This is a genomic window from Actinobacillus minor NM305, from assembly GCF_000175195.1.
Lineage (GTDB): Bacteria > Pseudomonadota > Gammaproteobacteria > Enterobacterales > Pasteurellaceae > Haemophilus_A > Haemophilus_A minor.
Genome location: NZ_ACQL01000094.1, coordinates 1 through 48,209 on the forward strand (window position 1 = coordinate 1; position 48,209 = coordinate 48,209).

The following is a 48,209-nucleotide window of genomic DNA, read 5'->3' on the forward strand; positions in this document are numbered from 1 at the left end:
GTTTTTAGAAATAAAAGCGGTGTTTTTTATTGACAAAATATATTCAGGCTGGCTGAAACATTATCCTCTATCTTTAATACTTTTAATGATTTGACAATTTTCAATTTTTTTATTTTGACAACCAATAATTTGTTCCAAAAATGATTTAACTTCTTGTAATTGCTTAATTTGTTCGTTGATATGCGATAAATGTTTTTGGGTTAATTCATCAATATCATCACATTGATGATTGGGAGTTGTTTGGAATGTCAATAAGACCTGAATGTCTTTTAAAGAAAAACCGATATTGCGACAAGTTTTAATAAAGCGTAATTGTTCTAGCTGATTTTCATCAAAAACTCGGTAGCCATTAGCTTGAAAAGTTGGCTTGATTAAACCTTGTTTTTCATAATAACGAATGGTTTCTAAATGCACGCCTGTTTGTTCACTGGCTTGTTTAATTTGAAAAATTTTTGACATTGTACTTGACCCTGTAATGACTACGGAGTTTATATTATAGCAAATTTCAATCATCTTTAGGAGTTTATTATGGCGTGCCAAAGTTTTTGCAGTTCAAATCAGCCCATTCATCAATCACCCAAGTACAAAAAAGCCTTGTGGATTGTCTTGATATTAAATTTATCAATGTTCTTTGTGGAAATTGTAATGGGGGTTAAATCAGGTTCAACTTCACTATTGTCAGACAGTTTGGATTTCTTGGGTGATAGTGCTAATTATTTGATAAGTTTGATTGTTTTGCCAATGGCATTAAGTTACCGAGCCAAAGCATCTATGGTTAAGGGGATAACGATGGGCGTTTTTGGCTTATTTATTTTAATTACAACCATTTATCGTGCGTTTTATGGGGAAATTCCCAGTTATAGCGAAATGAGTATTGTAGGATTTTTGGCGTTATTGGTGAATGTGTCAGCGGTGTTGATATTATTAAAATTCCGTGATGGCGACAGTAATGTCCGAAGTGTATGGCTATGTTCTCGCAATGATGCGATTGGTAATGTGGCGGTAATTTTGGCTGGTATAGCAGTTTATTTTTTTCAATCAAAATATCCTGATTTAATTGTGGCGTTTATTTTGGCATTTTTAGCATTACAAGCCAGCCAAGAAATCATCAAAAGGGCTTGGGCGGAATTAAAAGTCAGCTAATTTAAAACACCGTTTGGATTGATGTTCAAGCGGTGTTTTTATTTTTAAATTTTGCAAAATAACTTTCAGGCTGCCTGAAAAAAACCTATCCCCCAAGCCCCTGTAAAATCGGACATTCTGGCATATCATCGCCACGACAGGCATCACACCACGCCCCAAGAGCAGTTTTCATTTCTTCTAATTCCTTGATTTTATTTGATAAAAATTCAATGTGCGTATTTGCCAACGCTTTGACTTCACAGCTTTTGCGGTATGGATTGTCTTGCAGTGCCAAAAGCTCGCCAATTTGGGCAAGCGAAAAGCCCACGCCCCTTGCTTTGGCGATGAATTTTAGGCGGATTAGTGTCTCATTATCATAAATGCGATAGCCTGATGATGTGCGTGAAGTGTTTGATAACAAACCCAACTTTTCATAATCACGGATTTGCTTGATGGATAGCCCTGTGGCTTTGGACGCTTGACCGATGTTCATTGTTGCTCCTTGTTTTGGCGTTTGTAAAAAATTGTCAATCCGTAAAAATAATCCTTGACCCTAACATAAGGTTAGGCTTTATGATGCGCTCATCAAAACAAAAAAGCAATGCTTTTAATCGCTTAAAAGCACTTTGTTTTGATAATCCACTTTAACTTAACATTCGGAGAAACTGTTATGAACGCTGATTTTGTTCAAAACCGACACGCCCATTGCGGCTGCCAGTCTTGCACGGGGCAAAACTGCCATCCGGACTGCCAATGCCAAAACGGCAAGCCCTGCATTTGTGATGACTGCACTTGCAACGGCTGTGCGTGTGAATCGTAAAACCAAATAGTGAAATGGACATTGAGCGAATCTGTCATTTGCCCAATGTTATCAATGCCCATTTTGACAAGGAGAATCCAATGACATTCATCAAAAACCGTGCCGTACATCTTGTCGCTGCCGCTGTTGTTTTGGCGACTTCAACCGCTTTTGCCGACGGCAAAAACGAAGTGCCGACGCACTCGATGGCGTGCGACAATAACTACACCCAAACCACCCACGACTGCTCAAATAACCAAAACGGGCACGCAGAGATGAACCACGCCAATATGAACCACTCTGCTATGGCGATGGACACTCAAAATGCTCCGCCCCATACCCAAGCCTATCTTGCAATGATGAACAAGATGGGCGATGAGATGAGCAAAGCGGGTAATCTTGCCGATGCTGATACCGCTTTTGCCAAAGGTATGATTCCGCACCATATCGGAGCAGTTGAGATGGCAAAAGTGCAGCTTGAATTTGGCAAAGACGAAACAATGAGAAAACTTGCCCAAGCGATTATTGATGGGCAACAAAGTGAAATCGAACTGATGAACGCTTGGCTGGCGGGTAAAGACACCGCAACCCAAAACCCGCAAGCCCCGCACGCCAAGGCCTATGCCGCAGGCAAGGCGCAGCACGAGGCGATGATGGCGGCAATCAATGAGCCAAACCCTGATATTGCCTTTGCCAAAGCAATGATTCCGCATCATCAAGGGGCGGTCAAGATGGCGAAAATCGAGCTGCAATACGGCAAAGACGAGACAATGAAAAAGCTCGCTCAAGACATCATCAAAGCCCAAGAACCTGAAATCAAGCTGATGCAAGACTGGCTAAAACAGTAGGGGCAATAAGGCAAAAACACCGTTTTTGATAAAGCGGTGTTTTTGAGGTCGTCTGAAAACAGGTTTAAGGCTTTTTCAGACGGCATTTGGAGTTTTCAGGCAGCCTTTAAAACAAGCCCCAAGGAAATGATGATGCCGACTTGTCGGACACATCGGCAAGCGATGTTCTGAACCTTCTGCTTTTTCAGACGGCATCGGTATTTGCAGGCAGCCTGAAAAAACCGTCATTCTGACCGGCCCAATCCGTACCTACTTTTTCGGTAAACGACCGGTGATGACCCTATGAACCCAACAGGAGAAATTGTGATGAAGCAAGAAACACACAAACCGCCCAAACACCACGAGTGCCGACACGGACACGGACAGCACCGCCCTGTGCAGACACCATCCGATGCAGCGGCTGCTTTGGGCTACACCTGCCCGATGCATCCGGAAATCCGGCAAGACCGCCCCGGCAACTGCCCTCTTTGCGGTATGGCATTGGAGCCGCTGATGCCTGAATTGGACGACGACAATCCGGAGCTGCGTAATTTTTCCCGACGCTTTTGGTACACGCTGCCCCTGACGGCGGCAGTGCTGGCGCTGGCAACGGCTGCCGTGATCGCTGGTTTTTATCTGCTGCGAGAGCACTGGGGCCATGTTCTGGGTTATTGGCCCTACCTGCTGCTGCTCGCCTGTCCGCTAATGCACCTGATGCACGGCCACGGCGGCCATGGTGGGCACGGCAACCATGCGCAGCCGCCACGGCGCACCAACAACAACAAGGAGTAAGCAATGGACATACATTCACACCACCATCACGGCAGTCACCCCCCTGCCGAGCCAGCCTCGCCAAAGGATCTAAAGGATCCGGTGTGCGGCATGACCGTTACGGAGCAGTCTGAACACAAATTGACGCACGAAGGGCGGCCCTACTATTTCTGTAGCGCCAAGTGCCAAGGCAAGTTCGCAGCGAACCCACTGCAATACCTTGTATCTACTGCACCCGAGGACACCGCGCCCGAGCCGGCCGGCACCATCTACACCTGCCCCATGCACCCCGAAGTGCAGCAGGATCATCCCGGCAACTGTCCCAAATGCGGAATGACGCTGGAGCCGATCATTCCGCTGGATGAAGAGGACAACAGCGAGTTGAAGGATTTTCAGCGGCGCTTCTGGTGGACGCTGCCGCTGACCGTGGTGGTCACCATCCTGGCCATGTTCGGCCACCGCCTCGGCTGGTTCGACATGAAGACCCAGACCTGGGTAGAGCTGGTGCTGTCGCTGCCGATCGTGCTGTGGGCGGGGCTGCCGTTTTTCTCACGGGGTTGGCAGTCGCTGGCAAACCGTAGTCCCAATATGTGGACGCTGATTGCACTGGGAACGGGTGCAGCCTTCGTTTACAGCGTTGTTGCCACCGCTGCACCCGGCATCTTTCCGGCATCGTTTGTATCGATGGGGCGGGTCGGCGTGTATTTTGAGGCGGCGGCCGTCATCATCTCGCTGACCTTGCTCGGCCAGATGCTCGAACTCAAAGCCCGGTCGCAGACTTCGGCGGCAATCAAGACCCTGCTCGGACTGGCGCCCAAAACCGCACGGCGTATCGGCCCGGGCGGTGCTGAAGAAGATGTGCCGCTCAGCCACATCCACATCGGCGACCTTCTGCGTGTGCGCCCCGGCGAAAAAGTGCCTGTCGATGGCGTGGTGGTTGAAGGCGCAAGCTCGGTAGATGAATCGATGCTGACCGGCGAGCCGCTGCCGGTGCGCAAAGCCACCGGCGACAAAGTCATCGGCGCCACGCTCAACACCGGCGGTGCGCTCGTCATCCGCTCCGAGCGCATCGGTTCGGAAACCGTGCTTTCGCAGATTGTCCAGATGGTGGCCCAGGCGCAGCGCTCCAAAGCACCGATGCAGCGTATGGCTGACGGGGTGGCAGGCTATTTCGTACTGGCGGTTGTCGCCGTCGCCGTTGCCACTTTCTTTGTCTGGGGCGTGTTCGGCCCGCAACCGTCTTGGGTGTTCGGGTTGATCAACGCCGTTGCGGTCTTGATTATCGCCTGCCCCTGTGCACTGGGACTGGCCACGCCGATGTCGGTGATGGTCGCCACAGGACGCGGGGCAGGCAGGGGTATATTGTTCCGTGATGCCGCCGCTATCGAAAACTTGCGGCGAGTAGACACTTTGGTGATTGATAAAACCGGCACACTCACCGAAGGCCGACCCGCCTTTGACCGTGCCGTTGCGGCAGCAGGCTTTTCCGCCGAAGAAGTGCTGCGTTTGGCCGCCAGCTTGGATCAGGGCAGCGAACACCCGCTGGCCGACGCCATTGTGCAGGCCGCACGGGCACAACAGCTGAAGCTGAGCAAACCCGAACAGTTTGATTCAGGCAGCGGCATCGGCGTGAGCGGCGTGGTTGAAGGGCGTGCGCTGGCACTGGGCAACACGGCGTTTATGCAGCAGAACGGGCTTAGCGTCGAACCACTGATCGAGCAGGCCGAATCCCTGCGCAGTGAAGGTGCCAGCGTGATATATCTGGCTGCGGACGGACATCTTGCGGGACTGCTTGCCGTCTCCGATCCTGTAAAAGACAGCACCCCCGAAGCATTGGCCTCGCTCAAAGCAGCCGGCCTGCGCATCATTATGGCAACCGGCGACGGATTGACCACGGCAAACGCCGTGGGCGCAAAACTGGGCATCGACGAAGTGCACGGCGAAGTCAAGCCCGCCGACAAACTGGCACTGATCGAGCGGCTTCAGAACGAAGGGCGGGTGGTCGCAATGGCAGGCGACGGCATCAACGATGCCCCCGCACTGGCCAAAGCCGATGTCGGCATCGCAATGGGTACCGGCACCGATGTGGCAATGAGCAGTGCGCAAATCACGCTGGTCAAAGGCGATTTGCGGGGTATTGCCACCGCACGCAAATTGTCTGAGTCCACCGTGCGCAATATGAAGGAAAACCTGTTATTTGCCTTCTTATACAACGGCCTGGGGGTTCCCGTTGCCGCCGGCGTGCTGTACCCCTTTACCGGCTGGCTGCTCTCGCCGATGATTGCCGCACTGGCGATGAGCCTAAGCTCGGCATCCGTGGTCGGCAACGCACTGCGGCTGCGCAAAAGCAAGTTGTAGACCACAGCCCCGCAGGCTTCTTCCAATGACAAAACGACCTCAAAAACACCGCTTTTGATAAAGCGGTGTTTTTGTTTGGGAGTTTTGCAAAATATGTGCAGGTTGCCTGAAACCCTACTTTTGCTCCAAACTTGGATAACAATACAATCCGCCATCGGTTGAAAAAGATGCTTGTTTCATCAACTCATCAGGAAATAAGCCACGCCGATTAAGCTCAACAAAAAATTCTGAACCGCCTTTTGCTTCGGTAGGCAATACAAATGAGTTTTCTTGTCCTGTAATCCAAACATACAAACAATCTGATTGCTCCAAACCACCATCTTGGGGCAGATTTTGCAAGGCGTGCCGAAGCGTTTCGTGAAAGCATTGAGCTGATTAAAACCTTGACCGAACAACATTTCCCCCAATTTAACGGCAAGCATTATGGAAATTTATCGGGTGATTTGGATTTATTGCCCAAACCTGATTATCCTTTGCCGATTGTAGCGATTGGGCGAGCAAGGCAGGAGCTGGAATGGCTTGCCAATGTGCCTGATGCGTGGATTTGGCACGGCGTGAACCCCTATGATACAGCAAACATTATCAAAACCCTTGCCGATTTATGCCAAAAAGACACGCCGACTGCGTTTGGCTATGCTCAGTTTGTAGAAGTAACGGACAATCCAAATGAACCTGCACGATTGTTCAATAATATTTATTTGCGTGGCGGTGCAAAAGGCTTGGCGGAATTTTGGGCACAAGAACAGGAAAAAGGGCTGTCGCATTTGGCATTAAACTTAAAACCGACCAATCGCCCTGCTGATGAAGTGTTGCAGGAATTGGCAGAGTATGTTTTGACGAAATTTTGATGAAAAAGCCGTTTGAATTTGGGTTCAGACGGTGTTTAATTGTTGGGTTCTTTGATAAAGCGCGGTGGGATTTTTTACGAAATTTTGCGATCTGCAAAAATTTTAGAAAATTCCACCGCTTGTATTTTTATTCCTAACCTCGCTGAAAATCCAACCGCTTACTCAAAATTTCTCTTAACAGTTCAAACACTTTCACAATTCGTAAAGGGGTAACGGTTTGATATGGGCGGTAAAGGTAGATTTGCCACGGTTGTTTAGGAATGTCGGGGAAAAGTTCTACGAGTTCTCCGCTGTCTAAATAAGGTTGGCAAAACATATCTAATAATTGTGAACAAACTTGCCCTGATAGGGTGGCTTGCAGTTCGCTTGCCATATCGTTACTGATAAATTTGGGGTTAAGGGGTGTGATGGTCTGCTCGGCATTGATTTGCCATTGCCAAATACGCCCTTGCAATGCATTAAACATCGCCGCCAGAGGATAACGTTTAGCCAAATCGGTGAGATCTGCCGGCATTCCCAATTTTTCGATCAAGGTTGGCGAGACAACAATTTTTTCTTCTACGGTGGCTAAATGATGCGTAATCCAGTCCGGTTCGGGCTTTTGACAAATGCGAATACCCATATCAATTTGATTATCCACCGTTTTTAATGCGGTTAAATCCACTCGCCAATCAATGGTTAAGTTCGGATAGGGCGCAATGGCTTGCAATAAGTCCGCTAAAATCTGTGTGTGATGTGGCAGTGGTGGCAGGGTAATCCGCACCGTGCCTTGAATAGCTTGTTGGTTGGTTTTGGCAAAGCTGAATAAACGCGCTTCTTCATTTAAAAATTGTCGTGCCTCTACTAAAAATTGCTGACCGAACTCGGTAAGCTGAACGTTACGGGTATTGCGTTTGAATAGTGGCTCGCCCAAGGTATTTTCCAATTCTGCTATGGTTCGGCTAATCACTTGTGGCGAGACGGACAAACGCACTGCTGTTTCACGAAAATTTAGCGTTTCACTTGCCACACAAAAGTAACGTAACGCATCCAGTTTATTCATATTATTCCATTTTTTGAGATAGAGAATGTCTTTATTAGTGATTTTATCAAGATAATAATCGGGCTACAATGACGCATTATTTCGTAATGAGACAGATTGCTGACAAAGCTCATCTTTGGGAAATCACCTAGCACGAGCCGTGCTAGGTTCGTTAAACCCAGCCCCGCTGGGGCTGAAAGGAAGAGCCGCAGAGCGGCTCAGATTAAGTAACCCTATACGGCTCGTATAGGGTTTGTCAGCGGTCTAACTCATTATTTCATAATGAGAGTAACGCAATGCAAAATTTAGTATCTAAAAAAATCACATTCGGTTTCTTACTCGCCGGACTTTATAACTTAACGGGTATTTTAGTACCGACAAAATGCTTTACGGATCAAACCATTGCCGCTATTGACCCCGTGGTATTCTCTTGGTTAGGGCAAGTGGGGATTATTTTATGGGGGCTGGCGTATTTATCTGTTTCTACTCGTTACCATCAAGTACCCAAACTGATTTTGGTGTTTTTTATCGAAAAATGGGTGTATGTAGCGGCGTGGGCATATTGGCTGATGAATAATGGCGATACGTTGGCAAATCTCTGGGGTGAAAACCTATTTTTAGCTATTTTCTTCGCGATTTATGGCACAGGCGATTTTTTATTTGCCCTCTTTTTCGGTTATGTGTTTATTAAGACACATCGTCAAACTCAGTTCTAAATTTTAGAAAAGGAAAAAAATATGAAAGAAAAATTGACCGCACTTTTTCAACCTTACACCTTAAATAACGGTGTGGAAATCCCGAACCGTCTTGCGGTGGCACCGATGACCCATTTTGCTTCAAATCCAGACGGGACGTTGAGCGAGCAAGAACAACGCTTTTTAAGCAATAGAGCGGAAAATATCGGTTTGTTTATTACGGCCGCAACGCTGGTGGCAGACGGCGGGAAAGCCTTTGTCGGGCAACCTGAGGCGATCCACGAAAGCCAGTTAGACAGCCTTACACGCACGGCAAATTTGCTTAAAGCACAAGGCGCAAAAGCGATTTTACAAATTCATCACGGTGGCGAAAAATCTATTCCAGCGTTGCTAAACGGTAAAGATATGGTCGCACCAAGCGAAAATGCCGAGGTGGGGGCAAGATCTTTAACGGAAGATGAGATTTTTGCGTTGATTGATGCCTTTGGCAATGCCGCAGATTTGGCACTTCGTGCCGGTTTTGACGGCGTGGAAATTCACGGTGCGAACGGTTATTTGCTCCAACAATTCTATTCCGCACAAACTAACCGCCGTACTGATGCGTGGGGTGGCAGCCAAGAAAAACGTATGGCGTTCCCAATGGCGGTGATCGACAAAGTCACGGCGGTACGCCAACGACATAACCGCCCGGATTTTATTATCGGTTACCGTTTCTCGCCGGAAGAACCTGGTGAAAATGGCTTAACAATGGCGGATACTTTTGCGTTAATTGATGCCCTAGTGGAAAAACCATTGCAATATTTGCATATCTCATTATGGGATTTCTACAAACAAGCACGCCGTGGCGCAGACACGAATATTACTCGTATGCAATTAGTTCACGAACGTATTGGCGGAAAATTACCGTTGATTGGCGTAGGCAATTTACTCACTGCCGAGCAGATTTTAAATGCTTATAACACAGGCTGGGCAGAGTTTATCGCCCTTGGTAAAACGGTTATGCTTAATCCAACCATCGGCACATTATTAGCCGAAGGCAGAGTAGATGAGATTGTCAGCGAACTCAACCCAACACAAGCGGATCACTACGGTATTCCTGATATGCTATGGGAAATGTGCATCAAAGGCAGCTCGTGGCTACCGCCGGGGGTAGGGCAAGCCTATGGATTTGTGATTTTAAAAAGTAAATTTGTGGGTAAATCTACTGCCCAAAATATTGCCGTAGATTGCTGTGTTTAAACCGTTTGTTTGCGGTAATTTTTGTGTGATTGGCAGTCGGGCTGGTTTGGGATATTATCAAGCATTGATCAATTTAACATAGGTATTTAATAATGATAAAACCCGTTCCTCTAGATAAATTTTATCGTCTCATCAATCACGGTGCGACTACGCTCATCAGTGCCAAGCACAATGGCATAGAAAATGTGATGAGTGCAGCTTGGGTGTGTGCTTTGGATTATTTGCCCAAAGCCAAATTAACGGTGGTGCTAGACAAGTCGGCTTATACTCGCACGCTTGTTGAGCAAAGCGGTCTATTTGCGGTGCAAATCCCCATCGTAAAACAGGTGGATTTGGTGATGAAATTGGGCGGTGTAAGCAAAAAAGATGAACCCAACAAATTAGATGGCATACCGCTATTTTATCAAGATAATTACGATGTGCCACTTGTGGCAGGCTGTGCGGGCTGGATAATCTGTAAACTTATCCCAAATCTTGATAACCAGCAAAATCACGACTTATTTATCGGCGAAGTGCTATCAGTATGGGCAGACAGCCGCATTTTTGATAATGGTCGTTGGAAGTTTGACGAAATGGGCGATGAATGGCGAACTTTGCATTATATTGCTGGCGGTCAATTTTACCGTATTGGCAAAGGACTAACGGTCGGAGAAGGTTTTGATACGCCTTAGTGCGTCACTTTAAGTGCGGTCGTTTTTGCAAGAGCTTTTGCAATTGCAATGCTGCCGAAATATCTCTTAAACGAGCATCTAGCCGGCCAACAATTAGTGCCAATCTTAACCGACTGGCAACTCCCAACCTATCAAATTTACGCCCTATATTCCTCTCGCCACAAACTGCCTTTAACTATCCGCACATTGGTGGATTTTCTGGTGGAGAGGTTTAGGGGAGCGAATTGGTAGGGGGTATTTTATAATTGGAAGTTTTGATATTTTTCATAAAAGTTTCAAGCATAATTGAAACTTTTTGGGTTTAATGGTCATTTTGTAAAAGATTTTGCGAAAACGGCCGCTCATTTTTTTAGCAATCAAACAAAATGCAATCGATTAAATCTTGATTGCATTTGTTTTTTTTTTGTACAATTAAGCCTGTTTTTTCAACTAAACAGGAGTTCGTATGAAACTTAAAAAAGTGTTATTACTTTCCTTCTTGTCTCTTCGGGAAACAGGAAATAGCTATATCAATTTAGAGGAGTAACCACTATGCCAATTTATCATTTAGAAGGACAGATTTCGGATGTAAATAAAAAATTTGAGGAATTTATTCGAAATAAAGAAGATGAGGCAATTATATTAAGCTCATATGAATTAGAACAGTTCGAGATGATTTTTAACGAGCTACAAGGTTATCTTGATGAATGTGAAGATAAAATTGATGAATTAGAGTGCGAAGGGCAAGAACCGAATGCAGACGATATGGAACGGTTAGACGAATGGAAATTAGCGTTTGAGAAAGCGCAAGATAAATTCTCTGATTTAGAGGCTGATCGAGCTACGTTACAAGATCTTGTTGAGATTATTGATGAGTTGAATGGCTAAGCATTAGCACAACACAATGATTTTCTATCAGGTTAGGCAAGAAAATAACCGTTTTATATCATTAAAATAGTAAAAAAGGTACAAACAATGAAATTGACACTTAAAAAAACATTAAAAGCTACAATGTTAATTACAACGGCAATGCTAGGATTATCATCAACGGCATTGGCGAGCACTTTTGATGATGCAGTTAAATTGTATGAGCAAGGTAACTATCAAGAGGCGGCCCGAATTGTTAAAGATTATGCCGAACGGGGATATGCCACTGCTCAATATGATTTAGGGCTGATGTATGAGAAGGGGCGAGGAGTGGCGCAAGATTATCGCCAAGCGGCAAAATGGTATCAAAAGGCCGCAGAGCAGGGATATTCCGAGGCTCAATTTAATTTAGGGGGGATGTATGCTAGGGGGCAAGGCGTAGCGCAAGATTATCGCCAAGCGACTAAATGGTGGCAAAAAGCTGCAGAACAGGGATATTCCAAGGCTCAATTTAATTTAGGGGTGATGTATGATAATGGGCTCGGTGTTAAAAAGAATATAAAGACAGCTAAGAAATGGGTTGAAAAAGCTTGTAATGGTGGCGTTCAAAAGGCTTGTGATAATTTGAGAAGTTTTAAATAGAATTTTTAAGGTGCGTGCGAACGCACCTTTTTTATTGCGAGTTGTAAATGGTGCGTTAGCAAACGCGACTACGTTAGCCAAAAAAATTTTATTTTTGCGATCTCGCTCGAAAAAATCACCGCTTGTAATTTTATTTTTTGGCGTTTTGCTTTACTTTATAACAAAACGCACTAAACTTGTATCTACTTATCTACATTAGGAGGTGCAATATGCCGATTATGACCAGCCGTGAATTTAACCAACGTTCCAGCCAAGCACAAAAATATGCCTTAGAAGAACCTGTGATTATCACTAATCGTGGCACGCCAGCCTTTGTGCTGATGAGCTATACGGAATATGAAAAGGTGCAACAAGCCAAGCCGTTTCGTTCGGCATTGGAGGCATTGTTGCCGATTGATAATGATGATGTTGAGCTTGAGTTACAACCACGTAGCCGAGCACAACGCCGACCTGTTGATTTAGATGACTAAGGGGAATAAATGTATTTACTGGATACCAATGTGATTAGCGAAGTCCGCAAAATCAAAACAGGTAAAGCCAATCCACGCTTTGTAGAATGGTTTTCAACCATTGCGGAAAAGGATATTTTTATCAATGCGATGGTGCTAATGGAAATTGAGCGTGGAATTTTGGCAAAAGAGCGGAAAGATTTTATTCAAGGTGCGGTTTTACGCAGTTGGTTTGATAATGTCGTACTGCCGACTTTTCACGGCAAAATTCTAAAAATTGACGAAAAAACCGCACAAATTTGCGCCAAATTGCACATTCCCGATCACGCTCCCGAAAATGATGCGTGGATTGCCGCCAGCGCCATTCAACACAATTTAGTTTTAGTGACACGCAACACCGCCGATTTTGCCCACACAGGTGTAAAGCTGTTTAATCCTTTTGGAGAAAGATAAACAAAGCGCGGTGGGATTTTGTGAAGTTTTTGCAGTTTGCAAATAGTTTCATCTATTTTCCTTGAATGAATAATATGGTTTATTGAGTGGCTGCATTATATTGAAATAAAAAATTGTAATAATAAGGGTTTAATATGGATCGTATTGAGGCGATGAACATTTTTCTGACGGTGGTTGAAACGGGGAGTTTTACCGCAACGGCAGAACGGTTGGATTTATCCCGCCCAATGGTGACCAGAGCGGTAGCATTGGTGGAAGAGTGGTTTAATGCACGATTATTGCAACGTACCACACGCCGAGTTTCGCTGACTTCCGCAGGAGAGCGAGCCGTAACACATTGCCAAAAAATGGTTGATTTAGCGGCTGAAATTGAACAAGACATCTTGGCCCAACAAGGGGAGCTGCAAGGCTCACTGCGGATAGCCTCAAATTCATCATTTGGCAGCACCCATTTGTTACTGGCGATCAAAGATTTTTTGCAACGCCACCCCAAATTGAACATTCAATTTCAATTAAGCGATCAGTCGGTCAATTTAATTGATGAACGCATTGATTTGGCTATTCGCTTTACCAACCAGCCCGATCCGAATTTAATCGCTCGCCCTTTAGCGACTTGTCATTCGCTATTGGTCGCCAGCCCTGAATACTTGGCGCAAAAAGGCGTGCCCCAAACACCACAGGATTTGGCGGAGCATATCTATCTGGCGCACGCCAATATCAATCGCAAAGAGTGGAAGTTCTACCAAAACGAGCGTGAAATCAGCCTAGAACTCACCAGCCAATTTACCACCAATGACACCAGCGCCTTGTTAAATCTTACCCTCGCAAGTGGCGGCATTGCAATGTTGCCGAAATATCTCTTAAACGAGCATCTGGCCAGCCAGCAATTAGTGCCAATTTTAACCGACTGGCAACTCCCAACCTATCAAATTTACGCCTTATATTCCTCTCGCCACAAACTGCCTTTAACTATCCGCACATTGGTGGATTTTCTGGTGGAGAGATTTAGGGGAGTGAATTGGTAGGGGGGATATTGTTTTAAAAAATGGCTGTGGAAAATAAAAAGTGCGGTGGTTTTGACCGCACTTTGTAATGTGATTTATTTTAATGCAGGTTGCCAAAAATTATCTTGATGCCACATAGTTGGCATTCCCATATTAAAGAGCGAGATTTTTGGGTGTTTGTCCATTAATGCTTTTAGTCGTTTAGCCCAGCTGGACTTTGGACTGACGGTATAAAGCACAGTCTGCAATGCTACGAGAATAGAATAAATACGGCGCTCGAATTGGACATTATTAAGTTGTGAGCGTTGTGGCGTTGTAGAAAGCCATTTAATTTGTGATGATTGGGGGATTTTAATAGCGATACCCAACTCTCTATTCCAAAGGCGACTATGATGAGCGCAAATGTTACGAATGCTGTTAAATGCTTTTAACCAAGATTCTAAAATTTCCGAATTTAGCCCTAAATTTACCGCAATCTGTTTTTTTAATGCGGAAGATTGTAAATTGGCATATAAATGACTTAATTCTCCCCAAGTTAGCATTTCCATCATCATCCAGCAAGGTGGAAGCCTTGGCTCATCGTATTGGGATAAATAATGACGCAAAAAATTTTCTTTTTTAGCATTTGAAATAAGAGCTTGTTGTTGAGCTTGCGAAAGTTGTTTTCTTTTGGATATATGCTGAATATCTCGTTCAAGCCTTTCTTTTTCTTCTAATAACTGTTTTTCAAGATTGGCTAAAAAGCGGAAATGTGGAAATTTACGAAGAAAATGTTTTCCGTCAAGATACCAAAACGCACCGAATGTATTGTTATTTTGATCTTTTGCAAGAGAAATGACATTACAGATTTGTGTTCTGACCGCAACCTCAATACGTTCAATCGCATCCATAACTAGCAGACGCAGTTCTCGGTCAAAAATATATAAATCTAAAATATCGTCAAAACTCGTATTTGCTCGAAATTGGTGTGATGCTGAAATTTGAAAGGGAATAGAATAAGCAGAAAGGCGATAATAGCTGATAAAATCTAAATAGCGTTGCGCTCGTTGTCCATCGGGAATGAGTAATTTACGCTTTTTCCACTCAGCAATGAGTTCTGAATTACTTTTTTCTGGTTTATTAAAAGTTGTCATTTTAATCCCCAATATAAAAAACTCGCCGATTTGTGCATTATCAAGGATAAGAGGCATGGCGAGTGTGTTATGCGTAATTTTACAGGGATCTGTAATAATTTTCAATTATTGATATTTTATAATTTTTCAAAAACGACCGCTTGAGAGTTTTTTAGTGGAGAGATTGTTTCAAAATCTAAAATAGTGATGTTCAAAAAACACTATTTTCTCGATTTTTTGTTTCACTTATAATGCACATATCAACAGCGATACTGCTGAAAATATGAATTAATAAAAGGAAAACCCAATGAAAAAATCTCTTTTACTTTTAACCGCACTTTTCTCTTCAACCGTTGCAATGGCACAAACTACGCCGGAGCAAAACAAAGCGAATGCGTTGGCATTTTATGAAATGGCGTTCAATCAGCACAAAGTGCAAGAGGCGACCGATAAATATATCGGCAAAGAATATTTACAACACAACCCAACAGTGGCAGACGGTGGGCAAGCTTTCGTGGATGCCTTTGCGCCGTTTTTAAAAGCGAACCCAAAATCGCGTGCAGAAATTAAGCGTGTCGTGGCAGACGGCGATTTAGTGATGTTGCACGTTCATAGCAAATTAAACGATGAAGATCGTGGTGAGGCGGTGGTGGATATTTTCCGCTTCGATGAAAACGGTAAAATCGTAGAGCATTGGGACGTGATCCAAGCGGTACCTGAAAAAACCGAAAGCGGACGTGGGATGTTTTAATTTAAAGTAAAGACAATAATGCCACCTGAACTGAACTTCGGGCGGCATTTTGTTTTTATGCGTTTAAAAGAGCGGTCAGATTTTTACAAAATTTTGCGGTTGCAAAATTCAACAGAAATTCCACCGCTTGTAAATCACTATTTGCTTTGACTTTTCAAGATCCCACTCAAATTCTCTTCCAACCAGTCCACCAAATTCACAAGGCGACTGCCAGCTTCTTTGCCGTAATCCGTCAGTGAATATTCCACGTGCGGTGGTACGGTGTTGTAGGATTTACGATTGAGCATACCGTCTTGTTCCAACTGTTGCAGCGTTTGGGTCAGCATTCGTTCGCTCACGCCATCAATTTCACGGCGGATTTCGCTAAATCGCTTTGTGCCTTTCATCAACACAATCATCACTAACACACCCCAGCGGTTCGTCAGATGTTGCAAAATTTCACGAGAAGGGCATTGCGCTGATAACACATAACCTCGTTCAATTGAATTTGAAAATTTTTCCATTTTTATTTCCTTGATCTTTTATTCGTTATTTAATGCTGTACGTTGTTGCCCGTTTTCATCAAAATTTTCAGGTTGTAGCCAGCGTTCAAATTTAGGTTTCATCGCTTGATATTCTTCTTCAATCATTGAATACCAATTGGTATCTCGCGTGCGATTTTTATACACTTGTGCTCGGCGAAAGGTGCCTTCAAAATGAAAACCTAAGCGTTTTGCTGCACGGTTAGAGGGCGCATTTAAGCTGTCGCATTTCCATTCATAACGGCGATATTGTAAGACTTCAAACACATATTGCATCACTAAAAACTGGGCTTCCGTTGCTAAACGTGATTGCTTTAATTCATCGCCATAAAGCACCCAGCCCATTTCGATGACACGATTGACCGTATCAATACGCATTAAGGAAAATGTTCCAATGGTTTTGCCTGAGATTTTATCCACAATCGCCAAATAATAGGGATCGTGAGATTGGGTCATTTTATCAAAATAACCCCGAAAATCCGCCTGATTTTTAAAGGCTTCAATAGGCAAATAAGTCCATTGTGCTTCGGGGCTTTCCGCACCATAAAAACGGTAGGCATCCTCAAAATGCTTAAGATTGATGGGTTCAACAATGGTATAACGCCCGATCAGCTGTTGAATATGGGGGAGCTGTCCTGCTGAATAATCCGTTAATGTTTCCCCGATGGGTTGATTGAGATGGTTGAGCGGCATAATAGTGTCCTTTTTTTGAAATAAAGTTTCAATAAATTCAATGAGTTATAAAATATTTTCATGCTTACATTTTTGTAAGTACTTACATAAAGTATGCTTGTGTCATATACTACGCCACATCAACAATTTAATCAACTTAATAGAAGGAAAACAAAATGAAAAAAATCGCAGTCATCGGTGCAACAGGTTATGTAGGTAGTGCAGTGGTCGCGGAATTAGCCGGTCGTGGTCATCAAGTAACCGCATTTGCGCGTAACACCGACAAAGTAGCAAAAGCAGACAACATTCAAGCGGTAAGTTTTGATGTGAATTCTGCGGATTTTGCCGAGCAGTTAAAAGGGTTTGATGCGGTGGTGAGTGCTTTTAACCCAGGCTGGACAAATCCAAATATCGCTGAAGATTTCACTCGTGGGGCGAATGCGATTACCGCAGCAGCAAAAGCCGCACAAGTACCCTATTTATTGATTGTGGGCGGCGCAGGCAGCTTGTATGTTGCACCTAATGTGCAACTGATTGATACAGATGCTTTCCCGAAAGAGATTTTTGCAGGGGCAAATGCCGCACGTAATCTGCTCAACGACTTGCGTGACCGCCGTGATGTAAACTGGGCATTTATCTCTCCGCCAGCCTTATTAGGTGCAGACGCAGGTTTCAGCGAAGACCGAAAAGGCGAATACCGTTTAGGCAACGAAGAATTGTTGATGAACGGTGAAGCACCGGCAGGTATCAGTGTAGCGGATTTAGCCATCGCCATTGCTGACGATGCGGAACAACAAGCACACTTGTTTAAACGTTTTACCGTAGCGAGCAAGTAGTTTGGTATGAAAAGAGTGATGGGGTTTTGGGACATTTTTGCAATTTTACAGAAATCCCCTTGCTAACGTGGGCAGGGGAATAACTTTGTTTGAATAAAACAATTGATTTCTTTGTTTTTATTGACTAAAACTATCGAATGAATAGTTAGACAAATTCTGCCAAAGGTCTATACTTGCTTACAAATATCGCTTTTTAAGGCGGTTTGATTCAATCTCAATTTATAAAAAAGGAATAGATTATGTCAGCAGTAAACACACTTAAAACTTTACACGCAACAATCAAAACATTTACTTTTGAAATGCAAAAATATCATTGGATGGTAAAAGGTAAAAATTTCTATAACCTACACAACGCATTCGAAGAGCTTTACGATTGGGGCTTTGAACAAGAAGATGAAGTGGCAGAACGTTTATTGATTATCGGTAGTGAGCCATTGTTGTCAGTTGAAGAAGTGCAAGCACTTAACAAAATTGTGGTATTACCAAAAGCAGAGTTGGTGGAAACTAACATGATCGCAAATCTCAAAACTTCGCTAGAAACGATTTTAGCTATTGCCCGTCAAGGCTTAGAAGAAGTTGGCGATGATGTAGGCACAGACGGGTTACTCTCTGATCTTGTTGCTGATGTCGAAAAACGTTTATGGATGTTAAATGCGTATTCAGCGTAATAGCAACATTGTCATAAAATGAGACAATAACACCGTCTGAAGGTTTGAAGTTCAGACGGTGTTTTGTTTTTTAAACTTCTACCCGTTTCCCAATATCCTTCAATTTCGACAACTCTTCTACCAATCTTGGTGCATCATCTAGACTGATAGCGAACGTCCACAGATAAGTAATCACCGCATAAATATGCCCTGCGGTAATGCCTTGTTTGAGGGTTAAAACCGTGAGTGTTACGCCAAACAGCAGACACATTGCCACACCGATACACAAAAAACTGAACGCTTCTCGGTTGGAAATCAGAACACGAAAGCGTTCTACCAAGCGATAATGTTTAATCAGTTCGCTGTTTTTGGCACGTTCCACACAGTCCACTTCTTTTTCAAGGCGGTTGTTGAGCTTGAAATACAAGCGGTCATTAACCTTCACATAATGGGGCAGCAACAAGCCAAAACCCACCACAATCAACAACGCCACCACGCCCGACCAAAATTCAATCAACAGCAACATCACCACTGCCCCGATAATTGAAAAGGCAGAGGTGATCAGGGTCGGTAAATGATGTTCAAAAAAATTCACGAACTCACGGGACAACGCCACACGTGCGGTGGTGGTTGATGTGTCAATGCCTTTAATCCGCTGGTTCAAAATCACCGGCACGGCAAGTTCCGTATAAATGCGAGTGAATGCACGGGTGTCCACCGCGCGACGAGCCGCCCCGACACCCCAAATAATCAGCACAATCAAGGCGTAAGCGAGCGCAGAAATCAGCTGCCCATTGAGCACCGCATTTACCGCAAAACTGCCCACCAAAGGGTAAATCAACAACAGCAGATTTTCTGTCGCCACCAAGCCGAATGTGGCAAACAACCGCTTTTTATGTTGCAAAGCAAGGGTTTTGAGCGAACGGAGCATTGTCGGCTCAAGGGTAGATGCAACGGTTGTTTCAAGGTTTTCTAAAGACATCACGCTACCTTATCGGTTATCTCTGTTTTATCAATTTGCTCACGGCAAACGACACAAAATTCTGCCATTAAGGCAAATAACTGCTCGGTTTTTCGTTTACCAAATTTAGCAAAAACTTTATCACTGAGTTGATGTGTTGCCGCCCAAATGGGCTCCGCCTTCGCCTCGCCGTCTGCGGTTAAACGCATCATTTTTTCCCGTTTATCCACCGCACTTTCGCTAAACTGAATCCAGCCTTTTTCCTTATATTCCTTGCAAACATTAAACACCGTCTGTTTTGGCAAGCACCATTCATCGCAAATCTGCTTTTGCGTACACTGCCCATTTTCCGCTGCCGCCAAAGAATACAACACCGCATAATGGTTATAGCCTAAGCCTAACTTGCTAACCCAAGCGTCCATCGTGGTATCCATTTCATTCATTTGCTGGCCTAATTTATCGAAGTTACTCATTATTAAAGTCCTAAAACTTACTAAAATAAATGCTATTTTAGATGTGAGAAAGAGAAAAAACAAGAAATATTAGTATTAAAATTTACTTTATTGTTTTTTTCTGATATGAGTAATTTTGCTTTATTGATAATTGGATATCTCTATACGATTGAAAAAATGTGTTTCCTGGTGCGGTTGTTATTTAAAATCACAAAAAAACATCGCACAATACATTGAAATTTAAGATAATACCGAACTTAATTGATTACTCAGAAAGGCAAGAAAATGGCAAAACAACAATCTATTGAACCGAATATTGCAGATTTAGCGAACGGCTGGCTGAAAAAATACCAATTAGACTACAAATTAGAACAAGAAACGCTGAATGATGAAATTGATAAAGCGTTGAAAGATTATTTCTCTAAAAATGGTGGTGTGGGAGCAAATCGTCCAGATGCCAAATTGTTGTTACAGGCGACCGATACTGAATATTACCCGATTTTGATTGAATACAAAGGCTATGGCGACAAGTTGGTCAAATTAGATGCCGAAGGCAATGTAGATAATCGCACAGCAAAAAACGAACCGAATTTTAAACACATCAACGGCTATGCGGTGAATGGTGCGGTGCATTATGCTAATGCCTTGCTCCATCACACCAGTTATACCGACATTATCGCTATTGGTATGACGGGAGAAAAAGATGAGAAAGGTAATATTCGTCATCAAATCGGGGTTTATTATGTGTCTAAATCCAATCTTGGTGTAGGGCAAAAAGTTGGCGAATTTAGCGATTTTTCTTTCCTTGCCAAAGAAAATTTTGATGATTTTATTGCACAAATCAAACATCTAACGCTTTCACCTGAAGAATTAGAAAAACTCAAAGAAAAGCGTGAAAAAGAGATCGATACCAGCCTAACCAAACTCAACAATGATATTTACCAAAATGAAAAAGGCTTGGGCGAAAACGACCGTGTTTATCTGGTTGCCGCTTCTATTATTGCGACACTGGGCGTGGCAGGCAAAGTGAAACCGTTAGAAAAATCTGATTTAAAATCTTCTGAAGAAGAAGGCAATCGAGATGGCGAGATTATTATTCGTAAAATCAACGCCTTTTTTAATGAAAAACAATTGCCGCAAGATAAAAAAGATTTAATTATCCGCACTTTGTCTAATACGCTTTTAACCGATAACATTAACAAACCGCAAAATGGCGAAAGCCAGCTTAAGCGGGTATTCACCAAAATTGTTGATGATTTAGGTATTTATTACAAAATCGGTTTAACGACTGATTTTACAGGCAAGCTATTTAATGAAATGTATTCTTGGTTGGGTTTTACTCAAGACAAACTTAACGATGTGGTTTTAACACCGTCTTATGTGGCAACTTTGCTGGTTAAATTAGCTCGGGTAAATAAAGACAGCTATGTTTGGGACTTTGCAACAGGCTCAGCTGGGCTTTTGGTCGCTGCGATGAACGAAATGCTCAAAGATGCCAAAGAGGCTATTCATTCGCCCGAAGAATTGCGTCAAAAGGAAGCGCATATTAAAGCAAAACAGTTGTTAGGCTTGGAGTTGCTTTCTAGCGTGTATATGCTTGCTATTTTGAATATGATTATGATGGGCGATGGTAGCTCAAACATCATCAACAAGAACTCACTGACCGATTTTGACGGCAAATATGGTTTTGGCAATACCGATGACAAATTCCCTGCGGACGCTTTTGTTCTCAATCCGCCTTATTCAGCGGTGGGTAACGGAATGAACTTTGTAGAAACCGCTTTAAATATGATGAACAAAGGCTACGCGGCGATTATTATTCAAAATTCGGCAGGCAGCGGTAAGGCAAAAGAAATCAACCAACGCATTTTGCAAAAACATACCTTAATTGCCAGTATTAAGATGCCGATTGATTTATTTATCGGTAAATCCAGCGTACAGACCAATATTTATGTGTTTAAAGTGGGTGAAAAACATCACGCTGATGAAATGGTAAAATTCATTGATTTTAGCAACGATGGCTATACCCGAACCAACCGCAGAAAAGCCAGCAACAACTTAAAAGATACCGACAACGCCCGCGAACGCTATGACGAAGTGGTCAATTTGGTGCGTTTTGGCAAGTCTAAATTGAGGTTGTTTAGCGAAAAAGAGTATTTTGAAAATACCATAGACCCAAAAAACGGTGCAGACTGGAACCAAACCGCACCGATAGACACCAAGCCTACACTTGATGACTTTAAAAAGACCGTGAGCGACTATTTAGCGTGGGAAGTAGCAAATATCCTGAAAAAACAAGCCCCAAGTAACGAACATTTGGGAAAATAGAAGCCCATTTAACGCAAGAATTGCAACAGGTTAAATGGGCGGAATATAGTTGCAGTGAATTGTTTCAAGTTGTGAGTGGTAGTAAGATAAAAAATAAAAGTGAGCTGCCTGAAATAGGTAATTATCCAGTGTATTCTTCGGATAATAATGGGGTGGTGGGTTATACAGATATGCCAACATATATCTGTGATGAAAGCAGAAAATTTTATGTGGTTTTTGGAGACCATACACGAACTTTTAATATTGCGACTAAAAGTTTTTCCATATTAGACAATGTAAAGGTTTTAAAACCTTTGCAAAGAGTTAGTTTAAGACAACTATTATTTATTATCTCTTCTTGGAAAAAAGAAATTCCCGATTTGGGCTATGCTCGACATTGGAAAATAGCAAAAGAAGTGAAATTATCTCTTCCCATAAAACCCAATGCCAATTCGGACAAACTCGCCCAGATTGACTTTGATTTTATGGAAAATTTCATCTCGCAGCTCGAGGCGTTCCGCCTCTCGCAGCTCGAGGCGTATTTATTGGTTACAGGTTTAAAAGATTATACGCTTACCGCTGCTGAACAACAGGCTCTTGCCGATTTTGAAAATGGTAAAGTGGTTTGGGGGGAATATAATCTTGAGAAATTATTTGGTAAATCTACAAGAGGCAAACGCTTAAAAAGTGCGGATAGAATAGCAGGAGATTTGCCTTTTGTAACCGCAGGAGAAGCCGAAACAGGCGTATCCGCATTTATCGGTAATCAAGTAGAAATTTTTAAAGCCAATACAACGACAATTGATATGTTTGGCTCTGCTAAATATCGCGATTACGATTATGGCGGAGATGATCATATTGCTGTAGTTCATACTGAAAATTTAAATAAATATGCGGCGATTTTCATGACTTCGGCGATACATAAATCATCTTATACGGGGAAATTTAGTTATTCACGAAATTTTTATGCCAAAGATGCGGACGAGCTAAATATCCAGCTTCCAACCTCTAATCAACAACCCGATTACAGCTTTATGGAAATCCTTATTTCTGCTGTGCAAAAGCTGGTGATTAAAGATGTGGTACGTTATGCCGATAGCAAAATCGCAGCCACCAAACAAGTGATTAACGGCTGATTGTAAGCGGTCAATTTTTTGCAATTTATTGCAAGAAATTGACCGCTTGATTTTTGGGGTAAATGTGATTTGTCCCTATGATGGCTACCATCTCTATTATCCCAATAGCCAAAAAACAGTCTTAAAAATGACTTTATTTAGTCTTAAAAATAACGAACAATGTCGCATAACTGGTAACTTTTAAGACTTTAAAGTGAAAAATTGATTTTATTATTCGCTTTGCCAAGCTTATTTTTAACCGCTTGCCAAGAGCAAAACAATGAACAATCCAACGAACCAACCGAAACAGCATTAATGAAAGTGAATGTGGTTCAGGTGCAACCTGCGACATTAACACAGACGCTACGTCTTTCGGGCTCGATTACGGCGAAAGAAGATGTGGCTGTTGGGACGGCATTGCTTGGGCTACAAATTCAAACGGTTAATGTGGAAGTGGGCGATGTGGTCAAAAAAGGGCAGGTTTTGGTCACGCTGAAACGTTATCAAACCTTGATGAAAAGCGATGCCATAAGCCGTCAGGAATTGGAGCAACAACAGGCGAAAGTGCGTACCGCTCGTGTGGCGGTTCAGGCGGCGAATGCGGAAATCGCTCAGGTGCAGGCACAGCTTGGCGATAGCCGTCATCAACGTAAAAAGCCGAAGTGCTTGCCCCGGCAGACGGCATTATCACGCAACGCAGTGCCGAAGTGGGCAATTTAACGGACAGCAACGCCTTGTTTCATCTTGCACGAAATGGTGAGTTGGAGGTGGCCATTGAAGCCAGTGCGGAAGAATTGTCTTTACTCAAAACGGGTTTGCAGGCGGAAGTTCAAGTGCTTGACCAAACAACAAGCGGTCAAATTCGCTTGCTTTCTTCCCAAATCGACCGGACAAGTCGTACAGGCAAAGTGCGTATTCAGTTGCAAACCTCAGCTCAACTCACGCTCAGCACACCCGCCACAGCCTTAATCAAACTGCCCGAAATGCAAGCCCAAACCACCTTACCGTTAAGTGCGGTCAATTTTAATGCCGATGGAACCGCCTTTGTGATGGTGGTCAATCACAATAAACAAATAGAACGCCGCCCAATTAGCTTAGACGAAGTCAATCAAGGCATAGCCGAAATCCTATCAGGTTTGGAAGTCAGCGAATAAGTGGTGCAAAAGGCTGGAGCATTGATTAATGAAGGGGATCGGGTTGAAGTTGTAATGGAAAAGGAGCAAAATAATGAACTTCAAAATCTCATCTTGGGCAATTCGTAATCCTATTCCGATTATTGTGTTGTTTTTACTTTTAACTGTGCTTGATATTCGTGCTTTTCAAGGCTTGCCTACGGTGCGGCGTTGGATATGTCTTCTGTTATCGGGATTTTGATGTTAATGGGCATCGTAACCAAAAACTCCATTTTGCTGGTGGATTTTGTAATCGAAAAACGCCAACAAGGAATGGCTCGTCATCAAGCCTTAATTCAATCGGGTTCAGAAGGCGTCCGCCCGATTTTAATGACCACCATTGCAATGGTCGCAGGTATGTTCTCTGCCGTATTTGCCAGTGGTGCATAATCTCTCGAATAAGCGTTAAATAGGCGGTGAAGTCGGCGCTTTAGTTGGGTAACCATTGATGACACGAGATAATCTTGTAAATGCATAAATTGCGTGTTCATCTTTCACTCCTTTGTTTTCGAACTCCTTGGTTTTCGATTTAGCTATTATAAAGAGAAATTCATCGCTGATTATTTATTTAAACTAAAGAGAGAACTAAGGAATTTAGCATTATCGATTTTAACTCTTCAACCGCTCAAAATAATTCATAATCAAATCACAAGCGATGCGGACTTTTTCTGATTGAATGCGTTGTAACGTGACTAAATAGAGTGGTACGGTTGGTAATTGCCATTCTGGTAGCAACTCGACTAAATCGCCTTGCTTGATCCATTTTTCTACTTCGGGGGCAATTTGTAGCGAAACGCCCAAACCGTCAAGGGTTAAGCAACGGCTGGCGTAGAGTGAATTCCCTTGCGCTCGGTAATTGGGGGTTATCATTTGTTGCTCGTTATTGCATTGGAAAGTGACGTTTTCAAAGCGAGGATTTGAAAATCCTATCCAATCTAATTGCGCTAATTCAGTCAAATTTTGCGGTATACCTTTTTCGGCAACATAATCTCTGTGGGCGACAATTTTCCAATGAAAATCATAGAGATGGCGGGCAATCATATTGTTGGCTAAAATACCTTCGCCGGCTCTTAGGGCAATATCAATGCGCTTGTCCAACAAATCCAGCACCCGATCTTCAAATAAAATATCTAAAGTAAACTCGGGATATTGTGTCAAAATCGGTTTAAAAATTTGGCTTAAACCGCTGTCAATCAGACCGCTTGCGCAGGCGATGGTTAATTTACCGCTTGGTTCTTCACGCAGTAACTCAATGCTTTTGATGGCTTCGCTGGCATTTTGTTGCATTTTACTAATATGTTGATAGAACACTTCGCCTGCTTCGGTCAGCGATAATTTTCGGGTTGTGCGATTAAGCAATTTGATCTTCAGATGCGCTTCCAATTTTTGAATGGCTTGAGTCACAGCAGAAGGGGTCATAAATAATTTTTCAGCGGCAGCCTGCATTGACCCTTGTTCAATAACTGTAGCAAAAATGCTCATTGCTTTGTAGTCATACATTTTTTGTTCTCTTTTTATTGACAGATAAGCCAATTATACAACTGAATTCTTTCTTTAGTTTTACTAAATTCTCTTTGGTTCGGAATAGGTTTATTCTGTTTGTACATTAAATAGCAAAAGGAGTAAAACAATGAAAAAAATGCCCGCACTTTTTGTCGGACACGGCAACCCGATGAATGCGTTGGATCCGCAAAATATTTTTAATCAAGGATTTCAACAAATCACCTCTACCTTTGAGAAACCGAAGTTGATTTTATGTATTTCCGCCCATTGGTATAGCTCAAAATTGCAAGTGATGGGGGCGGAATACCCACCGATGATTTACGATTTTTACGGCTTTCCGCCGGAATTAAGCGAGATTGTGTATCCGGCGAAAGGCGATCCGGCATTTGCTCGACACATTCAAGGGGTACTAGCACCTGAACACGTGGAAATCAATCCAACTCGAGGCTTCGATCACGGGGCGTGGGCGGTGTTGAAATATCTCTACCCAGAGGCGGATATTCCCGTGGTTCAGCTTAGTTTGGATCGCACTAAATCGCCGCAATGGCATTATGACTTGGCGAAAAAATTACGTCCGTTACGCGAACAAGGCGTGTTGATTTTAGGCAGCGGCGATATTGTGCATAATTTAAGAGCGATCAGTTGGGAGCATATCGATCAAGTGGGCGCAGGCTATGATTGGGCGTATCAGTTTAGAGATGAAATCAATCAAGCAATGCGTGAACATAATGATGACGCATTAGTCAATTTTGAACAGTTCGGTGAAAGTGCAGCGCTCTCCGTGCCAACGCCAGACCATTATTTGCCACTGCTTTATGTGATGGCACAACGTGATGAAAATGATGAGATTACCTTGTTTAATGACGAACTGATCGCAGGATCGCTTAGTATGACATCGGTGTTGGTTAAGGAAAGATAGACAAAGAGCAAAGGCTGTGGATAAGTAGCGTGTAGTATCCCATTTTTCATTGTGTTTAACCAATGAATTCATAATGGTTAGTAGTTTACGTATACACGTCATAATAGCGACTTTTTTCGCTTTGCATTTTACAACTGTATTTATACCGCTCCTCTCCATGTGTACTGCTTGTATTTGATCGCTTAACGGAGATTCTGAAACGGCGGTATGGATAGGAGAGTAACATATGCAAAAATTTTGTGAAATCGCACAGCTTACTTTTAATGTACGCAGATGAGAGAAATTTTACGAGAGAAAAGTTGATAGAATAATGCTATTATTCTACATTATTTTGAGATTATGACTGTAGGAAAAATGAACAAGTTAGCATTATATTGTCGAGCCGGATTTGAGAAAGAAGTTGCCGGAGAGATTAACGATAAAGCAGCACAACTCGGTATCTTTGGCTTTGCCAATGTTAAAGAAAATAGTGGGTATGTGATTTTTGAGTGTTATCAAGCCGGAGAAGCAGACCGATTAGCCAAAGAACTGGCGTTTAATCAGCTTATTTTTGTGCGTCAAATGATTGTCGTTGGGGATTTGTTACAAGATTTGCCTGAAGGTGATCGTATTTCGCCGATTTTAGCGCAATACCAAGCACTCAATCCGAAAAATAGTAGCGAGATTTTTGTTGAAACACCTGATACAAATGAAGCGAAAGAGCTTTTAACATTTTGCCGTAAATTTACTGTGCCACTTCGTAATGCCTTGAAGAAACAAGGTTGGTTGGGCGCAAAAGAAACAGCAAAAAATAGTGTGAGTTTGCATATTTTGTTTGTAGGATCGGGTAAATGTTATGTGGGCTATGCCTATAATCATAACCGTTCACCATTTTTTATGGGCATTCCTCGCCTAAAATTCCCGGCAGATGCGCCTAGCCGTTCAACATTGAAACTAGAAGAAGCGATCTTAACCTTTATACCGCCGGCAGAAGAGCAAAAACGTTTTACGGAAAATATGACAGGGGTAGATCTTGGTGCGTGTCCGGGGGGCTGGACTTATCAGCTCGTTAAACGTGGCTTATTTGTGTATGCAGTCGATCACGGGAAAATGGCAGCCAGTTTGCACGAGACGGGGCGAATTGAGCATTGCCCTGAAGATGGTTTTAAATTCCAACCGCCTAAGCGTAAGCAAATTGATTGGCTTGTGTGTGATATGGTGGAGCAGCCTATGCGAATTAGTAAACTCATGGCAAAATGGTTGTTAAACGGTTGGTGTCGAGAAATGATTTTTAACTTGAAATTGCCGATGAAAAAACGTTATCAAGAAGTTCAGCTTTGTTTAAATTATCTTGAAGATGAACTGGCGAAAAATGGTTTCTGGTTTAAAATTCAAGCAAAACATCTCTACCATGATCGTGAAGAAATTACCGTACATATTGCAGTAATGGGTAAAAAGTAATTGAATAATGACATTCCCAAAAGAAAATTTTCTGATTTTGGGAATGTTTTGTTTTGAAGAGGCGTCAGTGAGGTGCTCTTGAAAATGTCGCAGCTTCAGCAATCAATTCATCATTTGGGCGAATTCCCGTATAAAGCACAAATTGTTCTACCGCTTGCAACGTCATCACTTCTGCACCGGAAATGGTTTGTTTGCCTAGCGATTGAGCGTATTTTATTAACGGGGTTTCTGCCGGCATTGCAACCACATCAAACACATTTGTAGCTTGTTTTATCATCGCTTCAGGGAATGCTAAATCAAACTCTTCTTTTCCGCCCTTCATTCCAATCGGGGTAACATTTACGAGAATATCAGCCTGTTGATTTTCAAGGCTATTGATATATTCATAACCGTAGAGGTTAGCAAGGTAGGTTCCTGTTTCAGCGTTACGAGCATAGACTTTCAGCTGTTCAAAACCAGCGTGTTTAAATGCGGCAACAACAGCTTTTGCCATACCTCCGCTACCTTGAACAATAACTGAAGCGGTCGATTTTAGTTGATATTTTGCAATGAGCTTTTCAATAGCGATATAGTCGGTGTTGTATGCTTTTAAATAACCATCAGTATTAACGATTGTATTGACCGACTCAATGGCTTGAGCGGAAGCATCAATTTCATCTAAAAACGGCATACAAGCCTCTTTAAATGGCATTGAAACAGCACAGCCTCGAATACCTAACGCTCGTACACCTTTTACGGCGTGTTCAATATCTTGAGTGGTAAAGGCTTTATAAATAAAATTTAAGCCGAGTTTTTGATAAAGGTAGTTATGAAAATAAGTACCAGTATTGCCTGGTCTGCCAGAAAGCGACATACAGAGTTGCGTATCTTTGTTAATCATATTTTTCTCTATCAATTATTCAATCCAATGGATTACTTCTTCTGTCGGTTTACGATATTTTTTGGTAATTTCTTTTGCTCGATAGCCAAAAGTGACCATACAAGAAACACCATATTCGTTTGCATCAAATAACCCTTATTCGCTCAAAATGCGATTAACTTCGTCATAATTAAAGCCTTCAATCGGGCAAGAATCAATCCCAATCAGCGCGGCGCCTGTCATCATATTACCTAATGCAATATAGGTTTGTTTACAGCACCAATCAAATAGCGCTCGTTCGTTGTCCGCAATTTTCATATCATTGGTTTGAAAATCCTTGTAACGAGCAAGGGTTACTTCGGTTTGTTCAGGTGTTAAACCACGTTTTGCTAAAGAGGTTTTAAAGAATTCCGAATCATAGCGAGCATTCTTTTTCGCAAGAAGCACCACAATATGACTTGCTTCTTCAATTGGGTGCTTAATTCCCCAAGCAACAGGCGCAATTTTTTGGCGAATAGCCAGATTTTGTAATACGAGAAATTGCCACGGTTCAGAGCCTACTGAACTAGGCGACAGGCGAGCAAGCTCAAGAATATAATCCATATCTTCTTTACTGATTTTGCGTGTTGGGTCGTAATAACGACATGCTGCACGATAATTGAAAGCCTCTAAAACTTGCGATTTAGTGATATTAAACATTGTATTTCTCCATTAAAAAACTTAGGGCATTCTACGCCTATTTTTTGATAAAGCGAACCTTCGACAGGCGTTATTTTGATAATACGCAAAAAAATCACAAAATCCCACCGCTTCAAACCTTAAAAATCAAGACGTTAGCCGATTTTTACGTTTACATTTTTTATGCAAAGTATTATTATCACAGCAATTTTTATTAGTTATTAGAGGATAGGTAATGCAACACCTAAAAGAATTAACCGCTCAAGCTAGAGAAGCGTTAGATAAGTTAGATCAAGGCTTAGATGCTTTGGAAAATTTCCGTGTAGAATATTTTGGCAAAAAAGGGCATTTTACCCAGTTAATGCAAGAATTGCGTAATGTGGCGGCAGAAGAACGTCCGGCTATCGGTGCAAAAATCAATGAAGCAAAACAAGCAGTACTTGATATTTTAAATGCTAAAAAAGAAGCGTGGGAGCAAGAGGCATTAAACGCGAAATTAGCAAGTGAAAGTATTGATGTGAGCTTGCCGGGTCGTAAAACCGAATTAGGTGGATTACACCCTGTTTCGATTACGATTGAACGTGTGGTTAAATTCTTCTCAGAATTAGGTTTTACCGTGGCAAGCGGTCCGGAAATTGAAACAGATTACTATAATTTTGATGCGTTAAATATCCCAGCGCATCATCCGGCTCGAGCAGATCACGATACATTCTGGTTTGATGCTCAACGCTTGTTACGTACTCAAACTTCGGGCGTGCAAATTCGTACGATGGAGAATGTGAAACCACCTTTACGTATTGTTGCACCAGGGCGTGTATATCGTAATGATTACGACCAAACTCACACACCAATGTTCCACCAAATTGAATTATTATACGTGGATAAAAAAGCGAATTTTACCGAGCTGAAAGGGTTAATTCACGATTTCTTAAAAGCATTCTTTGAAGAAGATTTACAGGTACGTTTCCGTCCATCATTCTTCCCATTTACAGAGCCTTCTGCAGAAGTGGATGTGATGCGCCAAAATGGTAAATGGTTAGAAGTATTGGGTTGTGGTATGGTTCATCCGAATGTATTACGTAACGTAGGAATCGATCCTGAAGAGTATAGCGGTTTTGCCGTGGGTATGGGTGTGGAGCGTTTAACAATGTTACGTTATAACGTAACGGATTTACGTTCATTCTTTGAAAATGACTTACGTTTCTTAAAACAATTTAAGTAATTTTATCATTGTAGGGGCACACTGAGTGTGTCCGTTATAACGCTTATAACAAGCGGTCAAATTTTAGAAAATTTTGCAAATTAAAGGATAGAGATAAATGAAATTCAATGAATCTTGGTTGCGTGAGTGGGTAAATCCTGCCATTTCAACAGAGCAATTATGCGACCAAATTACAATGTTAGGCTTAGAAGTTGATAGTGTTGATCCCGTTGCCGGTGAATTTAGCGGTGTAGTAATTGGTGAAGTGGTATCAGCAGAACAACACCCTGATGCAGATAAATTACGTGTAACAAAAGTAAATGTCGGTGGCGACCGTCTATTGGATATTGTTTGTGGCGCACCTAACTGCCGTGCCGGTTTAAAAGTGGCTTGTGCGGTTGAAGGCGCATTGCTACCGGGCGATTTTAAAATTAAGAAAACCAAACTGCGTGGTCAGCCATCAGAAGGAATGTTATGTTCTTATTCTGAACTAGGTATCAAAGAAGATCATAGCGGTATCATTGAATTACCATTAGATGCACCGGTAGGTGTTGATTTCCGTGAATATCTAAACTTAAATGATGTAGCAATTGAAATTAGCTTAACGCCGAACCGTGCGGATTGTTTAAGTATTCGTGGTATTGCACGTGAAGTGAGTGTTATCAATCAAGCAGAAGTTTCTGCACCTGAAATTGCCGCTGTAACGGCAACTATTTCAGATAAAGTAGCTGTTGAATTACAAGCACCGGAGGCTTGCCCACGTTATTTATCTCGTGTCGTGAAGAATGTGAATGTTAATGCACAATCTCCGTTATGGCTACAAGAGAAACTCCGCCGTTGTGGTATTCGTTCTATTGACCCTATCGTAGATATTACAAACCTCAGCTTGCTTGAATTAGGTCAGCCAATGCATGCTTTCGATGCTTCAAAAATTGAAGGCGCAATTCAAGTGAGAATGGCAAAAGAGGGCGAAGAGTTAGTTTTATTAGACGGAACCACTGCAAAATTACAAGCGAATACCTTAGTGATTGCTGACCAAAAAGGTGCTTTAGCGATGGCAGGGATCTTTGGCGGTGAAGCAAGTGGTGTGAGCAAAGAAACAAAAGATGTTGTTTTAGAAGCAGCATTTTTCGCCCCATTAGCGATTACAGGTCGTGCGCGTCAATATGGGTTACATACTGATGCTTCACATCGTTTTGAGCGTGGTGTTGATCCAGAATTAACACGTCAAGCAATGGAACGCGCAACAGCCCTTCTTCTTGATATTTGTGGTGGCGAAGCAGGCGAAATCGTTGAAGCCGTTAGCGAAGCGCATTTACCTAAACGCAATACGGTAAGTTTACGCCGTAGCAAATTAGATGCGGTGATCGGTTATCATATTGAAGATGCTACGGTAACAGATATTTTAACTCGCTTAGGCTTGAATGTGACTTTTGCAAATGATACCTGGACTGCAGTAGCGCCAAGTTGGCGTTTTGATATTGAGATTGAAGAAGATCTCATTGAAGAAGTCGCTCGTATCTATGGCTATAATAATATTCCAAATAACTCGCCTTTATCTCATTTAACCATGAAAGGTACGCCAGAGAAATTATTGGAAATTGCTCGTGTACGCGCAGCATTTGTGGATAGCGATTATCAAGAAGTAGTAACTTATAGCTTCGTTGATCCAAAAATCCAAACTTTGTTACACCCAGAGCAAGAAGCGTTAATGCTACCAAACCCAATTTCAAGCGAAATGTCGGCAATGCGTGTGTCGCTTTTAACGGGGTTATTAGAAACAATCGTATATAATCAAAATCGTCAGCAAAACCGTGTTCGTATTGTTGAAACAGGTTTACGCTTCATTCCAGATGAAAATGCAGAGTCAGGTGTTCGTCAAGAGTCTGTTATTGGGGCAGCGATTGTAGGCGATAAACGTCCGGTTCACTGGGAACATAAAGCTGAATCTGTTGATTTCTTTGATTTAAAAGGCGATATTGAACGTATTTTCTCATTAACTGTTGTTCGTAACGATTTAAAATTTGTCGCTAAAGCATTCCCAGCATTACACCCAGGGCAATCTGCAGCAATTATGTTAGATGGTAAAGAAATTGGCTTTATCGGAACATTACACCCGTCGTTAGTTCAGAAATTAGGCATTAAAGGCAAACCAATTGTTTGTGAAGTTTTGGCTTCAGCAATTGCAGAGCGTCCAATTCCAGTAGCAAAAGAGATCTCTAAATTCCCTGCAAATAATCGTGATATTGCGGTGGTTGTTGATGAGAATGTTGCAGCAGGCGAAGTGTTAGATGCTTGTCGTTCATCGGGTGGCGATAAATTAGTGGGCGTGAGTCTGTTTGATGTTTATCGTGGCACAAACCTTGCAGAAGGTAAGAAAAGTTTAGCGATTAGTTTAACGGTACAAGACACCGAAAAAACGTTAGAGGAAGATGAAATTAATGCGGTGATTCAAGCTGTATTAGCAGATTTATCGCAACGTTTTAATGCAACATTACGTGACTAATCATTACTCGTTTAGTAAGGATATTTTATGGCTCTCACTAAAATTGAACTTGCAGAAGCTCTGGTTGAAAAATGTGGCTTTGAGAAGCGAACGGCAAAATTATTTATTGATCAGTTTTTCGAAGAAATTAAAAGAGCATTAACAACCGGAGAAGAGGTAAAATTATCAGGATTTGGTAATTTTTCTGTTCGAGAAAAAAATGCACGTCCCGGTAGAAACCCAAAAACGGGAGAAAGCGTTGCGGTTTCTGCTCGTCGAGTAGTAGTGTTCAAAGCAGGACAAAAAATGCGTGATCGTGTAGAACATGCAAAAGTGAAGAAATAAAAATCTGAAAATGTTTTACCCTAAATGGTTGCCATTTAGGGTAAAACAGAGGGTATTTTAATGAAACGTATATCAAAATTGGCATTAGTCAGTTTAACTGCAATTTTAACCGCTTGTTCTTCTTCAGATGATGTTCATGTATCAGGTCCTATAAAGGCAAAAGCAGGTATTTATCGCACAAATCAAGCTAATTTGGGCGATCCGATTATGGTTATAGCCAATTTAAGTGAACATCAGCAAGAATGGAAAGGGACTCGTTATCGCTTAGGTGGAACATCTAAAAGTGGAGTGGATTGTTCAGGCTTTATGCAGATTACATTTCGTGATCTCTTTGGTATTGATTTACCTCGTACAACAACAGAACAAGCTAATGAAGGCAGACGCGTGTCTAAAAGTGAAATTAAAACAGGCGATTTAGTTTTCTTCAAAACAGGCCGTGGACCGAATGGCAAACATGTTGGTGTTTATGTGAAAAACGGGCAATTTCTCCACGCCTCTACAAAAGGTGGGGTTATCTATTCTGATTTAGATTCGCCATATTGGTCAAAAACATTTTGGCAGGCGCGCCGTTTATAAAATAAGCGAACCACTCGGAAAAATTTGAAGTCGATCACAAATTTGAAAATTGAGCTTTGAAAAGGCTCACAAATTAACGTAATCTTACATGCAACAAAAATAAGTGTTGTGTTCAACAACCGGATTCATAAATTTGCTTTCCGAGTAGCCCCTAATAAGGGGCTTTTTTTATGCATACACATTTTTAATGAGTGTGATTAGATTGATTTTTTTATAAAAAACATCGACAATCAGAAAATTCGCATATAACTGGAGAAAAGAGCATGCGTTGTCCTTTTTGTGCCGCAGAAGAAACGAAGGTCATTGATTCCCGTTTAGCCGCAGATGGTTACCAAATACGTCGTCGCCGAGAGTGTACGGTGTGTAAAGAACGTTTTACAACGTTTGAATCAGCAGAACTTCTTGTCCCTTATATTGTAAAAAGCAATGGTAACCGAGAGCCTTTTGATGCAAGTAAGTTAAAGATGAGTTTGGCTAAAGCTTTAGAAAAACGCCCTGTAAGCGCAGACGATTTAGAGAAAGCGGTTAATCAAATTATTATTCAGCTTCAAGCAACAGGCGAAAGGGAAGTGCCTAGCAAACTTGTCGGTAATTTAGCGATGGATGCATTAAAACGCTTAGATAAAGTGGCATATATTCGTTTTGCTTCAGTTTATTTGAGTTTTGGCGATATTGAAGAATTTATTAAAGAAATTGAAAAATTACGAGAATAATAAAGAGAGGATAACCTATGCTGACAAACTTAGCGTTAGAACAGCTTTTGAATGAAAAATTAAATGCGAAAGCAATTAGTGATTATGCACCGAATGGATTGCAAGTTGAAGGCAAACGTGAAATCCGTAAAATTATTACCGGTGTAACTGCAACACTACCGCTAATTGAAAAAGCGATTGAGAAAAATGCAGATGCGATTTTAGTTCATCACGGTTATTTTTGGAAAAGCGAAGATCCTTGTATTCGAGGAATGAAAGGCAAACGTATCAAACAGTTACTGGTTAATGACATTAATTTATTTGGTTACCACTTACCGTTAGATATTCACCCTGAATTAGGAAATAACGCTCAATTAGCGACATTGTTAGGCGTTAAGAATTTAACCGGTTTAGAAGATAAACCTTATTCAATTCCTGTTTATGGTGAATTAGAAACAGCGATCTCTGCAACCGAATTGGCACAGCGTTTAGAAAATGGATTAAATCGTAATGTCATCTTGTGTGATGAATTTGTAGCTGAATTCCCGCATAAATTGATTAAAACTGTTGCGATTTGCACGGGAGGCGGTCAGGGATATATTGATTTAGCGGCTGCCAAAGGTATTGATGCCTTTATTAGTGGAGAAATTTCTGAACAGACTACCCATTCAGCCAGAGAGCAGGGCATTTATTATTTTGCCGCAGGTCATCATGCTACAGAGCGTTATGGCATTAAAGCATTAGGCGAATGGCTTGCGCAAGAATATCAATTAGACGTTGAATTTATTGATATTGATAACCCAGCATAATGATTATTTTTTATTTTTAGCAACACAACGGATTTTTATAATGGAAAAATTAACACTTGCTCCGATTTCTCGCATTGAAGGCGAGATCAACTTACCCGGCTCAAAAAGTTTATCAAATCGCGCATTATTGCTTGCAGCTTTAGCTCAAGGCACAACTCAAGTAACGAACTTGCTCGATAGTGATGATATTCGTCATATGCTTAATGCATTAAAGGCGCTTGGCGTTAAATATGAATTATCTGCGGATAAAACGATTTGCACAGTCGAAGGTGTAGGCGGTGCATTCCAATGGCAAAATGGCTTATCGCTATTTTTAGGAAATGCAGGTACGGCAATGCGGCCACTCACAGCTGCGCTTTGCTTAAAAGGTAAAGAAGAAGCAGAGGTTGTTTTAACCGGCGAACCTCGTATGAAAGAGCGCCCAATTAAACATTTAGTGGATGCATTACGTCAGGTAGGCGCACAAATTCAATATTTGGAAAATGAAGGCTATCCACCCGTTGCCATTCGTAATACAGGGCTAACAGGTGGCAAAGTAAAAATTGATGGTTCAATCTCTAGCCAATTTTTAACGGCATTATTAATGTCTGCGCCATTAGCAGAAGGCGATATGGAAATTGAAATTATTGGTGAGCTTGTTTCTAAACCTTATATTGATATTACCTTAGCGATGATGAAAGATTTTGGGGTAACTGTTTCTCATCAGAACTACCAAACTTTCTTTGTTAAAGGTCAGCAAAGTTATGTATCGCCAGAAAAATATATGGTTGAAGGCGATGCATCATCGGCGTCTTATTTCCTTGCTGCAGGTGCGATTAAAGGGAATGTGAAAGTAACCGGAATTGGTAAAAATTCTATTCAAGGCGACCGCTTGTTTGCCGATGTGTTGGAAAAAATGGGTGCTAAAATTACTTGGGGCGAAGATTTTATTCAAGCAGAACGAGGCGAGCTTAAAGGCATTGATATGGATATGAACCATATCCCTGATGCAGCAATGACAATTGCAACTACCGCACTGTTTGCCGAAGGCGAAACCGTTATCCGAAATATCTATAACTGGCGCGTGAAAGAAACAGACCGTTTAACAGCAATGGCAACGGAGTTACGTAAAGTGGGCGCTGAAGTTGAAGAAGGGGAAGATTTTATCCGAATTCAACCGCTTGCATTGGATCAATTCCAGCACGCAGAAATTGAAACTTACAATGATCATCGTGTGGCAATGTGTTTTTCACTGGTGGCATTATCCAATACACCGGTAACCATTTTAGATCCGAAATGTACGGCAAAAACGTTTCCAACCTATTTTGATGAGTTAGCAAAATTATCGGTAAGGGAATAAAAAGAAATCTCTCATTGACGAAAGTGAATGAGAGATTTTGATTTTTAATTCATTTTTATTGCATATCTATTCATTTTGAGTTATAACTACACTATTAAAAAGTGAGGAAATTATGCGTAATACAGAATTAGTTCAATGGTTCAGACAATCCACGCCTTATGTGAATATGCATAGAGGGAAAACCTTTGTCATTATGTTAGATGGTAATGCGGTTGCTCATCCCAATTTTGTGAACATCGCCAATGATATTAGTTTGTTACATAGTTTAGGTATTAAATTGGTACTCGTGTTTGGCGCTCGTTATCAAATTGACGAATTATTAGCAAAAAATAACCGCTTGTCGCAATATCATCATCACATTCGAGTGACAGATCTCGAAACGCTAGAGTATGTCAAACAAGCTGTTGGAGGCCTACATTACGATATTTTCTCTCGTCTTTCTTTACGTTTGCCAAACTCGCCTGTTATCAATGTTGTGAGTAGCAATGCGATCTTAGCTCAACCTTTAGGGGTTATTGATGGCGTGGATTATGGGCTAAGCGGCAAAATTCGCCGTATCAATGTCGAACATATTGAACAGCAATTAGAACAAAATGCGATTGTTTTGATTAGCCCGATTGCGCCTTCTGTAACAGGGGAGATGTTTAATTTACCTTTTGAAGAGATTGCTACTCAAGTTGCGATTAAGCTAAAAGCCGATAAACTGATTGGTTTTTGTGAAACGCAAGGTTTATTAGATGAACACGGCGAAGTAGTCCCAGATATTCATCCTCGTGAAGCCAAACGCTATTTATCCAATTTGATTGAAGCGGGGAAATATCACGACTCAACCGCTCGCTTTCTCCAAGCTGCTGTGGAAGCAAGCAATGCTGGGCTTAAACGTGCGCACTTACTTAGCTATAAAGAAGATGGCTCATTGCTTCAAGAGTTATTTTCTCGAGATGGTATTGGTACGCAATTATCTCAAGAAAGTTCGGAACATATTCGCATTGCAACGTCTCACGATATTCCAAGTTTACTGAATTTAATTCGACCTTTAGAAGAGCAAGGCATTTTAGTCAAACGTTCTCGTGAACAACTTGAGGTTGAAATTAGCCGTTATACCATTATTGAGCGAGATGGTATTGTGATTGCCTGTGCGGCATTAAACCATTTTGAAGAGGAAAAAATGGCAGAAATGGCTTGCGTTGCGGTACACCCAGACTATCGTGATTCATCTCGTGGCGATGTGTTACTTGATGCGATTAAGCGTAGAGCCGTGCAATTAGGTGTTGAGAAATTGTTTGTTTTAACAACACGTACAACACAGTGGTTCCAAGAACGCGGCTTTGAATTAAAAGGTACAGAAGATCTGCCTGCTTATAAGCGTGAACATTATAATTACCAACGAATGTCGAAAATTTTGGTGTTGGATTTAGTGTAATAACAAGCGGTCAAATTTGGGGGTAAATTTACATTTACCCCTTAACTAACGCTTCTTTTTGCTCTTTCATCAACGTTGCTAAAAAATCAATAAATACCTTCACTTTTGGCGATAAATAGCGGCGATTAGGATATAACAAGCTAATATCCAATTTCCTTTGATCAAGATGTTCTAAAATCGGAATAAGTTCGCCATTTTTTAATTCTTTAGTGACTAAACATTTCGGAATGTTGATAATTCCTTGATGGTCTTTTGCCATTTGGACGAGAGAGTAGCCATTATTACTATAAATTCTGCCTTTCGCTTTATATCTTAATGTTTCCTCGCCGAATGAAAAATCCCACGTTTGATGATTTTCATAGAGTAAGCAAGTGTGTTGGTCAAGATCTTGAATCGTTCTTGGCGTACCGTGAATAGCGAGATATTCAGGTGAAGCCACAATGATTTGATGTGATTCAGCAATTTTTTTAGCTACAATACTGCTATCTTCTAATCGTCCAACTCGGAGCACTAAATCAAAACCTTCTGAAACGACATCTACTCGTCTATCGTTAAATTCGAGATGTAATTCAATATACGGATAGGCTTCAAGGAATTTCCCTAAATGAGGCGCAACAAAGCGTGAACCGAAGTCCATTGGTAAAGAGAAGGAGAGTTTGCCGGTTAAATTCTCGCTGATGTTATTGATGCTGTCATCAGCTTCTTTGAGTTCATTAAGAATAGGCTGGCAGCGTTGATAGTAAAGTAACCCTGCTTCCGTTGGCGTAATCTTTCTGGTAGTTCGGTGTAATAAGCGAACATTAAGATGCTCTTCAAGTTGTGCGACCAACTTACTTGCCATCGCCAAAGATATGTCCAATTGTTGAGCAGCTTGAGTAAAACTTTGCGTTTCGATCACTTTACAAAATAGGCTAATTGCATTTAGTTTATCCATTTCGTTTATTTTCTTCTTCTTTATATTGTAATTTTCTTGTAGCCTTGCTATCGTAAAAATAGTCTGTAAAAAAATCAATGAAAAAAGTTATTTCACTTAAATTTTAAAATGCTTATTGGGAAAGAATAATGGGAAAATCATTAGTTATTGTGGAGTCGCCCGCTAAGGCAAAAACCATTAACAAATATTTGGGTAGCGATTATGTCGTCAAATCAAGTGTGGGTCATATTCGTGATTTGCCAAAAAGTGGTACCGAGGAAAAAGCGGAGCGAGCTAAACCTACATCAACCAAAGGATTGACAGCTGAACAAAAAGCAAAACTCAAGGCAGAAAAAGAAAAAAATGCGTTGGTAAAACGTATGGGTATTGATCCTTACCACGGCTGGAAGGCTAATTATCAAATTATGCCGGATAAACAAAAAGTGGTATCAGAACTGAAATCGTTAGCCAAAAAGGCAGACCATATCTATCTTGCAACCGACTTGGATAGAGAAGGGGAAGCTATTGCATGGCATTTGCGTGAAGTGATTGGTGGCGATGATAATCGCTTTAGCCGTGTAGTTTTTAATGAGATCACGAAAAATGCTATTCAAAAAGCATTTGAACATCCGGAACAATTAAACTTAGACCGTGTTAATGCTCAACAAACTCGCCGATTTTTAGATCGCGTGGTGGGCTTTATGGTTTCTCCGTTACTCTGGAAGAAAGTCGCAAGAGGGCTTTCTGCCGGTCGAGTACAATCGGTTGCCGTTAAATTATTGGTCGAGCGTGAACGAGAAATTAAGGCATTCCAACCAGAAGAGTATTGGGAAATTCTAGCGAATACGCAAACAAAACGTAAAAAACTACCGCTTGAATTAACCAATTATCAAGGTAAGAAATGGCAGGCAAGAAATGAAGCGGAAGCAATGCAAGCGGTTAAAAACTTGCAGCAATCTGCATTTATTGTGAGTGAAATTGATCAAAAACCAACAAGCTCAAAAGCCAGTCCGCCTTTTATTACATCGACATTACAGCAAACCGCAAGCACCCGTTTGGGATTTGGTGTGAAGAAAACAATGATGTTGGCACAGCGTTTATATGAAGCTGGTTACATCACTTATATGCGTACCGACTCCACCAATTTAAGCCAAGATGCTTTGACAATGGCTCGGGGTTATATTGAGAAAAAATTTGGGCAAGACTATTTACCGGCTAAACCGAATTTTTATTCGAGTAAAGAAAATGCTCAAGAGGCTCACGAGGCAATCCGTCCTTCTGATGTAAATGTGTTGATGTCCGATCTTAAAGGTATGGATAAAGATGCGGAGCGTTTATATGATTTAATTTGGCGCCGTTTCTTAGCTTGTCAAATGACGCCGGCACAATATGATTCAACCAGTTTAACGGTTACGGCAAATGATTATGAGTTCAAAGCGAAAGGCCGAGTTTTACGTTTTGATGGTTGGACAAAAGCGTTACCTATCCAAGGGAAAACGGCAGAAGATCAGGAATTACCGAATGTAGAATTAAATGAGGTTCTGACACTCGATGAGCTCGTTCCAAGCCAACATTTTACTAAACCGCCGGCACGTTATTCTGAAGCGGCTCTCGTAAAAGAGTTGGAAAAGCGTGGCATTGGTCGTCCTTCAACCTATGCTGCGATTATTTCAACTATTCAGGAGCGTGGTTATGTTCGTACCGAAAACCGCCGTTTCTATGCTGAAAAAATGGGTGAGATCGTTACAGATCGATTAAATGAATCCTTTGGGGATTTAATGAACTACGATTTTACCGCTAATATGGAAGAAACCTTAGACCAAATTGCGGAAGGGAATAAAAACTGGATTTCGGCGCTTGATACCTTCTTTAAGGATTTTTCAGAACAATTAACTAAGGCGGAATTGGATGAGCTTGAAGGCGGAATGAAGCCAAACAGTCTCGTGCCAACGGATATTGATTGCCCGACTTGCGGACGTAAAATGGCAATTCGTACCGCTTCGACAGGGGTATTCTTAGGTTGTACCGGCTACGCATTGCCACCAAAAGAGCGTTGTAAAACAACAATGAATTTAATTCCGGAAGCTGAATTACTCAATGTGCTGGACGATGAAACAGAAACGAAAGCGTTAATGGCTCGTAAGCGTTGCCCGAAATGTGATTCGGCGATGGATAGCTATGTTATCGACCCAAGTAGAAAATTACATGTTTGCGGTAACAATCCAAACTGTGATGGTTATATTATCGAAGCCGGTAGTTTTAAAATTAAAGGTTATGATGGCCCAATTGTCGAATGTGATAAATGCGGCGCAGATATGCATTTAAAATTAGGACGTTTTGGCAAATATATGGGCTGCACGAATTGTGATAATACCCGTAAAATTCTGAAAAATGGTGAAGTTGCACCGCCACGTGAAGAGCCAATTCCATTTCCTGAATTGAAATGCGAAAATGCGGATGCTTATTTTGTTTTGCGTGATAGTGCGGTTGGTGTGTTTATGTCAGCGCATAATTTCCCGAAAGTGAGAGAAAGCCGTCCTGCGAAAGTATCGGAATTAGCACAATATCGTGATCGGTTACCGGAAAAATTACAGTATTTAGCCGATGCGCCATTAACCGACCCTGAAGGCAATCTAGCCATTATTAGTTTTAGTCGTAAAGAGAAACGTCAATATGTAACGTCAGAGAAAAACGGCAAAAAAACCAAATGGATTGTAGATTATCTTGATGGAAAATGGGTAGAACGTTAAAAATATATAGGGTCTGTTTATCTTTCCAAAAAGCCTGCGTTGTCGCCTAAAAAAGCCATCGGCTAGGCGTAAAACGCCGTTAATAGCGGGACTATTGACAAGTTTTACAACGACGGCGAGGGCTTTTTTAGGCACAACCCGAAGGGACGGGCTTCTTTTTTGCCCACTCTGCGTTAAAAAAACTTTGTTTAGAATAACTAAACGGCAGTTTTTTCGCCTTGATTGGGCAAAAAACAAGCTCCGTCGCAGCCTTTTATTGAAAGATAAACAGACCCTAAACAAGGAGGAATTTTTTTTCCTCCTTTTTTTATTTTAAGGTATTATTTACCTGTATAACAAAAGAAGGAAGGATTTAATGTCCCAGCATTTAACAGAACAACGGTTTATTGACTTTTCAATCCACGAAAATGTATTAGCCGCCCTAGAAAGTAAAGGATTTGAATTCTGTACACCGATTCAAGCAAAAACATTACCGATTACGTTAAAAGGAAATGATATTGCCGGACAAGCGCAAACAGGTACAGGAAAAACGATGGCGTTTTTAATTGCGACATTTCATCATTTACTGACTAATGAATGTCAAAGCAATAAAAATCAGCCACGAGCTTTAATTTTAGCCCCTACACGTGAATTAGCCGTACAAATTGCTTCTGATGCCGAGTTGTTAGTTAAACATTCGGATTTAAAATTAGCCTTAGCTTATGGTGGCGATGGTTATGAGAAGCAGGTTGAAGCCATTGAAAAGGGGGTTGATATTCTTGTGGGTACCACAGGTCGTGTTATTGATTACGTAAAACAAGGGATTATCAACTTAGATTGTATTCAGGTTATTGTATTAGATGAAGCGGATCGTATGTTCGATCTCGGGTTTATTAAGGATATCCGCTATTTAATGCGCAAATGTCCTAAACCGGAACAACGTTTAACGATGTTATTTTCCGCAACATTATCTCCTCGAGTACGAGAACTCGCTTACGAAGATATGAATAATGCTTCTTATGTCGAGATAGAACCGTTACAACGTACTGGGCATCGAATTAAAGAAGAACTTTTCTATCCGTCTAATGAAGATAAAATGGCGCTACTTCTAACTTTATTAGAGGAAGAATGGCCAGAGCGTTGCATGATTTTCGCGAATACTAAACAAAAATGTGAAGAAATTTGGCAATACTTGCTTGCTGATGGTCATCGAGTGGGATTATTAACAGGTGATATTGCTCAGAAAAAACGTTTGGCTTTATTAGATAGCTTTACGAAAGGAGAATTGGATATTTTAGTTGCAACAGATGTTGCTGCACGTGGTTTACATATTCCTGAAGTGACTCACGTCTTTAATTACGACTTACCTGATGATCGTGAAGATTATGTACACCGTATTGGGCGAACCGGTCGAGCAGGGCAAAGTGGACATTCTATTAGTTTTGCCTGTGAGCGTTATGCAGTAAATTTACCGGCAATTGAAGAATATATCGGGCATTCTATTCCGGTTAGTCAATATGATAGCCAAGCACTATTGGCTTTGCCTAAAGTAAAAAGAGCACCAAGATTTAATCGGAATGTGAAACGATAGAATATGAAATATAAGATCATTTACCTTTTATTACCGGCATTCTTATCAGCATGTACAGCAGATACACAAGAGTTTTGGGATGATTTGGGCAAAACATTTGAACCTAATAAACCAAGGCAAGCTGTTAGTGTTACAAAGGGGTATCCAGAACCGAAAGGTAATTATACCCACACAACAAAAAAAGTTGCTAAAACACAACAGATTGCTCATGGTCGTATTAATACAACTGCCTGTAACGATCTTGACGACTGGTATTTAGATGGATTTCGTGTTGGTAAATCATTTCGTAGCCAAAGAGACGTAATGTTTCAACAGCGTGTAGCCTATTGTAAAGGTTCAGGACCGCTAGGTTATCAAAAAAATTGGGAACGAGGTTTCCAAGTTGGCATTAAATCATAGAGAGAGAAAACATGACAAATTATGCGATTGCCCAGTCTAAAGAGGGTAATGTAATTTCATTAACAGCAAAAATGGCTAACCGCCATGGACTAATTGCTGGTGCAACAGGGACAGGTAAAACTGTTACATTACGTAAGTTAGCGGAAAGTTTTAGTGACCACGGCGTTCCGGTTTTCCTTGTTGATGTGAAAGGCGATATTTCAGGAATTTCACAAGCGGGTCAATTTAGTGGAAAAATTGCAGAGCGCATTGAGCAATTCAATTTAGGGGGCGAAAGTTATCTAAACGGTTACCCTGTATCTTATTGGGACGTATTTGGCGAAACGGGCATACCGCTACGGACAACCATTTCTGAAATGGGGCCAATGTTACTGGCTCGTTTATTGAATTTGAATGAAACCCAAGAGGGATTACTCAATTTAGTTTTCCGTGTCGCAGATGATCAAGGGTTATTGCCTATCGATCTTAAAGATCTTCGTGCAATGTTAAAATTTGTTGCAGAAAATGCTAAACAATTCCAAGTGGAATATGGCAATGTTTCTGCGGCAAGTGTTGGAGCAATTCAGCGTGCGCTACTTGCTTTAGAAAATGAAGGCGCAGAAAAGCTTTTTGGCGAACCAGCATTAGATTTATTTGATTGGATTCAAACCCGTAATGGTAAAGGTGTCATCAACGTTCTAAATTCAGAAAAATTGATTAATTCGCCTCGTATGTATGGTGCGTTCTTGCTTTGGTTTATGGCAGAACTCTTTGAAAAATTACCGGAAGTCGGCGATCCGGATAAACCTAAATTTGTGCTGTTCTTTGATGAAGCGCATCTCTTATTTGATGGTGCACCAACCGTATTGGTTGATAAGATTGAGCAAGTTGTCCGCTTAATCCGTTCTAAAGGTGTTGGTGTTTATTTTGTCACACAAAATCCACTAGACTTACCGGACAGTGTTTTAGGACAGTTGGGCAACCGTATTCAGCATGCCTTACGAGCTTTTACGCCAAGAGATCAAAAGGCGGTTAAATCTGCTGCAGAAACCTTCCGTGCGAATAAAGGTGTTGATGTTGTTGAAGCAATTACGACTCTCGGGGTTGGAGAAGCACTGATTTCTGTATTAGATGAAAAAGGTATGCCAACGCCGGTTGAGGTGGCTTATATTTATCCACCAAGAAGCCAATTGACACCACTAACAGCGGCAGAGCGTGATAGCTTAGTTAAACAAAATGACCTTTATCTCCATTATAGCCAATATGTTGATAATGTCTCTGCATTTGAAATGCTAAACGATCAGGCAAAACAAGTTGAAGCGCAAAAACAAGCAGAGCAGGAAGGCAAAGAGAATTTTGTTGGCGGACTCATCGCATCAATTTTTGGCACGAAAAAGAAAAAAGATCAATCTTTCACGGAACAAGTTGTTAGCCAAGTAGCACAGCAAGTTGGACGCAATCTCAGAAATAATCTTACTAAGCAGATTATGCGTGGACTTTTAGGTGCGATAACGAAGAAGTGATATGAAAAAACTCCCCTAGCAGGGGAGTTTTTTATCTCTATTTATGAAAATAGTGCAATAAAGGATTAGGGTTCTGAATAAATTGATGCAGTTCTTTTTCTTCAGGTCTTCCAATATAAGGGATTTGTCCTAATAATGGAGCGTCAATTTTTTGTGTTAGCATTTCAACTAACTCCACATAATGACGAAGCCCAGGATTTATGCGATTCGCCACCCAGCCAAGTAGAGGAACACCGCTGGCTTTAATTGCTTGTGCAGTAAGTAACGCATGATTTGCGCAACCTTCTTTAATTCCCACTACTAAGATAACGGGCATTTTATTTTGCTGAACCCAATCCGCAAAACTGAAGTCTTTATTGATTGGTGTTAGCCAACCATAAGTCCCTTCCACAAGAATATTATGATATTTTTTCTGTAAGCGCGTTAAATCATAGTTAAGTTTTTCAACATGAATATGCCTTACTGCATCTAATGCTGCAAAAACAGGTGTGCTAGAGTGCGTAAAAGTATAGCTATTGATTTCTCGATATTGTACTTGAGGAAGTGTGCTTTTAAGTAATGTTAAAACGTCACTATTGTCTTCACTTGCATAATCATCTTGAGGTAATTCTGTTGGTAATTCTTCCGCGCCACCACAGGCAATCGGTTTGTAAGGTACAACAGGAACATCATATTGTGCCAATGTTTGTAACAATGCACGGGTAACAATTGTTTTTCCAACATTGGTATCTGTTCCCGTGATAAAGAGAGATGGCATATTTGTCCTTCCTTATTAAGTCAGATTCCAAATAGCCATAAGTCTATCTAAAAAGCGCAAGCTAGTTTATGTCCTTGATCAAACTTCCTTCATAAATTCCTTGTTTTATTGCAGAACAAGGGATTATTTCGTTATTCCATTCAAATTGGCTTGTTACCAACTGGATGTTAAGGTCATCAATAAGCAAGGTTTTTTGTAATTTCTCTGTAATTTGTTCAAATAAAATCTGTTTAACTTTTAATAAAGGAGAATCAAACAGTACTTTTTGTGTAGAGAATATGTTGATAAGATTCATTAACACATACGCCAAATTATCACTAATATGGTTGAGAATAAGTAATGCTTGCGCATTTTGTTGTTCAATTTGTTCACAAAGGAAGTCAATTTTTTCCTGATTTGTTTTCAAGGTATTCGGTAGATGTAAATCGATTAATCTTATTAACGCTGAGAATGTGACTTGATTGGTAAGTTGATAGCGTTGGATTTCATCAAGTTCAGGAAAAATTTGGTCGCTTAATGGACTGAATTTAGGCATTAACATCTTATCCACATTCATTTTTGATTGTTGATAGAGCAGTGCGCCACGCATGAGAACACTTAAGTTAATGGATTCATCCAGTTGTAAGAAAATAACATTATCATCGCTAATTAAACTCCCTACTGTTGATTCTGCCAGTAGCCAAAGATGGAAATGTTCATTCAGTAAAATAGGGTGTGTAAAATGAGACTCTAGTTTTTCCATTAGAGGGCAGTGTAATTTTTGCCCTTCTAGCTCGGTAATCATTCGTTTATCAGCATCTATTTTTCCAACAACACAAACAGAAATAGCCAACAATTGTTCTTTTGCAAGCGGATATTTTTGGTGAAAATCTTGCAGATTTTCCATAATTAGTGTGTCAAGGCTAGGATAATCTATGGAAGAAACGGTATAATTCTCAGTATAAAGAGGCGTTCCGTTTAATTCACAAAGAGAAACATGAATTTTTTCTGACGAGATGGTTAAACAGAGTAAACGCCAGAAAAATGGGGAAACAGAAAGCCCGACAGCAGGTCTCCCACGAGAAATAGAATCTTGAGCCGTACGTTCAATAATGAATTGTTTGTCAATCAATGCTTTAGTTATATTGGTAATAGAGGCTGGTGCTAAGCCGGCTAATTTGGCAAGATCGGTTCTTGAAATCAATTCAAATTGCTCAATTAAGCGATAAATTGTGCCAATGTTTTGAATGCGATTTTCTGTCATCTTTTTTTCCTTATTATTTTGTTTTATTTGCTCCATTTGGTTATTATTTTCCTTTAATTTTGGAGGAATACAACCAATTTATTTTCAGAATGTGATCCAATTCACATTATTTATTTTTAAAATTAAAGAAAATCAAGAGAACGTTTAAAAATGCACCAAACTATCCATTATCATTGGGTTTCGACTAGCCAACAATTAGACGAGGTCTGCCAGAAAGCTGCCAACAAAAAAGCGATTGCATTAGATACTGAATTTATCCGTATTCGTTCTTTTTACCCTCAATTAGGCTTAATTCAATTGTTTGATGGCGAGCAAGTCAGCTTGATTGATCCAAATAGTATTGAAGATTTTTCCTCTTTTATTGCATTATTAGCTAACCCCGATGTCATTAAAGTCTTACATGCGTGTAGCGAAGATTTAGAAGTTTTTGAATATCGCTTTAAACAATTACCAACGCCTTTAGTTGATACACAAGTAGTTGCCGGTTTTTTAAATAAAGGGATTTCGATTGGATT

The 48,209-nt window shown here is 41.3% G+C and carries 52 protein-coding genes and 2 pseudogenes; 39 read left to right on the forward strand and 15 right to left on the reverse strand.

The features are described 5' to 3' along the window. Window positions 1-60 precede the first annotated feature (60 nt). Window positions 61-459 (reverse strand): MerR family transcriptional regulator, encoded by a 399-nt coding sequence (locus tag AM305_RS05650; protein ID WP_005823938.1) that lies wholly within the window; start codon window positions 457-459, stop codon window positions 61-63. A gap of 69 nt (window positions 460-528) precedes the next feature. Here AM305_RS05650 and AM305_RS05655 point away from each other — a divergent pair, with 69 nt between their 5' ends. Beyond that, window positions 529-1,143 (forward strand): cation diffusion facilitator family transporter, encoded by a 615-nt coding sequence (locus AM305_RS05655; RefSeq protein ID WP_005823940.1) that lies wholly within the window; start codon window positions 529-531, stop codon window positions 1,141-1,143. Between the two features lie 85 nt (window positions 1,144-1,228). Here the strand turns inward: AM305_RS05655 and AM305_RS05660 are convergent, their stop codons facing one another. Further along, window positions 1,229-1,615 carry a Cu(I)-responsive transcriptional regulator gene (locus AM305_RS05660; protein WP_005823942.1) on the reverse strand — a complete coding sequence of 129 codons (387 nt, stop codon included), beginning with the start codon at window positions 1,613-1,615 and terminating at the stop codon, window positions 1,229-1,231. A 190-nt stretch (window positions 1,616-1,805) separates the two neighbouring features. On the opposite strand from AM305_RS05660, the gene AM305_RS12555 reads away from it, so the two are divergent. The 4 genes from AM305_RS12555 (at window position 1,806) to AM305_RS05675 (ending at window position 5,877) form a co-directional block, all read left to right on the forward strand. Next, window positions 1,806-1,952, forward strand: coding sequence for a hypothetical protein (locus AM305_RS12555; protein WP_005823944.1), 147 nt, complete (start codon window positions 1,806-1,808; stop codon window positions 1,950-1,952). Window positions 1,953-2,112: 160 nt separating this feature from the next. Next, window positions 2,113-2,769: a CopM family metallochaperone gene (gene copM, locus AM305_RS05665; RefSeq protein ID WP_272941018.1), complete on the forward strand. Its 657-nt coding sequence runs from the start codon at window positions 2,113-2,115 to the stop codon at window positions 2,767-2,769. Between the two features lie 306 nt (window positions 2,770-3,075). After that, complete coding sequence (locus AM305_RS13025; protein ID WP_427834823.1) at window positions 3,076-3,540, forward strand: DUF2933 domain-containing protein; 465 nt, start codon at window positions 3,076-3,078, stop codon at window positions 3,538-3,540. Between the two features lie 3 nt (window positions 3,541-3,543). After that, window positions 3,544-5,877: a heavy metal translocating P-type ATPase gene (locus AM305_RS05675; RefSeq protein WP_081453539.1), complete on the forward strand. Its 2,334-nt coding sequence runs from the start codon at window positions 3,544-3,546 to the stop codon at window positions 5,875-5,877. A 114-nt stretch (window positions 5,878-5,991) separates the two neighbouring features. Here the strand turns inward: AM305_RS05675 and AM305_RS05680 are convergent, their stop codons facing one another. Beyond that, complete coding sequence (locus AM305_RS05680) at window positions 5,992-6,216, reverse strand: hypothetical protein (protein WP_005823954.1); 225 nt, start codon at window positions 6,214-6,216, stop codon at window positions 5,992-5,994. A 35-nt stretch (window positions 6,217-6,251) separates the two neighbouring features. Here AM305_RS05680 and AM305_RS05685 point away from each other — a divergent pair, with 35 nt between their 5' ends. Next, the gene (locus AM305_RS05685) at window positions 6,252-6,725 is read left to right on the forward strand and encodes an LLM class oxidoreductase (protein ID WP_237698377.1); all 474 of its coding nucleotides are present in this window, start codon (window positions 6,252-6,254) and stop codon (window positions 6,723-6,725) included. A gap of 133 nt (window positions 6,726-6,858) precedes the next feature. On the opposite strand, the gene AM305_RS05690 is transcribed toward AM305_RS05685, so the two are convergent. After that, on the reverse strand, window positions 6,859-7,767 hold the full coding sequence (locus tag AM305_RS05690) for a LysR family transcriptional regulator (protein ID WP_005823957.1): 909 nt from the start codon (window positions 7,765-7,767) through the stop codon (window positions 6,859-6,861). 275 nt (window positions 7,768-8,042) lie between these two features. Here AM305_RS05690 and AM305_RS05695 point away from each other — a divergent pair, with 275 nt between their 5' ends. From AM305_RS05695 to AM305_RS05735, 9 genes are all read left to right on the forward strand, one after another. Further along, on the forward strand, window positions 8,043-8,462 hold the full coding sequence (locus AM305_RS05695) for a hypothetical protein (protein ID WP_005823958.1): 420 nt from the start codon (window positions 8,043-8,045) through the stop codon (window positions 8,460-8,462). A gap of 21 nt (window positions 8,463-8,483) precedes the next feature. Continuing rightward, window positions 8,484-9,680 (forward strand): NADH-dependent flavin oxidoreductase, encoded by a 1,197-nt coding sequence (locus tag AM305_RS05700; RefSeq protein WP_005823960.1) that lies wholly within the window; start codon window positions 8,484-8,486, stop codon window positions 9,678-9,680. A gap of 92 nt (window positions 9,681-9,772) precedes the next feature. Beyond that, complete coding sequence (locus AM305_RS05705; protein WP_005823962.1) at window positions 9,773-10,351, forward strand: flavin reductase family protein; 579 nt, start codon at window positions 9,773-9,775, stop codon at window positions 10,349-10,351. 48 nt (window positions 10,352-10,399) lie between these two features. Next, the gene (locus tag AM305_RS12005) at window positions 10,400-10,582 is read left to right on the forward strand and encodes a LysR substrate-binding domain-containing protein (RefSeq protein ID WP_005823963.1); all 183 of its coding nucleotides are present in this window, start codon (window positions 10,400-10,402) and stop codon (window positions 10,580-10,582) included. A 300-nt stretch (window positions 10,583-10,882) separates the two neighbouring features. Then, complete coding sequence (locus AM305_RS05710; RefSeq protein WP_005823965.1) at window positions 10,883-11,218, forward strand: hypothetical protein; 336 nt, start codon at window positions 10,883-10,885, stop codon at window positions 11,216-11,218. A gap of 87 nt (window positions 11,219-11,305) precedes the next feature. Beyond that, window positions 11,306-11,839 (forward strand): tetratricopeptide repeat protein, encoded by a 534-nt coding sequence (locus AM305_RS05715; RefSeq protein ID WP_005823967.1) that lies wholly within the window; start codon window positions 11,306-11,308, stop codon window positions 11,837-11,839. A gap of 209 nt (window positions 11,840-12,048) precedes the next feature. After that, entirely contained in the window at window positions 12,049-12,309 is a 261-nt protein-coding gene (locus tag AM305_RS05725; RefSeq protein ID WP_005823971.1) for a type II toxin-antitoxin system prevent-host-death family antitoxin, read from the forward strand. 9 nt (window positions 12,310-12,318) lie between these two features. Next, entirely contained in the window at window positions 12,319-12,741 is a 423-nt protein-coding gene (locus AM305_RS05730; protein ID WP_005823973.1) for a type II toxin-antitoxin system VapC family toxin, read from the forward strand. A 134-nt stretch (window positions 12,742-12,875) separates the two neighbouring features. After that, window positions 12,876-13,766, forward strand: a complete 891-nt coding sequence (locus AM305_RS05735; protein ID WP_005823975.1) for a LysR family transcriptional regulator — start codon at window positions 12,876-12,878, stop codon at window positions 13,764-13,766. A gap of 74 nt (window positions 13,767-13,840) precedes the next feature. Here AM305_RS05735 and AM305_RS05740 read toward each other — a convergent pair whose 3' ends face one another. Then, window positions 13,841-14,878, reverse strand: coding sequence for an Abi family protein (locus AM305_RS05740; protein WP_005823977.1), 1,038 nt, complete (start codon window positions 14,876-14,878; stop codon window positions 13,841-13,843). 286 nt (window positions 14,879-15,164) lie between these two features. Between AM305_RS05740 and AM305_RS05745 the strand changes: the two genes are divergently transcribed. After that, entirely contained in the window at window positions 15,165-15,608 is a 444-nt protein-coding gene (locus AM305_RS05745; protein WP_005820651.1) for a nuclear transport factor 2 family protein, read from the forward strand. A 137-nt stretch (window positions 15,609-15,745) separates the two neighbouring features. On the opposite strand, the gene AM305_RS05750 is transcribed toward AM305_RS05745, so the two are convergent. After that, window positions 15,746-16,111: a winged helix-turn-helix transcriptional regulator gene (locus AM305_RS05750; RefSeq protein ID WP_005823979.1), complete on the reverse strand. Its 366-nt coding sequence runs from the start codon at window positions 16,109-16,111 to the stop codon at window positions 15,746-15,748. An 18-nt stretch (window positions 16,112-16,129) separates the two neighbouring features. Further along, on the reverse strand, window positions 16,130-16,822 hold the full coding sequence (locus AM305_RS05755; protein ID WP_005823981.1) for a GNAT family N-acetyltransferase: 693 nt from the start codon (window positions 16,820-16,822) through the stop codon (window positions 16,130-16,132). A gap of 155 nt (window positions 16,823-16,977) precedes the next feature. Between AM305_RS05755 and AM305_RS05760 the strand changes: the two genes are divergently transcribed. Together AM305_RS05760 and AM305_RS05765 are read left to right on the forward strand one after the other, a co-directional pair. Further along, complete coding sequence (locus AM305_RS05760; RefSeq protein WP_005823983.1) at window positions 16,978-17,637, forward strand: NAD(P)-dependent oxidoreductase; 660 nt, start codon at window positions 16,978-16,980, stop codon at window positions 17,635-17,637. Window positions 17,638-17,876: 239 nt separating this feature from the next. After that, window positions 17,877-18,305 (forward strand): Dps family protein, encoded by a 429-nt coding sequence (locus AM305_RS05765; protein ID WP_005823985.1) that lies wholly within the window; start codon window positions 17,877-17,879, stop codon window positions 18,303-18,305. A 70-nt stretch (window positions 18,306-18,375) separates the two neighbouring features. Here the strand turns inward: AM305_RS05765 and AM305_RS05770 are convergent, their stop codons facing one another. Together AM305_RS05770 and AM305_RS05775 are read right to left on the reverse strand one after the other, a co-directional pair. Continuing rightward, window positions 18,376-19,266 (reverse strand): ABC transporter six-transmembrane domain-containing protein, encoded by an 891-nt coding sequence (locus AM305_RS05770; protein ID WP_005823987.1) that lies wholly within the window; start codon window positions 19,264-19,266, stop codon window positions 18,376-18,378. After that, a complete protein-coding gene (locus AM305_RS05775; protein ID WP_005823989.1) occupies window positions 19,266-19,718 on the reverse strand; it encodes a MarR family winged helix-turn-helix transcriptional regulator in 453 nt (150 codons plus the stop codon). The genes AM305_RS05770 and AM305_RS05775 overlap by 1 nt, the downstream gene beginning before the upstream one ends. Window positions 19,719-19,982: 264 nt before the next feature. Here AM305_RS05775 and AM305_RS05780 point away from each other — a divergent pair, with 264 nt between their 5' ends. From AM305_RS05780 to AM305_RS05795, 6 genes are all read left to right on the forward strand, one after another. After that, window positions 19,983-22,025: an N-6 DNA methylase gene (locus tag AM305_RS05780; protein WP_005823991.1), complete on the forward strand. Its 2,043-nt coding sequence runs from the start codon at window positions 19,983-19,985 to the stop codon at window positions 22,023-22,025. A gap of 20 nt (window positions 22,026-22,045) precedes the next feature. Then, window positions 22,046-23,140 carry a restriction endonuclease subunit S gene (locus tag AM305_RS05785; RefSeq protein ID WP_035294070.1) on the forward strand — a complete coding sequence of 365 codons (1,095 nt, stop codon included), beginning with the start codon at window positions 22,046-22,048 and terminating at the stop codon, window positions 23,138-23,140. A gap of 201 nt (window positions 23,141-23,341) precedes the next feature. Further along, on the forward strand, window positions 23,342-23,839 hold the full coding sequence (locus tag AM305_RS12760; protein WP_237698371.1) for an efflux RND transporter periplasmic adaptor subunit: 498 nt from the start codon (window positions 23,342-23,344) through the stop codon (window positions 23,837-23,839). After that, window positions 23,827-24,273, forward strand: coding sequence for an efflux RND transporter periplasmic adaptor subunit (locus AM305_RS12765; protein ID WP_237698372.1), 447 nt, complete (start codon window positions 23,827-23,829; stop codon window positions 24,271-24,273). The genes AM305_RS12760 and AM305_RS12765 overlap by 13 nt, the downstream gene beginning before the upstream one ends. Window positions 24,274-24,346: 73 nt before the next feature. Continuing rightward, complete coding sequence (locus AM305_RS12445) at window positions 24,347-24,493, forward strand: hypothetical protein (protein WP_005823994.1); 147 nt, start codon at window positions 24,347-24,349, stop codon at window positions 24,491-24,493. Further along, window positions 24,469-24,681, forward strand: a complete 213-nt coding sequence (locus AM305_RS05795; protein ID WP_237698373.1) for an efflux RND transporter permease subunit — start codon at window positions 24,469-24,471, stop codon at window positions 24,679-24,681. The genes AM305_RS12445 and AM305_RS05795 overlap by 25 nt, the downstream gene beginning before the upstream one ends. 219 nt (window positions 24,682-24,900) lie before the next feature. Here AM305_RS05795 and AM305_RS05800 read toward each other — a convergent pair whose 3' ends face one another. Beyond that, entirely contained in the window at window positions 24,901-25,791 is an 891-nt protein-coding gene (locus tag AM305_RS05800) for a LysR family transcriptional regulator (RefSeq protein ID WP_005824001.1), read from the reverse strand. A gap of 130 nt (window positions 25,792-25,921) precedes the next feature. On the opposite strand from AM305_RS05800, the gene ygiD reads away from it, so the two are divergent. Both ygiD and rlmM read left to right on the forward strand, forming a co-directional pair. Next, the gene (ygiD, locus tag AM305_RS05805) at window positions 25,922-26,713 is read left to right on the forward strand and encodes a 4,5-DOPA-extradiol-dioxygenase (protein ID WP_005824003.1); all 792 of its coding nucleotides are present in this window, start codon (window positions 25,922-25,924) and stop codon (window positions 26,711-26,713) included. 354 nt (window positions 26,714-27,067) lie between these two features. Further along, window positions 27,068-28,153 (forward strand): 23S rRNA (cytidine(2498)-2'-O)-methyltransferase RlmM, encoded by a 1,086-nt coding sequence (rlmM, locus tag AM305_RS05810; protein ID WP_005824005.1) that lies wholly within the window; start codon window positions 27,068-27,070, stop codon window positions 28,151-28,153. A gap of 64 nt (window positions 28,154-28,217) precedes the next feature. Here the strand turns inward: rlmM and AM305_RS05815 are convergent, their stop codons facing one another. Both AM305_RS05815 and AM305_RS05820 read right to left on the reverse strand, forming a co-directional pair. Further along, a complete protein-coding gene (locus tag AM305_RS05815) occupies window positions 28,218-29,033 on the reverse strand; it encodes a shikimate 5-dehydrogenase (RefSeq protein ID WP_005824007.1) in 816 nt (271 codons plus the stop codon). Window positions 29,034-29,048: 15 nt separating this feature from the next. Further along, window positions 29,049-29,711, reverse strand: a pseudogene (locus AM305_RS05820) (NAD(P)H-dependent oxidoreductase). 214 nt (window positions 29,712-29,925) lie between these two features. On the opposite strand from AM305_RS05820, the gene pheS reads away from it, so the two are divergent. From pheS to argA, 8 genes are all read left to right on the forward strand, one after another. After that, complete coding sequence (gene pheS / locus AM305_RS05825; RefSeq protein WP_005817725.1) at window positions 29,926-30,912, forward strand: phenylalanine--tRNA ligase subunit alpha; 987 nt, start codon at window positions 29,926-29,928, stop codon at window positions 30,910-30,912. Window positions 30,913-31,009: 97 nt separating this feature from the next. Beyond that, window positions 31,010-33,397: a phenylalanine--tRNA ligase subunit beta gene (gene pheT, locus AM305_RS05830; protein WP_005824011.1), complete on the forward strand. Its 2,388-nt coding sequence runs from the start codon at window positions 31,010-31,012 to the stop codon at window positions 33,395-33,397. 27 nt (window positions 33,398-33,424) lie between these two features. Further along, entirely contained in the window at window positions 33,425-33,721 is a 297-nt protein-coding gene (locus AM305_RS05835; RefSeq protein ID WP_005817721.1) for an integration host factor subunit alpha, read from the forward strand. Between the two features lie 60 nt (window positions 33,722-33,781). Then, window positions 33,782-34,297, forward strand: a complete 516-nt coding sequence (locus tag AM305_RS05840; RefSeq protein ID WP_005817719.1) for an NlpC/P60 family protein — start codon at window positions 33,782-33,784, stop codon at window positions 34,295-34,297. Window positions 34,298-34,560: 263 nt separating this feature from the next. Further along, window positions 34,561-35,010: a transcriptional regulator NrdR gene (nrdR, locus tag AM305_RS05845; RefSeq protein ID WP_005824013.1), complete on the forward strand. Its 450-nt coding sequence runs from the start codon at window positions 34,561-34,563 to the stop codon at window positions 35,008-35,010. 17 nt (window positions 35,011-35,027) lie between these two features. After that, on the forward strand, window positions 35,028-35,798 hold the full coding sequence (locus AM305_RS05850; RefSeq protein ID WP_005824015.1) for a Nif3-like dinuclear metal center hexameric protein: 771 nt from the start codon (window positions 35,028-35,030) through the stop codon (window positions 35,796-35,798). Window positions 35,799-35,838: 40 nt separating this feature from the next. After that, window positions 35,839-37,137: a 3-phosphoshikimate 1-carboxyvinyltransferase gene (gene aroA / locus AM305_RS05855; protein ID WP_005824017.1), complete on the forward strand. Its 1,299-nt coding sequence runs from the start codon at window positions 35,839-35,841 to the stop codon at window positions 37,135-37,137. Window positions 37,138-37,249: 112 nt separating this feature from the next. Beyond that, complete coding sequence (gene argA / locus AM305_RS05860) at window positions 37,250-38,560, forward strand: amino-acid N-acetyltransferase (protein WP_005824019.1); 1,311 nt, start codon at window positions 37,250-37,252, stop codon at window positions 38,558-38,560. 34 nt (window positions 38,561-38,594) lie between these two features. Here the strand turns inward: argA and AM305_RS05865 are convergent, their stop codons facing one another. Continuing rightward, window positions 38,595-39,494 carry a LysR family transcriptional regulator gene (locus AM305_RS05865; protein ID WP_005824020.1) on the reverse strand — a complete coding sequence of 300 codons (900 nt, stop codon included), beginning with the start codon at window positions 39,492-39,494 and terminating at the stop codon, window positions 38,595-38,597. Window positions 39,495-39,622: 128 nt separating this feature from the next. Here AM305_RS05865 and topA point away from each other — a divergent pair, with 128 nt between their 5' ends. From topA to AM305_RS05885, 4 genes are all read left to right on the forward strand, one after another. Continuing rightward, window positions 39,623-42,223 (forward strand): type I DNA topoisomerase, encoded by a 2,601-nt coding sequence (gene topA, locus AM305_RS05870; protein ID WP_005824022.1) that lies wholly within the window; start codon window positions 39,623-39,625, stop codon window positions 42,221-42,223. A gap of 355 nt (window positions 42,224-42,578) precedes the next feature. Then, the gene (rhlB, locus tag AM305_RS05875) at window positions 42,579-43,793 is read left to right on the forward strand and encodes an ATP-dependent RNA helicase RhlB (protein WP_005824024.1); all 1,215 of its coding nucleotides are present in this window, start codon (window positions 42,579-42,581) and stop codon (window positions 43,791-43,793) included. A 3-nt stretch (window positions 43,794-43,796) separates the two neighbouring features. Further along, a complete protein-coding gene (locus tag AM305_RS05880; protein WP_005824026.1) occupies window positions 43,797-44,192 on the forward strand; it encodes a hypothetical protein in 396 nt (131 codons plus the stop codon). Window positions 44,193-44,203: 11 nt separating this feature from the next. Then, a complete protein-coding gene (locus AM305_RS05885) occupies window positions 44,204-45,694 on the forward strand; it encodes a helicase HerA-like domain-containing protein (protein ID WP_005824029.1) in 1,491 nt (496 codons plus the stop codon). Window positions 45,695-45,731: 37 nt separating this feature from the next. Here AM305_RS05885 and bioD read toward each other — a convergent pair whose 3' ends face one another. Further along, complete coding sequence (gene bioD, locus AM305_RS05890) at window positions 45,732-46,451, reverse strand: dethiobiotin synthase (RefSeq protein WP_005824031.1); 720 nt, start codon at window positions 46,449-46,451, stop codon at window positions 45,732-45,734. Between the two features lie 61 nt (window positions 46,452-46,512). Continuing rightward, window positions 46,513-47,694, reverse strand: coding sequence for an ROK family protein (locus AM305_RS05895; protein WP_005824032.1), 1,182 nt, complete (start codon window positions 47,692-47,694; stop codon window positions 46,513-46,515). A gap of 150 nt (window positions 47,695-47,844) precedes the next feature. Here AM305_RS05895 and AM305_RS05900 point away from each other — a divergent pair. Beyond that, window positions 47,845-48,209, forward strand: a pseudogene (locus AM305_RS05900) (ribonuclease D); the annotation flags it as partial.

What these genes read in the sequence shown, in the direction of transcription:
- AM305_RS05650 (WP_005823938.1), bottom strand. Translation starts at nt 459, where the DNA reads ATGTCAAAAATTTTTCAAATTAAACAAGCCAGTGAACAAACAGGCGTG.
- AM305_RS05655 (WP_005823940.1), top strand. Translation starts at nt 529, where the DNA reads ATGGCGTGCCAAAGTTTTTGCAGTTCAAATCAGCCCATTCATCAATCA.
- AM305_RS05660 (WP_005823942.1), bottom strand. Translation starts at nt 1,615, where the DNA reads ATGAACATCGGTCAAGCGTCCAAAGCCACAGGGCTATCCATCAAGCAA.
- AM305_RS13025 (WP_427834823.1), top strand. Translation starts at nt 3,076, where the DNA reads ATGAAGCAAGAAACACACAAACCGCCCAAACACCACGAGTGCCGACAC.
- AM305_RS05675 (WP_081453539.1), top strand. Translation starts at nt 3,544, where the DNA reads ATGGACATACATTCACACCACCATCACGGCAGTCACCCCCCTGCCGAG.
- AM305_RS05690 (WP_005823957.1), bottom strand. Translation starts at nt 7,767, where the DNA reads ATGAATAAACTGGATGCGTTACGTTACTTTTGTGTGGCAAGTGAAACG.
- AM305_RS05695 (WP_005823958.1), top strand. Translation starts at nt 8,043, where the DNA reads ATGCAAAATTTAGTATCTAAAAAAATCACATTCGGTTTCTTACTCGCC.
- AM305_RS05700 (WP_005823960.1), top strand. Translation starts at nt 8,484, where the DNA reads ATGAAAGAAAAATTGACCGCACTTTTTCAACCTTACACCTTAAATAAC.
- AM305_RS05705 (WP_005823962.1), top strand. Translation starts at nt 9,773, where the DNA reads ATGATAAAACCCGTTCCTCTAGATAAATTTTATCGTCTCATCAATCAC.
- AM305_RS12005 (WP_005823963.1), top strand. Translation starts at nt 10,400, where the DNA reads ATGCTGCCGAAATATCTCTTAAACGAGCATCTAGCCGGCCAACAATTA.
- AM305_RS05710 (WP_005823965.1), top strand. Translation starts at nt 10,883, where the DNA reads ATGCCAATTTATCATTTAGAAGGACAGATTTCGGATGTAAATAAAAAA.
- AM305_RS05715 (WP_005823967.1), top strand. Translation starts at nt 11,306, where the DNA reads ATGAAATTGACACTTAAAAAAACATTAAAAGCTACAATGTTAATTACA.
- AM305_RS05725 (WP_005823971.1), top strand. Translation starts at nt 12,049, where the DNA reads ATGCCGATTATGACCAGCCGTGAATTTAACCAACGTTCCAGCCAAGCA.
- AM305_RS05730 (WP_005823973.1), top strand. Translation starts at nt 12,319, where the DNA reads ATGTATTTACTGGATACCAATGTGATTAGCGAAGTCCGCAAAATCAAA.
- AM305_RS05735 (WP_005823975.1), top strand. Translation starts at nt 12,876, where the DNA reads ATGGATCGTATTGAGGCGATGAACATTTTTCTGACGGTGGTTGAAACG.
- AM305_RS05740 (WP_005823977.1), bottom strand. Translation starts at nt 14,878, where the DNA reads ATGACAACTTTTAATAAACCAGAAAAAAGTAATTCAGAACTCATTGCT.
- AM305_RS05745 (WP_005820651.1), top strand. Translation starts at nt 15,165, where the DNA reads ATGAAAAAATCTCTTTTACTTTTAACCGCACTTTTCTCTTCAACCGTT.
- AM305_RS05750 (WP_005823979.1), bottom strand. Translation starts at nt 16,111, where the DNA reads ATGGAAAAATTTTCAAATTCAATTGAACGAGGTTATGTGTTATCAGCG.
- AM305_RS05755 (WP_005823981.1), bottom strand. Translation starts at nt 16,822, where the DNA reads ATGCCGCTCAACCATCTCAATCAACCCATCGGGGAAACATTAACGGAT.
- AM305_RS05760 (WP_005823983.1), top strand. Translation starts at nt 16,978, where the DNA reads ATGAAAAAAATCGCAGTCATCGGTGCAACAGGTTATGTAGGTAGTGCA.
- AM305_RS05765 (WP_005823985.1), top strand. Translation starts at nt 17,877, where the DNA reads ATGTCAGCAGTAAACACACTTAAAACTTTACACGCAACAATCAAAACA.
- AM305_RS05770 (WP_005823987.1), bottom strand. Translation starts at nt 19,266, where the DNA reads ATGTCTTTAGAAAACCTTGAAACAACCGTTGCATCTACCCTTGAGCCG.
- AM305_RS05775 (WP_005823989.1), bottom strand. Translation starts at nt 19,718, where the DNA reads ATGAGTAACTTCGATAAATTAGGCCAGCAAATGAATGAAATGGATACC.
- AM305_RS05780 (WP_005823991.1), top strand. Translation starts at nt 19,983, where the DNA reads ATGGCAAAACAACAATCTATTGAACCGAATATTGCAGATTTAGCGAAC.
- AM305_RS12445 (WP_005823994.1), top strand. Translation starts at nt 24,347, where the DNA reads ATGAACTTCAAAATCTCATCTTGGGCAATTCGTAATCCTATTCCGATT.
- AM305_RS05795 (WP_237698373.1), top strand. Translation starts at nt 24,469, where the DNA reads ATGTCTTCTGTTATCGGGATTTTGATGTTAATGGGCATCGTAACCAAA.
- AM305_RS05800 (WP_005824001.1), bottom strand. Translation starts at nt 25,791, where the DNA reads ATGTATGACTACAAAGCAATGAGCATTTTTGCTACAGTTATTGAACAA.
- ygiD (WP_005824003.1), top strand. Translation starts at nt 25,922, where the DNA reads ATGAAAAAAATGCCCGCACTTTTTGTCGGACACGGCAACCCGATGAAT.
- rlmM (WP_005824005.1), top strand. Translation starts at nt 27,068, where the DNA reads ATGAACAAGTTAGCATTATATTGTCGAGCCGGATTTGAGAAAGAAGTT.
- AM305_RS05815 (WP_005824007.1), bottom strand. Translation starts at nt 29,033, where the DNA reads ATGATTAACAAAGATACGCAACTCTGTATGTCGCTTTCTGGCAGACCA.
- pheS (WP_005817725.1), top strand. Translation starts at nt 29,926, where the DNA reads ATGCAACACCTAAAAGAATTAACCGCTCAAGCTAGAGAAGCGTTAGAT.
- pheT (WP_005824011.1), top strand. Translation starts at nt 31,010, where the DNA reads ATGAAATTCAATGAATCTTGGTTGCGTGAGTGGGTAAATCCTGCCATT.
- AM305_RS05835 (WP_005817721.1), top strand. Translation starts at nt 33,425, where the DNA reads ATGGCTCTCACTAAAATTGAACTTGCAGAAGCTCTGGTTGAAAAATGT.
- AM305_RS05840 (WP_005817719.1), top strand. Translation starts at nt 33,782, where the DNA reads ATGAAACGTATATCAAAATTGGCATTAGTCAGTTTAACTGCAATTTTA.
- nrdR (WP_005824013.1), top strand. Translation starts at nt 34,561, where the DNA reads ATGCGTTGTCCTTTTTGTGCCGCAGAAGAAACGAAGGTCATTGATTCC.
- AM305_RS05850 (WP_005824015.1), top strand. Translation starts at nt 35,028, where the DNA reads ATGCTGACAAACTTAGCGTTAGAACAGCTTTTGAATGAAAAATTAAAT.
- aroA (WP_005824017.1), top strand. Translation starts at nt 35,839, where the DNA reads ATGGAAAAATTAACACTTGCTCCGATTTCTCGCATTGAAGGCGAGATC.
- argA (WP_005824019.1), top strand. Translation starts at nt 37,250, where the DNA reads ATGCGTAATACAGAATTAGTTCAATGGTTCAGACAATCCACGCCTTAT.
- AM305_RS05865 (WP_005824020.1), bottom strand. Translation starts at nt 39,494, where the DNA reads ATGGATAAACTAAATGCAATTAGCCTATTTTGTAAAGTGATCGAAACG.
- topA (WP_005824022.1), top strand. Translation starts at nt 39,623, where the DNA reads ATGGGAAAATCATTAGTTATTGTGGAGTCGCCCGCTAAGGCAAAAACC.
- rhlB (WP_005824024.1), top strand. Translation starts at nt 42,579, where the DNA reads ATGTCCCAGCATTTAACAGAACAACGGTTTATTGACTTTTCAATCCAC.
- AM305_RS05880 (WP_005824026.1), top strand. Translation starts at nt 43,797, where the DNA reads ATGAAATATAAGATCATTTACCTTTTATTACCGGCATTCTTATCAGCA.
- AM305_RS05885 (WP_005824029.1), top strand. Translation starts at nt 44,204, where the DNA reads ATGACAAATTATGCGATTGCCCAGTCTAAAGAGGGTAATGTAATTTCA.
- bioD (WP_005824031.1), bottom strand. Translation starts at nt 46,451, where the DNA reads ATGCCATCTCTCTTTATCACGGGAACAGATACCAATGTTGGAAAAACA.
- AM305_RS05895 (WP_005824032.1), bottom strand. Translation starts at nt 47,694, where the DNA reads ATGACAGAAAATCGCATTCAAAACATTGGCACAATTTATCGCTTAATT.